The following is a 57,361-nucleotide window of genomic DNA, read 5'->3' as shown; positions in this document are numbered from 1 at the left end:
GCTCGGTAGCTCAGTCGGTAGAGCAGAGGACTGAAAATCCTCGTGTCGGCGGTTCGATTCCGTCCCGAGCCACTTTTAATTGAATATTTTATGTGCCGGTGTAGCTCAACTGGTAGAGCAACTGACTTGTAATCAGTAGGTTGGGGGTTCAAGTCCTCTCGCCGGCACCATTTTTGGAGGATTAGCGAAGTGGCCAAACGCATCAGACTGTAAATCTGCTCCCTTACGGGTTCGGTGGTTCGAATCCATCATCCTCCACCAGTTTTATAGGGGCATAGTTTAAAGGTAGAACAACGGTCTCCAAAACCGTTGGTGTGGGTTCAATTCCTGCTGCCCCTGCCAATTATTCATTACTTGCGGCGGTCGTGGCGAAGTGGTTAACGCACCGGACTGTGACTCCGGCATTCGTGGGTTCAAGCCCCATCGGCCGCCCTTTACTTATTGGGGATTAGCCAAGCGGTAAGGCAACGGACTTTGACTCCGTCATGCATAGGTTCAAATCCTATATCCCCAGCCATCTTTATGCGGACGTGGCTCAGCGGTAGAGCATCGCCTTGCCAAGGCGAGGGTCGCGGGTTCGATTCCCGTCGTCCGCTTTGTTACACTCTGGCGCCATAGCCAAGTGGTAAGGCAAAGCTCTGCAAAAGCTTTATTCCCCAGTTCAAATCTGGGTGGCGCCTCCATAATTGAATACGCCGGCGTGGCGGAATGGCAGACGCGCTCGACTCAAAATCGAGTGGGAAACCGTGGAGGTTCGAGTCCTCTCGCCGGTATTAACTAAAAGAGTTCATTAGAGACATTCTCTAGTGAGCTTTTTTTATTTGAGCTTTAGTACCCCCTCATTGCTTGAGCTGAAGACACCTTTGAGTTGTATTCCAAATGCGAATAAATATTTGCCGTTGTTGCATAATCGCTGTGGCCTAACCATTCCTGAACTTCTTTCATGCTTACCCCTAATACATTTACATAAATATACATAAATATACTCCAGGTATTCAAGACAATAAGAATTGTCAAAAGATAAGCGATAGGATTCCTGTTATTCCTTCATACGAATCAGAAGCTCATAGAACGTGTCCACCAGTGGCAGATTACCGGATGGAGTAGCCGCTTTTACTCTTACAGCATATCTTCGTTTTCAACCGCGAGTGCTTGTCCTTCCATATGAGAATTCTTCCTGGCTTCCTGAAGCAAGATTTCGGCTCTTTTCTTGGTTCCTTTTATCTTAAGCCCCGTAGGGATCCATTTTGGTTATCGTTTACCATTCTCATCTTTACAGTTAGGCGGATGTCCCGTTGCGCTTTCTCCTCTTCCAACACCTCCAGAGGGTGAACCCGATCCTTTTTCAAATACCGGTTGAGCTTCGGAATGGATTTGCTACAAAAGTGGTAGCTGAATCCGCCGATGGATTGCTTTAGCGCCCAGAAGGTGCATTTGATTTTGAACCGGGCGGTATAATGTCCGATGATCTAGGTCGCCTCCAGTGTTAGATCGGTGCTGGCTAGAATGGAGCATCGCCTGTTCGGATTCACCAGCAATAACCACAGTTTTTGGTTACTCTTTGGCCCCATAACATATCCACCACAGGTAACTGACGGATTATTCATTGCCATACATGCTCACGATAGCGTACTCAAACGCGGCGATACAGCTTTAAAACAGCTCGGCCAAGCACCACCTTCGTCCTCTTTTTACGGTAGCGACCCCAGTCTGTGGCAGGTGTACCATGACGTTCATAGGCAACGGTATTGGACTTGGCTTCGGTTACCAGATCCACCCGGATGCTGCCGAATTGGTTCCATTGTTCAACCCCCGCAAAGCAGGATTGATCAGAGGTATTTAAAACTATTTCCGGGACGTGCCCTAGTAAAAACACAGCATGAGGCCTATGACAATGACAACAAACCCGTGAAATGCGACTTCAAAATTACGTCACATTTAACACAATTGATATTGATTATCAATATCAATTGTGTTAATATAATTTTGTTTACTAGTGAACAAAAAAATCTAATGGAGACACTGAACTTGGTCTCAACTACTACAAGAGAGGGGAGATTGGGAAATTGGAGTTTCAAAATCATTTTAAAGGTCATCTTTACGAGCAATATATTAAAATGCTACATCTGAATGAGCTGTATACTGAACAAGAATTTAACTCGTTTCGGCAACAGGCCAAAAAGTACCAGATTGACATGCTCTCCAACAATATTACTAGTGTGCATGTTATTGATTGCATTGGTGATTATGAACCGATAAATCATACCGGGATTGTGGAGAAGATGGGGTTGTCCAAAGCTAGCATTACTAAAATTAGTGCAAAGCTGCTGGAAATGGGCTTCATTATGAGAAGTCAACTGAACAGCAATCGTAAGGAGATTTACTTTAGTTTAACGGATAAGGGAAGACACGTTTATCATTTGCATAAAGAAATGCACAAAGAAAAAGAAGAAAGGTTTTACCAATTCATTGAATCCTATTCAGAGGTTGAGCTGCAGACTATTGGAAAATTTATGAGTGATTTGGTGGCGCGTGCCGAAGAATACTCCGAAGGGAAGTTTACGATAAATGACGACATTAAAGATTGAGGAATTAAGATCCAAGATTGAAGGGAAAGAAATTTTAAAAGGGCTCACACTGGAGATTCATGGCGGAGAGATTCATGCGATTATGGGGCCTAATGGGACGGGAAAAAGTACATTGGCTTCAGCTTTAATGGGCCATCCCAAATATGAGGTTACTGGCGGTAAGGTGACATTGGACAATGAAGACCTTCTGGAGATGGAGGTGGATGAGCGTGCCCAGGCAGGCTTGTTCCTCGCAATGCAATACCCAAGTGAAATTGCTGGCGTGACCAACTCGGATTTTCTCAGAAGTGCCATCAATGCACGGCGTGAAGAAGGCGATGAGATATCCTTAATCCGTTTTATCCGTGAAATGGAGAGCAAAATGAAGGGGCTGGAGATGAACCCGGAATTTGTGCATCGTTATTTGAATGAGGGATTCTCTGGCGGTGAAAAAAAGCGGAATGAGATTTTGCAAATGATGCTACTTGAACCCAAGTTTGTGATCCTGGATGAAGTGGACTCAGGGCTTGATATTGATGCACTGCGTATTGTGGCCAATGGCGTAAATGAGATGCGCAGCCCGGATAGAGGCTTTTTAATCATCACCCATTATCAACGACTGTTGAATTATATTACCCCGGATTTTGTGCATGTCATGATGCAAGGCCGGATAGTTAAATCTGGCGGTCCGGAGCTTGCCCACCGTTTGGAGGCTGAAGGGTACGATTGGGTGAAGGAGGAACTTGGGATTACGGATGAGACGGTAAGGGATGCTTAAAAGCCGGAGAGGAGGAACAGCACGTGGATATACAAGCTAGAGTTTCAATGAATGTGGACGATTTACGCGCATGGTCAAGCGCTAAGGATGAACCTCGTTGGCTGATTGAACGCCGCGTTCATGCACTCGAACTGGCAGGGACGCTGGAGTTGCCTAAAGTGGAGAAAATCAATCTTGAAAAATGGGATATCTACGAAAGTGGAGATTACAAAGCTGAGAATGCGTGGTCTAGTTTGGAGGAAGCGCCGGAGGTTGTTCGAGGTTTGGTTGCTTCTCCGGTGAAAGGCGGACTAATCGTTCAGTTCAACTCGGATGTAGTGTATACGAAATTGTCCGAGAGCTTAGCCGCCCAGGGAGTCATTTTAACGGATCTGCATACTGCGGCAAAAGAGCATGAGGAGCTGGTTCAACGTTATCTCTTTCAGGCAGTAAAGCCAGAAGAACATCGTTTATCTGCTGCACACAGTGCCTTATGGAGTGGTGGCGTTTTTCTATATGTCCCAGACGGTGTAGAGGTTGAAGCACCTATTCAAGCGATCTTTCTTAACGATACAAGCGGTGTGTGTTTTGCTCCTCACGTCTTAATTGTGGCAGGGAGCAACAGCAAGATCACTTATGTGGATAATTGTGTATCGAGTGGTGATGATGTCAAGGTATTGCATAACGGTGTGACGGAGGTCTTCGCGGGGGCGGGCTCAAAGGTGCAAGTAGCTTCGGTTCATCAGCTTGCTGTAACTACAACAGATTTCACCCAGCGACGGGCGGTCGTTCTTGCTGATGGGGGTGTGGAATGGATTATCGGTGAGATGAACAATGGTTATACCGTGAGCGATACCAAGACTTTGCTACAAGGCAACGGGGCGGTCTCCGACAATAAGGTGATTGCTATTGGCACGGGCAATCAAAAATCGAGCTATACAGCTCAAGCTCAGCATTTTGGCAGAAGCTCGGTAAGCCAGATGATTACGCGTGCAGTCATGCTTGAAGAAGCTACGGCCATTATCAACGGCATTACAAAGATTGAAAAAGGTGCAACCCATTGTGATGGTCAGCAAACAGAACGCGTGCTTATGTTAAGTCCTAAAGCTCGCGGCGATGCCAATCCGATCCTGCTGATAGATGAGGATGATGTAACTGCGGGTCATGCTGCATCCGTGGGGCAAGTAAATGCAGAGCAAATCTATTATCTGATGTCGCGCGGGATATCACGGAGTGAAGCCGAACATCTTGTTATTTTCGGATTTCTCGCTCCTGTCATTTCGGAGATCCCGCTGGAAGGTGTTCGCAGTCGCCTAAAAGATTTAGTGGAAAGCAAGCTCGGCAGATCATAGCAAATCAAAATGAATCTTGAAAGGTTAAAAAGGAGTGATACCAATGGCTAAAAAAGCACCAGATATGGGCGAATATAAATATGGGTTTCGCGACAAGCACCAGTCTATTTTTCAATCTGGAAAAGGTCTGACGGAAGAGATTGTCCGGGAAATTTCCCGAATCAAGGAAGAGCCGGAGTGGATGCTCAATTTTCGGTTGAAAGCTTTGAATCAATTCTACAAAATGGCGATGCCTGAATGGGGAGCGGATTTGACCGAGCTAAATCTTGATGACATCCAGTATTACGTTCGCCCTTCTGAAAAACAGGGAAAGACCTGGGAGGAGGTTCCTTCCGAGATCAAAGCAACCTTTGACAAGCTGGGAATCCCTGAAGCGGAGCAAAAGTTCCTGGCGGGCGTATCCGCTCAATATGAGTCGGAAGTAGTTTATCACAGCATGCGGAAAGAGCTGGAGGATCAGGGCGTTATTTTCCTTGATACGGATAGTGCATTAAAGCAATACCCCGAAGTGTTTAAGCAACATTTTGGGACGATCATCCCTCCCGCCGACAATAAATTTGCGGCGCTTAATAGTGCGGTTTGGTCAGGCGGTAGCTTTGTATACATTCCGAAGGGTGTTCAGTGCGAGGTACCTATACAAGGTTATTTCCGTATTAATTCTGAAAATATGGGTCAATTCGAGCGGACATTAATTATTGCCGAAGAGGGCAGCTTTGTCCATTATGTTGAAGGATGTACAGCACCTATTTATAGTACCAGTTCTCTGCATAGTGGAGTTATTGAAATTATTTGCCGGAAAGATTCCCGTGTCCGTTACACGACCATTCAGAATTGGGCTCCTAATATCTACAACTTGGTAACCCAAAGGGCTGTGGCAGAAGAAAATGCCACAATGGAATGGGTGGACGGCAACATCGGCTCCAAGGTAACAATGAAGTATCCGGCAGTATTATTGAAAGGACGGGGAGCCAAGGGGTCCATCCTGTCTATTGCCGTAGCCGGTAAAGATCAGCATCAAGATGCTGGCGCGAAGGTAATTCACCTTGCTCCCGAGACAACATCTACGATTATATCCAAATCCATCAGCAAGCAGGGCGGAAAAGTAAACTACCGAGGGTTGTCCAGCTTCAGCCGCGATTCCGCAGGGTCCAAGTCCAATATTAAGTGCGATACGTTGATATTGGACCACATGTCAACATCAGATACGATTCCGTACAATGAAATTAAAAACGACCAGATTACTTTGGAGCACGAGGCAACAGTATCCAAAGTGTCCGAGGAACAATTGTTTTACTTAATGAGCCGCGGGCTTACAGAACAAGATGCTACACAAATGATTGTAATGGGCTTTATTGAACCGTTTACCAAAGAATTGCCAATGGAATATGCCGTTGAAATGAATCGGTTGATTCAATTTGAGATGGAAGGAAGCATCGGTTGATTCATTAATTTAATAGATCAAACCTTTATCATTCTTTAAAGAGGTGCTAGTAATGAAGAAAAATAATTCGGACGATTCAGAACTAGCTCAAATTACCCGAGAGATACGAAAACTTCAGTTCTGCTTCAATATGCTGTCAGGATTGAGCGCAAGTTGTGGTGTGATGATACCTTTAGACTCTATTCTTACGCTTATAAGGGAACTTTCGGATCAAGAGGTCACTCTTAGGCAAAAAGCAAAGGATCACTCAGACGATCTAGGGTGAAAAAAGGTATGAATGACGGTTGGTAAAGAAAATGGGAGGAATTGACATAATGGATGAAAATGGAGTTTTATTCGATGAAGTATCGGAAGTTCTTCTCAAACTACGTCCTTTCTTACTGCGTGACGGTGGAGATGCTGAACTGGTCGAAGTTGAGAACGGTATAGCAAAATTAAGATTTTTGGGAGCTTGCAATGGTTGCCCAAGTGCTACGATTACGTTAAAGGTTGCTATTGAGCGCGCAATTCTTGAGGAAATTGATGATATTAAAGAAGTTGTACAAGTGTTCTAAATTCCTTGATACTGAGCAACTGAGTTAGTCCTGTCGCAGACCATAGCTACGGAAGTTGATCCCGCTGCTCAATACCAAAGTACATTGACAGATTACCTTGCGGGTCGAAATCGACGAGCAGCGCTTATCTCCCTTCATTAAACAAGGTATTATCAATATTATATTCGGTATCGAGTGGGAAACCGTGGAGGTTCTAGTCCTCTCGCTCATACACAAAAGGGTGATAAAATGCTTAAAGGCATTTTATCATCCTTTTTATTATATATTCATGATTTTGGCAACAAGGTTAACATGGATTTGACCAGCGCTTTGATCTTATCGTAAGATGATGGTACTGAAAAAACTTTTCTAGTTTACCGAGCGCGAAAGAAATGAGGAAGAATATGCAGGAAAGAATTTTGGAGGCTTTTGTAGATGAAGTTCATGAAAATGGATTGAAATTTACGATGGATGATCTTGCGAAAAGACTCGCTATTAGCAAGCGTACGTTGTATGAAAACTTTTCGTCTAAGACGCTTATTTTAGAAACACTTATTGAGCGTACAAATGATGATATGATTCGAAAAACTGAGCAGATTATCCAAAATAATGAGTTATCTTTGTTAGACAAGATTAAGCAGTCGATTAGGGTCATGCCTCTGTATTATAAGTTTTACGATTTAAGGATATTGGACCAGATGAAAAAGTATTATCCTGAACAATGGAAAAGGGTACATGCCGATTTAAATGATTGGTCTCCGATTAGAACATTAATTCAGGAAGGCATCCGAGAAGGAATTATTGTGAACAAAAATGAGGCTCTGATCATGAAGCTTATTATTGAATCTGTAAATTTAACACTTGATCAGCGTTTCTTTCTGGATAACAGTGTGACGGTAGAGGAAGCTACTTATTCTATTGTAGATATTTTGTTGTTCGGTTTGGTCGAGAATTAAAAAATAGCCTCAACAATATGCTGCATATTTGAAGAGGCCACTTTTTTATATGAAAACTAAGAAAACATTTTTAGTTTCAATTGTTTTTTGAAAAGGGATAATGAAGTTTACCTGATATCGAATAAAGAGATACGGAAAAGGAAGGGTGGAAATATGTCTATACTCACAAGAAATCGAGGAGCAATGCTGTTATTGATGCTTAACATTTTTTTGGCGTTCATGGGGATTGGCTTAGTTGTCCCTGTATTACCTAAATTTATAAGTGAGCTAGGGATGAATGGTTCTTCGATGGGACTGATGGTTGCAGCTTTTGCGTTGACTCAGCTTTTATTATCACCATTGTCAGGAAAGTTGTCTGATCGTTATGGACGTAAAAAATTGATTGTTTCTGGGATGTTCATCTTCATGTTATCAGAGCTTGTTTTTGGACTGGCTCATTCCATTCCTACCCTGTTCATAGCACGAATCATGGGTGGAGCAGGGGCAGCGTTGCTGACTCCTTCTATAATGGCCTATGTCGCTGACGTGACCTCGTTCGAAGAAAGAGGCAAGGGAATGGGCATGATCAATGCGGCGATCAACACAGGCTTCATAATCGGGCCAGGGATTGGCGGATTGCTTGCCACATATGGAATACGCATTCCCTTCTTTGCGGCAGCTGGAGCTGCGGGAATAGCAGCTATCTTGTCTCTGTTAGTGCTGCCTGAGTCTTTAAGCAAGGAAAAGCAACAATATAATAGAGAGCTTCCACGTCAAAAAGAAAATCTTTTGCAGCAATTTGCCAAGTCATATCAATCTCCATATTTCATGGGTTTACTCATTGTATTTGTCGTTGCTTTTGGGTTAGCGAACTTCGAAACCGTATTTGGACTGTTTGTTGACCATAAATATGGTTTCACACCGATGGATATTGCCATCATCATAACGACAGGCTCCATTTTGGGAGCAGTTGTCCAAGCGACTATATTTGGATGGATCATTAATCGTTTTGGAGAGAAAAAAGTAATTCACCTCTGTTTGGCCATTGGGGGCCTGTTCATTTTTCTAACCTTATTTGCTGAACAGTACGTGATGATTATGCTGACGACCTTCATCATTTTTCTGGCTATGGATATCCTTCGCCCGGCAGTAAGTACTTCTCTATCGCGGCAGGCCGGAGATGAGCAAGGCTTTGTGGCAGGCATGAACTCATCCTATACCAGCTTGGGTAATGTGATTGGACCATTAATTGCAGGACTGTTGTTCGATGTTCATATTAATCTGCCTTATATGGTTGCAGCTATAGCGTTACTGGCTTGTCTCGTCCTTTCACTACGTTCCAAGCAAGCGGGTGAGCAACATTCGATAGCCCGTGCAGCAGAACAGCATAGAGGAGGATAGCCGCAGGTCTATACTCATCCCCGACTTAGGTCTAGGTTCAAAAACCGTCTGGGGTCCGTTTTGTCAAACGCTTGTTCAGCGTACAATAAGGACATAAGCAAGACACAGTGAAAGGCGGTGAGAGATGATGAGAGTTAACAAAGGGAATGGGTTAGCCATTGTACTGATCGTGTTGGGTTCGATTATGCTGCTCGGTAAGTTTACTCCGTTTTTCGGTCACTTTTTAGGACATCTGATTGGTTACTTAATTCCGATAGCTATGGTTATGCTAGGCTACTACGGTGTGAAAAAAGGAAATGCGCTCTTCGGCTGGATCGTACTTGTACTTGGGGTACTGATTTTGCTCGGCAAACTGTCCTGGCTTCTGGGACCACTACTGGCAATCGGGTTGATTATATTTGGTGTTTCCCTGCTGAGTGACCGCAGAAGACGTTACTGATTTTAGCAGTTTAGCGAATGAAGAAATATTGCAGTAACGAAGTTTTAATTATGGGGATACGAATTGTGAAAGGAGCAGATGCAAATGAGTGTTTTTCGAAGAATGCGCGATATTACGGTAGCGACCTTCAATGAGCATTTGGAACAAAGCCAAGACCCAGTGCAACTGATTGACCAGTTCTTGTATAATACCCGCCAGGAAATTGCCGAAGCGGAAAAACTCCATCAACAGTATGCGATGCATACAAGACAGATGAAGCAGCAGTTGGATCATGCATTGTCCATGCAGACCAAACGGGAGGAACAGGCGCTACTGGCTTTGAAAGCTGATGAAGAACATATTGCGAAGCTGGCCCTACAGGAGAAAATGCTATATGCAGAAAAAGAAGAGCAGTATAGAGAATTGTGGGAGCAGAGCCGTGAATCACTACGTGAGCTAGAACAACAGCTAGATACGTTAAAGACAGAATATCAAACGGTACACAGCAAGCGTCAGTATTATGCGGCACGTGTACAGACGTTGAGACTCCAGCAGCAAATGAACGAACGGGCTGGTACATACGGTGGACGAAATGTTCCCCGAATGTTCAACCGCTTGGAAGACCGGGTAGCCGATATGGAAGCAGAAACGATGAGTCTGCGTGATTTACGTCGGGGTGAGGGCGACCATGCACAGGATGCCCAAGGCGGTGGATCGCTGCTCGAACAAGAGTGGGCGAGACTGAAAAGCAAGCTGAACAACAGCGGGAAGGAGTAATTTGATAATGACCCGAATTTACAGATCAAGCCGGGATAGAGTAATAACAGGTGTATGTGGCGGTCTTTCTGACGCAACAGGAATGGACTCAACATGGATTCGTATTCTGGTTGTGATCAGTTTCTTTATTACAGCAGGAACCACATTTATGATTTATGTGATTGCGGCACTGGTTATCTCCAAGGAGCCGAGATCTCCTTTCGATGGAGGATTTGGCCCTGACAGCGGGCCCTACCATCAACAGGATCCACGCTATTATGGCAGTCACAATACAAGATCGCAGTATGGGCAGGGAACTGGTTACAACCAGGGCGGTGCATATGGCAATTCGAACCCGTTTTTTGGTCAAGATGCCCGCAACTCATCCAAATTTAACACAGGTCAGAACAATGACTTGGATTCCATGATGGAAGATATTGAGAAAAAGGCAATGAAAAAAGAATTGGCAGAGTTACGCAAAAAAGTAGAGCAATTTGAGAAGGGAGATCGTAAATAATGGGGATCTTTAAAAGAATGAAGGATATGACAAGAGCATCGGTGAATGAAGTGTTGGATAAAGTGGAAGATCCGATTATTATGTTGAATCAATATCTGCGCGATATGGAGGCGGAAATTCACGAGGCTGAGGTAACGGTTGCCAAGCAAATGGCGAATGAACGACGTATGAAACAGCGTTTAGAGGAAGCGGTACGTGTATCCAATGAGCGTGAGAAGCAAGCCGAATCCGCATTGCGAAATGGTCAGGAAGAAGTAGCGCGCAAGCTGTTGGGAGAGAAGATTTATTTTGTGCAAAAGCAGGACGAATACCGCGACTTGCATACACAAGCTGAGCTTCAAGCAAAAGAATTAGTACAACAGCTTCACGACATGAAAGATGAGTTCTATAAAATGCGCAACAAGCGCAATGAGTTAGTATCCCGTGCTCAAATGGCGAAAGCCAAAAAGCAAATGTCTCAAATCAATAGTTTGCATACGATTGAAAGTGGGTCTGCTTCATTGGGCTTCCACCGTATGGAAGAAAAAATTATGCAAATGGAAGCTGAAGCTGACGTACTGCGTGCTCCTTACCGTCAAGCTCCAGGAGAAGCATATGTTAATCCGGCTGAGGCTGAAAAACAGTTTAAAGTGGATGAGCAGCTTCAACAGCTTAAGTCCAAAATTCAGACAGGTGTTAAACCAGTCGATATGAAGAAGGACTGACTACTCGGAAACAAGACATTATGATATGCTGTATGGAATGGACATTGGTCGATGATCGTGCCTAATCTGTATGGTTCAGGAAAGCCATATGGCGGAATGTTGCGCCACTATGGCTTTTCCGTCCTGTATAAACAAAAAGGGGGTGCAGCATGGAGAGAAGAAAATCAGCCTTGGCACTGGCAGGGATTGGCATCGGGATTATCATTTTATTCGGTCAGTGGATTGGGTTCCTCTCCGTGGTTGCACTGATTCTAATGTTGGCCGGAATATATAAGATCCGCAATTCCAAAATCAAAAAGGGTTACACGATGCTCGCGATTGGTGCTGGATTGCTAGTGCTGGATCATTTGTTCCTGTTTGTGGTAGTTACACTAGCATCATTAGCTATATTCTATTCACGTTCAAGGAAGCTGCATAAAGGTCAAAGCTCCATATTCAAGCACAATTTTATATCGAATCATAAATGGGATGAAGTGCCGTGGAGCCTGCGTAGCACAAGCATATGGCATGTGGTTGGCGATGTGGATGCCGATCTGACGTTGGCTCTACCAGAGGAACGTGAGTCCGTCATATTTTTACAAGGGATCTTCGGTGACATTGATATCACGCTACCGGATAATTACGGTGTAGAGGTGGAGATGTTCGTCCTGTTCGGACAGATTCAGTTTGACCGGGATCATGAGGCGGGGATGCTCAATCGACTGGTTTGGAAGTCTCCCCATTTTGAGCAGAGTGAATATAAAGTGAAGTTTGTCGTTTCGTACTTGGCGGGCGATGTCCGCGTCCGATTTTATTGAATCAGGAGGAGCCGGGATGAATCATAAAAAAACGTCCAACATGGTAACCCGCAGTATGGGTCAAGGTATCCTCCTGTGTGTTGTTGTAGGCGTAGTTGTCTTTTATATGCTGTATACATATGGATATGTGAAGTCGTTTCCAACCTGGGGAATGATATTGAAAGTTGCAGGAGCCGTTATACTGGTGTTGATTGGTACAGGGGCAATGTACGGATTTTATGAGAGCTACCGCTTTAAAAGCAGACTGGAAATGTTGAGAGAGACGTTGCTGATGTGGGAAAAGGGAACCCCTGCACGTGAGTTGCCGCCCCTAGGGCATGATGAACTTGGTAGACTGGGAGAGCAGCTGGAACGGATTGGACGTAAATGGCAGGAACAAGTTACGTCTTTACAACGCTTATCCACGGATAATGCTCAGTTGGCGGAACAGGCACGGATGACTGCGATTGTGGAGGAGCGGCAGCGGCTGGCCAGAGAGTTGCATGATGCCGTATCACAGCAATTATTTGCTATTTCAATGACCGCGACGGCTGTGGGGAGGACGCTGGATAAGGATTTTGATAAAGCACAGCGTCAAGTTGCGCTAATTGAAGAAATGTCTTCTGTGGCACAATCTGAAATGCGGGCGTTACTACTTCATCTACGGCCTGTCTATCTGGAAGGGAAAAGGCTTGAGCAGGGGTTGCGTGATTTGGTACAAGAGTTGCAGGCAAAGGTACCGATGGAGATTGATTTTGAGATTGAAAGCGGAGTACAGTTGGTTAAAGGCATTGAGAACCACTTGTTTCGTATTGTGCAGGAAGCGATGTCTAATACGTTGCGCCATGCCAAAGCAACCCGCATGGAAATTCGTATCGTGCAACGCCCAGATTCCATCAGGCTGACGATTCGGGATAACGGTATTGGTTTTGAGCTGGATGAGAAAAAGCAGACTTCATATGGATTATCCACGATGCAGGAGCGGGTCAGTGAAATTGGGGGAGCGATTCAGTATATAACGGCTCCAGGAAAAGGGACACGGATTGAGGTGTCCGTGCCAGTTATTAATGATGAAAGCGGAAGGAACGATGATCATGGAAACGGAATTACCGATTAGCGTACTGCTGGTAGACGACCATGAAATGGTACGAATTGGTCTTGCGGCGGTGCTGGGGACGGAAGAAGGTATTGAAGTGGTCGGCGAGGCCGGAAGCGGAGAAGAAGGCATACGGTTGGCTTCCGAATACAAGCCAAATGTGATTTTGATGGATCTGGTCATGGATGGCATGGATGGCATCGAAACGACACGCCAAGTAACTCGTCTGCTTCCAGAGACAAAGGTGATTGTGCTGACGAGTTATTTAGACGATGAGAAAATGTATCCGGTCATTGAGGCAGGGGCATTCAGCTATTTGCTTAAAACGTCTCGCGCTTCCGAAATAGCGGATGCGATCCGTGCAGCTGCACGTGGACAGTCCGTACTAGAGTCACAGGTGGCCTCCAAGATGATGAATCGATTCCGCCAGCCACAGGCTGAAGCGCCCGCCCATACGGAGCTGACTGATCGTGAGATGGAGGTACTTCGCCTGTTGGCACAAGGGAAGTCTAATCAGGATATCGCAGACGAGCTGATTATCGGGATTAAGACGGTAAAATTCCATGTCACGAACCTTCTCGCTAAATTAGGAGTGGAAGACCGTACACAGGCGGCGATCTATGCCTATAAGAACGGATTAGCAGAGTAGAATGTAGAATAAACGAATACAAAGAACCGGAGACGATAATAGTTCTCCGGTTTTTTGTGTTCTATAACAAGGTGTTTAGATCAGGAGGAATAAAAAGGCGATTAAAGCCAGATCTAGTGCAAGCCCTGCACCGTATCCATATCCGCCGTACCCACCGCGATAGCCTGCTTTGCCATTTCCATAACTACTATAGCCATTTCCAGCAAATCCGCCTGCGTCATAAGGAAAGGATGGACTCAGAGGTGCATTGGGCGGCTTAATTAAGGCATTTAGTTTGGCAGAGGTGCGAACTTTGTTTTTAGGATTCCTTTTTTTCTTTTTAGAGGAAATCTTTTTTGGGGATTGTTTTCCTTTGTTACTGTAGCTCCCGGCATAGAGACTGCCAGGAAAGGAGGGTGGATATCCGTTCAACATCAGCTTGCCTTTGCTACACCCACTTAAGATGCCGATGTGTCGTGTACCATCACGCATAACGGCACAGACCAGACGTCCACCATGAGGTGCCACATTAGCTTCATTTACAGGATAAATGGGAAACATGATTTCACCTCTTTTGGTGTAAGATGCATTGTGATCATAGTCTATTCTGACGGTGCCTACGATGTATGGTCGAACACCCAGTAGGCAGATGAATATTTTAGAAGGGCTTTGCCGTAGTGCTGTGTGTATAAAACCTCTGACAATGGGAATGCTATTGATAGATTCATAGATTTCAATCCAGCCGAAAAAGAAAGTATCCAGAGCGTAGGTTTGGGAATCGGATGGTTGTGGAGCGGGGGGAACGATAATGTTAAAAGCAAAGCTGATTAAAAAGGGGATTATTGCAATTTTGGTATTAGGAACGGTGCTGGTACTAGCTGGCTGGCGTTACGGAACCCTTCAGACAAACCGAAATGACTCCCGCGAGGCAGAAACGGCTTTACGCTCATTGTTAATCATCTCGGCTCAGACCCCGGGTACGTTGGATAAGCTGGTTGTGAAGTGGCAAGGCGATTGGATTTCTAATCATGAAGAGCCAGCAGATGTGGCGGCACAGATAGCTGATCAGCTGAATATACCCACAGTAAACAAACTCGTGGAAAATGGACACACGGTTTATCGTTCTGTTCGTAATAGTGAGGATCTAAAAATCCGCTTAAATGTAATGGAACGTCAAACTGGGCAATGGTATGTAGTCGTTCAACTGGAGAGCAACGATGCAGGACGTGAGCAGTTGATTCAGCTTCATAAACTCTGTGCTGAGCAATTAAAGTCTATGGGGATTCAAGCGCAGTGGAACACGGCCCTTCAGCGTTCGCTGCATACAAAGGAATCCAAAGATCAACTGTTGAAACTGACAGAAGCGAGCTTAACAGGGAACATCTCCATGCAGGCCAAAGAAAGATATACGGATGCGACTACTGTGGCTATATCCTATGAAGCTCCAGAGCTGCCGTTAATGATTCAAAGCGGTGAGCATCAGGTCCAGATGCAGATGGCTGTACATGAAGATAAGGAGCAACAGGATACACGTATAACGCTCGGTTTTCCGCTCATCACGATTGAATACTGACTTATAAGGTAAATTGATGATTCATCGGATAGCTTATCCATGGAGGATATGCTAAAATATCATCAAATCTTTAGTTCCATGTTTTTCGAAAATCAAGTATGATCTTGTATAAATATACACAATACTACATGCGGATTTCGGGGATTGTGGATTGCGGAATCTTGACATGGGAAGAATGAGGTACTACATGGCTGACATACCTGCTAAAGAATCTGTTGTGACGCAAGGCGCAGTTCTGTTTATTTTTGGCGCTACGGGCGATTTGGCTCGTCGCAAGCTTTTTCCTGCTATTTACAGCTTGTACCGCGAAGGCAAGCTTGCTGAGGATTTTGCCGTTATTGGCGTAGCAAGGCGTCCTCGCACAGAGGAAGAATTCCGTAATGACCTGTACGCTTCCATACAGGAGTTTAGTCGCTACAAAGCAGAAAATGATCAAGATTGGCAGGCATTTGCCGAGCATTTTGAATATAAATCGCTTGATATCAACAATGTCGAAGGGTTCCATGAGTTGAGACAGCAGACGGAGTCTATAGAAAGCAAGTTTAACATACCGGGAAATCGGTTGTTTTATTTGGCCTTGGCTCCTGAATTATTCGGAAGCGTGTCTAAGAGTTTGAAAGATGGCGGCATGATGGATGGAAAAGGGTGGAATCGTCTTGTCATTGAGAAGCCATTCGGTTATAACCTCGAATCTGCACAAGAATTGAACGTTGAAATACGAGAAGTATTTGCCGAAGAAGAAATTTATCGGATTGATCACTATCTTGGCAAGGAAATGGTACAAAATATTGAGGTGATCCGCTTCGCGAACGCCTTCTTTGAACCACTGTGGAATAATAAGCATATTGCCAATGTGCAAATTACGCTTAGTGAAACGGTAGGGGTGGAGGAACGCGGAGGTTACTACGATCATTCCGGCGCCTTGCGGGATATGGGACAGAACCATATGCTGCAAATGCTAACGATGATTGCGATGGAGCCACCTAGTCGTTTGTTGCCTGAGGATATCCGTGATGAAAAGGTGAAAGTGCTGCGTTCGCTGCGCCCTTTTGAAACGTCTGACGATGTGAAAACCAATGTGGTGCGTGGTCAATACATCGAAGGCAGTTATCGCGGTCAGCAGTTGCCGGGATATCGCCAAGAAGACAAGGTTGATCCACAGTCAAACACAGAGACTTATTTTGCTTCACGCGTGTTTGTTGATAATTTCCGTTGGGCTGGCGTACCATTCTATATTCGTACGGGCAAACGTCTCCCTGTAAAAACAACGGAGATTGTTGTGGAATTTAAGAGCATGCCAACGAACGTGTACCTCGGTCAAAAGCATAAGCTGGAACCGAACTTGCTCGTCATTCGGGTCAATCCAATGGAGGGCATTTACATTAAAATTAATGCCAAGAAACCTGGCTCGGAATCAGATATTGAGCCATTGGCTATGGATTTTTGCCAAAGCTGTATGGTGGGTATCAACTCACCGGAGGCTTATGAACGGTTGCTGATGGATGCCATTGAGGGTGATTCGACGTACTTCACGCGTTGGGATGAGGTTGCCACGGCATGGGGATTCGTCGATCGAATCGCCAAAGCATGGCAGCAGACCCCGGATACGCTGGAAACCTATGCTGCAGGCTCATGGGGACCGGAAGGTGCACACAAGCTATTGGAGCAGGATGGCTTCAAGTGGTGGCCGGTTAGCGGTCAGGATGAAGATAATGTCATCTGGCGAGTAGGCGGCGTTCAGTAATCCCGTTTTGTCCTGCATCCCCCTATGTCCTGTTTAGGACGTAAGGGGATGCTTTGCGTTCGGAGTGTGCTATAATAGCTTAGTCTCAGGTTTTCAGTTTGCAACTGATTATAGGTTAAAGGCAGGCTAAAACATGTAAATAGATCGTATTTATAATGAATATGGTAACGGGGTACGCCGAATAATGGGGCTAACGGCAATGAGCCGATGATTTTATGAAAACAGGCGTGCATCATGGCCTTTTTATGAATAGCTTGAGCAGGAATGCAATGGATTTGATCATGAAGGGATATGTGAAATGAGTAAAACAACAGATATACTTCAACAGGAAGTCGACAAACGGCGTACGTTTGCGATTATTTCTCACCCGGATGCGGGTAAAACGACACTGACGGAAAAGCTGCTGCTGTTCGGGGGCGCGATTCGTCTTGCTGGTTCAGTTAAAGCGCGTAAAGCAAGCAAACACGCCACGAGTGACTGGATGGAGATTGAAAAACAGCGGGGGATCTCTGTAACATCCTCAGTGATGCAATTTGATTATAATGGTCACCGCATCAACATTCTGGACACGCCAGGTCACCAGGATTTCAGTGAAGACACGTATCGTACATTAACAGCAGCAGATAGTGCAGTCATGCTGATTGACGTAGCGAAAGGTGTGGAAGCGCAAACGATTAAGCTGTTTCAAGTTTGTGCGAAGCGTGGAATTCCGATTTTCACCTTCATTAACAAACTGGATCGTGAGGGACGCAGTCCTTTTGATTTGATGGAGGAGTTGGAGCAGGTACTTGGCATCCGTTCGGTGCCTATGAATTGGCCGATTGGTACAGGACGCGAGCTGTGCGGTGTCTATGACCGTGTCAAAAATCAGGTCGAGCTGTTTCAGGGAGATGACCATTCCACGATTAAAGTACAAAAAGTGGAAGATTACAATGATCCGATCATTCGTGAGATGGCGGGCGAATATTTGCATGACCAATTATGCCAAGACTTGGAGTTGCTTGATGTCGCGGGTGACCCTTTTGACATGGAGAAAGTACAGCGCGGAGAATTAACACCGGTATTCTTCGGCAGTGCGATTAATAATTTTGGTGTACAAACATTTTTGGAAAACTTCCTTCAGCTTGCTCCTAAACCGGAGCCACGCCGTAGTACAGCTGGGGAAATTGAACCAACAAACGAAAAGTTTACTGGCTATGTATTTAAAATTCAAGCGAACATGAACCCGGCTCACCGTGACCGTATTGCATTTTTGCGTATTGTGTCTGGTAAGTTTCAACGCGGGATGAGTGTTAAGCATGTACGGATGGGCAAGGAGATAAAGCTGTCTCAGCCACAGCAGTTCCTGGCACAGGACCGTGATATTGTTGAGGAGGCTTTTCCTGGCGATATTATTGGATTGTTTGACCCGGGTATTTTCCGTATTGGTGATTCACTCAGCCAAGGTAGCGAGGTTGTGTTTGATGAATTGCCGACCTTCTCGCCTGAGATTTTTGCCAAGGTAACGGTGAAAAATGCCTTGAAGCACAAACAGTATCTGAAGGGTATTGACCAGTTGACCGAGGAAGGTATGATTCAGGTTTTCCGTACGGTAAGCTTTGACGATACGCTATTAGGTGTTGTCGGCCAACTGCAATTTGAAGTATTTGAGTACCGCATGAAGGGTGAGTATGGAGTTGATGTACAGCTTCAGCGTATGCCATTCCAATTTGCACGTTGGATTGTGGATGAGCAGATTGACCCGAGCAAGTTCCGTATTAACTCTACGCTGGTAAAGGATAAGAAGGGCAATTATGTCGCCTTGTTCGAAAACGAGTATGCCATGCGTACGGCTATGGAGAAAAACCCGACAGCTAAGTTTCTAGAAATGGCTCCGTAAGATTGAATAAGCAGAACAGTTTGATCTCAGTCATTTAGTGTATACAACGAATAGTCCACTCGATGTGAATGCGAGTGGACTATTTTCATTTTCGAATACGGGTAAAATAATGAGCACAATTAAATTGGAACAAAAAGTTAAATAGCTAGAGCTAGGTTAAAGGCACGGGTTTGATTTTATCGATTTGTTCATGTGCCAAATGGACGAAATCGTGCTGTTGATTTGGGCTCATATGCTTCCAAGCGATTTCAAGAATGACACCCAATCCAGGCAGAGCGGCTTCAGGTCCGTCCACTGACCCAATAATCATATCCGTAAGATCAGCTTCTGATTTGCCGTGTACTTTGTGAACAATTGCTTGTCGTAAATCCATTGTAATGGGCATGTGTACCTCCCGTATGTTGTAGTAGTGATCGAATGTATTATGGCTTGGGCTGTTGTCCAGTATACATGGAGAAGCATTTGGCATAAGTATGTCAAAATTTATGTTTGTAGCATGATATGCTATACTATGACGGACAGTATGGTGATCGGGAGGTAAAGAAGGAATGGCAAAAAAACAGTATGCGGTTATTGGCATGGGACGTTTTGGTTCCAGTGTTGCCAGTGCGCTGAGTGAGATGGGTTTTGATGTGCTGGCTATTGACTCGGACGAGCAGCGTACACAGGAAATGTCGAATATTGTGACGCATGCGGTGTCTGCCGACTCGACGGATGAGGAAGCGCTGCGAGCGCTGGGTATCCGTAATTTTGACGTAATCGTAGTTGCGATTGGCGAAGATATACAGGCCAGTATTCTGACGACATTGATTCTCAAGGACATGGGCGTACCAGCTCTTGTGGTCAAGGCACAAAATGAGCTGCATGGAAAAGTGTTGCAAAAGATAGGTGCAGATAAAGTCGTTTATCCTGAACGGGATATGGGGTTACGGGTAGCCCATCATTTGACATCCCCCAACATTTTGGATTATATCGAGCTGTCCAAGGACTACAGTATTTTGGAGATGAGAGCCGCCGATTCCATGATTGGAAAAAACCTGAAAGAGTTAGACATACGTGCACGCTTCGGCTGCAATGTGATGGCGATTCGCAGAAATCAGGAAATGAACATTTCACCTTATGCCGAGGATCGTCTGGAGCCGGGTGATGTACTGGTCATTGTGGGCCACAAGGATGACCTGACCAAGCTGGAGCTGGCATTTGCAGCCTAATGAGGGCTTGTGTTCAAGTGCAAGTGATACATCATTTATTTTTATTGAAACGGACAAAGAAACGGAAGGTTAAACGAATGGAAATCATTTCACCGAATAATGCGCGTGTAAAAGAGTGGGCGCAACTGCTGGAGAAAAAGCATCGCACACGGCAGCATAAATATATTGTCGAGGGTATTCATCTGGTGCAGGAAGCGCTGCGTTCGGACGCGGCTGTCGAAACCGTCGCCTATGATTTGGACAAGGGCATTCCCGCCGAGCTGAATGGCCTGGATCCAGCCGACCAGCCGGTGGAATGGGTTCCCGTGTCAGCGGCGGTCATTGCAAAATGCACCGATACGAAGACGCCGCAGTCGGTTTTTGCCATCGTGCGTAAGGAGGAGCGCAGCGCATTCCCGGCATTGCTGGAGCAGCCGGATGCACTGGTAATGGTGCTGGACGGGGTGCAGGACCCCGGCAATGTAGGCACCATCATCCGCAGCGCGGACGCTGCTGGAGCCGCAGGCGTAATATTGGGTCATGGCTGCGCCGACCTGTACAATCCCAAAACGATTCGCTCCACGATGGGATCGTTGTTTCACCTGCCGGTGATTGAAGGCAGTCTGGAGGAGCTTTTGCCGCAGGCCAAAAGTAAAGGTGCCCGCTTGCTCAGCACCTCGTTGGATGCGAGCTTGTCATGCTATACCATAGATTTGCGTGTTTCCACTTGGCTTGTGATCGGAAACGAAGGCCAAGGTATTTCTGATGCTACCGCGCGCATGGTGGATGAGTCGATATTCATTCCGATGCAGGGGCAAGCGGAATCACTGAACGCGGCGATGGCTTCTACGGTGCTGTTATTTGAGGCCATGAGACAACGAAACTAAGAGAGTGAACACGGGGCTGTGGTTTATAACATCAATTGAGACTAATTATATTATTAAATGAGACTGTTTATACCATCTAAATGAGACAGTCAATGTCCCCGAAAACCCAAGTAGAAGTGGCTTGGTGTTCTTTTTTTGTAAGAACGACTGAAGGTAATTCAAAGTAGGCTGTTACATCTAACATAATATTCATGCTGCGGACTTTCGTCCTGGGTCCGGCATTCGCTGAGTCGTGAATATAGGAACGTTATCCGAAAGAACCCTAAATCGATTAAGAGATGAGGAGCATTTGATGACCTATAAATCAATTTTAATAGATCAATTAACTGCATGTTATAACGAAAAGAGTTGGTTCATTCCTCTTGCGGATATACTGGATGATCTAACAGCAACGGAAGCAGTTACTGAGAATGACAATAAACAAACCATATGGTCTATAGTGAATCATCTTATTTATTGGAATGAAACATGGCTTGAGCGTTTTAAGGCAGGAGAATTTATATTAAATAATGCTATTAACAATGATGAGACATTTTCTTTGACTCAAGATCAATTGAATGATTTAGGCTGGAAGGAAACATTAAATAGACTTGAGAATGTATTTAGCAATTGGAGAGTTATTTTAGAAGAAACAGATGAATCAAAGCTCACAAAACAACTTTCAGAATATTTTAATGCTCCTTGGTGGGGAGTTGTTTCTAATTTGAGTATTCATAATGCATATCATATCGGACAAATCATGTTGTTAAAGAAACAAATTCGAGTTAAATAATGTTTTTAGGCTGTTCGCAGATGAGGGGGCAGCATATGCAGAGCTGGTCGTCCGGCCAGGAAGTGATTTGGCTTGGTAAATCAAGCTCAAAAAAAAGGCACGTTTTCAGTTTTGAAAATGTGCCTTTTTTGCCATTAATTTAAAGTCGAAATGGCAAGCGTAACAATGAGTGTCATCTGCTTAATTTGCGCCCTTCTTTGTCAAGAAACAACAGTTCGTAGTATTTTTTGGGTCGCCCTTTACTGTTGTCTCGTTTTTCAAATACCGTTTGTACGTATTTACTTTCTTCAATTTTGTTAAGGATACGGTTTGCACCTCTGACGGTCATGGACAGGCAGCCAGCAACATCCTCAGAGGATAATTTATTTGTTCTCATGATTTCTGCATAGGACATGATTTTTTGCAAGTTGATGTTGTTTATTCCGATAGTTTTGGCTAACGCGATGATTTCCGGGTCCCCCTGTTCAGAGAACTGTATGACATTCATGCTCCGCATTGGGCCGATAACCTTCTGATCCTCGTTTATAAAAAAGCTGCAGCTGCCCGTAAAGGCTTCCGCCTGTCTGTGAGCTTTGGTGGCGTTAATGTTAGCTTGAAAATATTCATGTCCCGAGCCCCACCCGATCTTCACCTTGTCGCTTATGCGCTCTTCCAGATACTCCAGTAGGGTGCAGTTATGCGCGTTAGTGGTGATTTTCATGAAATTTCCGTAGGTGGTGTATAGTCTGACAAAGCCTTCCGAAATTTGGGCCGTGTCTGCCAGATTCACGCTGCGCAGAAACCTGCCGACAAGGACCTTTAGCTCATGAAGCTGCTCTTCAGATAGCGGATCCGCCGTTCTGGTCGATAAGCATGCGACAACTGCCCTCTGACTCTTAAGCTTGAGGATAGTAATCTCGTTGATGATCTCTCTTATGGTCTCTTTAACGTTTTCCAAAGTGGGCCGGATTAAGATATATCTGACTCCGTGCTTTTTGAGTTCTGGAACAAAGTGGCCGAACGCGGTGATGGACAAGTCTATTTTCTTGTCTTCCCATAGAGTGATATGGTTCTCCAGCATTGTCTCCACCCGTTCGAGCAGATCACCGCTGTCAATGGGCTTTCCCTCATGAGTCAGGTATTGCTGGAATTCGCTGAAAGACTTGATTATATACGCATAATCCACATAGATCCGGGATATATCAAGCCCAGGTTCTGTAACCAGTAGCCGGAAAAGTTCCCTGTAAAGCAGGTTTTCATCATCCTGCAAAATGTGAACAGGTACTTTTTCATCCAGGCATTCCTTATCGATTGACTCGTAAAGCATCCTGCCACTGATCACAAATCCATCCACCGAATCTAAGTTTTTGAGATAGATGTCTGTTGTTTCCCGGAAGTTACTGATTGTAAGAAACCTGAACTGACATAAGGGCCGCATTTCTTCTTCAATGGCGCGGAAATAGTCCATATGGGTCTCAGGCGTGATAATACCCAGCTTGATTTTCATGATAGATTCCTTTCATAAACAGTTCAATCAAAAGAGTTATATCACAATAAATGTGATATTTCAATGTTCCGGCAGCCTCTAAAATAATGTTCTTAAAATGTCTTATTTTCTCTTGACAGCTAATGGATTTAAAAGTACGATAAAAGTGTTCTTAAAAAGTCTTAAAATATGAAGGGGGGAATGTTTACCCTGTTCTTACGTTCATTCAATTTGTGCTTTGGGAGATGTTTATTGTGATTGAAGAAGCTGGAGATTTTTTGAGTATGGCCCATCAGCTGCAGGACAAATTGGTCAAGCACAGGCATCATCTTCATGCGGTTCCGGAACTTGATTTAAGTTTGCCGAGGACAACTGCCTACGTAAAAGAGGTGTTGGAGTCGATGGGGCTTGAGCCTACTCCCGTAGGAGAGTCAGGTCTAATGGTTACGATCGGCGGACAACATGCCGGGAAGGTGATTCTTATCCGTGCGGATATGGATGGGCTGCCCATTCAAGAAGAAACGGAGCTTTCTTTTGCGTCGTTGAACGGAAACATGCATGCATGCGGTCATGACTTGCATACTTCCATGCTGCTCGGAGCTGCGGAGATCCTGAAGGCCAACGAAGAGCAGCTTCGCGGGACGGTTAAGCTTATGTTTCAGCCGGGTGAAGAGACTCTGCACGGGGCAAAGATGATGCTTGAGAATGGGATTCTTGATAATCCTAAGGTGGATGCAGCCATGATGCTTCATGTGTTGACCGGAATGCCAATTCCTATCGGGCAATTTGTAGTGCCTGAGGCCGGTGGAGCTATCTCAGCTTCCTCTGATTGGTTCGAAATCATCATCCGCGGAAGGGGTGCACATGGAGCAATGCCGAGTGCCGCGGTCGATCCGTTAAATGTGGCTGCTCATCTTCATCTGGCGCTGCAGGGTATTCTCAGCCGTGAAATTCCGCCAGTTGAGAGTGCCGTCCTTACCATTGGCGTGATGGAAGGCGGAAGTACAAACAACGTGATTCCCGATACGGCCAGAATGAAAGGAAGCGTACGCACATTTAACGCCGCATTGCGGGACAAAATGGAAACCCGTATCCACGACATTTCTGCAGGTATCGGAGAAACTTTTCAGGCAAAGGTGGATGTGATCTATACCAGGGGATGTCCTGAGGTGAAAACGGACAGCGGGCTTAACCGTCAAATGAGAACTACGATTGCAAACACTTTTGGCGCCAGTTCCTTAATCGGTATAACCCAATTGATACCCGGCGGGAAATTAATGGGATCGGAAGACTTCGCATTTGTCTCACAAGCGGTGCCAAGTACCTCAGTATTTCTTAACGCAGGCAATACCGAGGAAGGCTATGGTTACCCTGTGCACCATCCAAAGACGATGTTCTCGGATGAGGTGCTGTACAAAGGGGCTGCGGCTTACGCTGCTTTCGCCAGAGATTGGCTTGAAAGTAATAGATAATATCTCAACAAAACCAGGAGGAATTGAAATGACAGAGAGACGTATGATTGGACCAACCAAATTTGAAGAGTACTCGGAGAAATACAAGGAATTTCTATTAATGACCCGCCGTGACGGAATCATCGAAGTACGGTTGCATACCGACGGAGGGCCGTACAAGCATTCTTGGGAAGCCCATACGGCATGGTCCCATGCATGGTCAGATATTGGCCGCGACCCTGAGAACGAGGTAATGATTATTTCAGGAACAGGGGATAAATGGGTAATAGGGGACCCTGAGGTCTGGAATACAAAATTTATGGACTGGCCGAAGCAAAAGAAGCTCGAACAGTATCATGAATCGCTGAGACTGCTTGAAAATTTGATATTCTGCATTGACATCCCCACCATCGGGGCGATCAACGGGCCGGGAACGCACTGTGAACTCGCAACTCTCTGCGATATTACCATTTGTACTGAAGACGCGGACTTTTTTGATCCTCATTATCTGGGAGGCACACCTCCCGGAGATGGAATGCTGCTCACACTGCAGAACATGATCGGTTTCAAGAAAGCAGCATATTACGCATACACCGGCAAGAATATCAATGGTCAAACCGCCTTGGACCTGGGCATCGTTAGTGAAGTCCTGCCCCGGGAAAAGCTTCTTCCTCGCGCATGGGAGCTTGCGGAGATGATCATGCAGGCACCGCGTTCAACGAGACATCTGTCCCACTCCATTATATCCCGTCCATGGAAACAAGCCCTGGTCAGTGATCAAGGGTTCCAGCTTGCCCACCAAATGTACGACATGGCCATTGATGAAGAAGGAGCTCTGGAGCGGCTGAAAAAAATGCAAGGACGTCTAATGGGCAAAGAAGTTCATTAGAGCTATGGCGGGACCTACACGATTCGTAGAATACTCGGAGAAGTACAAGGACTTGTTCTTCATGACAGAAATTGATCAATACCGCGAAGCTAAAAATATATCTACCGGATACATTTACACTGTGCTCTATAAGAAAATAAAAGGCATGAATTATTAAAAGATAAGAAAGATTATTGTCTGAATTGAATCCGTATCGTTAAATTACTTTAGATATTCTGAGGACGTTTTTAATTCAAGCTATATGTGGTTAATAACTGCCATAAGACACTTTGAAACAACAATTAAAAATAACACTAACGAGACGACGCTGCAGAAAATATGTAGTGTCGCTTTTTTAGAGGTTACATGTGAAAATCTCTATTCTTAATTTTATTTATGAAAAGATAAAAACTAGATCAGCTAATTAATTTGTTACCCGAAAGGAGAAGGGGATATATTCCTACAGAGGAAAACCGCATTTTCAGCACGGTGTTTCTTGTCGAGCAACCGTATCTGATAACGGACTGTGGGCCAGAAGTCAAACTTAGCATTGCATTATAGCCGAGTGATTTACGCTTTGGAGGTTGGTAATATTGATTACCAGGAAGGGAGGTTTTCTACATGGAATCTTTAATGTGGAATAATAAAAACTGGCTACAAGAAGACCAAGAATTCTCACCAAAACGGAGAGTAGATAATAAAATCAGCTGGCAAAGGCCTCACATCATCGGAAGTTTTCACAGTAGAAAGATGAAGCGTACTGTCGAGTACCACTCATTGAATGAGTGTTTATTTTATTATTTTCTAGAGGTGGATGTTTCAACATTATATTACTATGTTCAACCCGTTGAAGTCCCCATCCCATATAAAACAAAAAAATTAGAGAAAAAAATTTTGGTTACATGTGCCTGATGTTCTGGTATTTCGAAATGGTTATCCTCCTTTGTTATATCAGATAAAAGAGGCACCAGATGTGGTTCATAACATTAAATGAGACTAATTATATTGTCAAATGAGATAGGAACATCTACGCCTGCACCTGGTTTTTCTTCCGCCCTATAGTCCCAACCTAAATCCAGTAGAGGGGCTATGGCTGTGGCTTAAATCCAATGTGGCGAATAACGTGTTTTTTTAGAGGTTTTATAAGATTAAGCTTCATGTCGGCCAGTTTATGAAACGGATTAACAACTGGAAACAATTCGAGTTTTGAATATTTTGGAATATACTCTTTAAAATGTCATTTCATTTGAACATCCAAATAGAAAGGTATTTGATTATGATATTCATTAACAAACTCCTCAAAGCCTTTCGGCTTGGACAAGTCGAGCTATATTACTCCTAAATAATGATAAAATTATTATCCTTTTCCTCAATCTATTTTCCACTAAAGTAGTACAGAAAGTTGAATTTGAAGTAGCTGATTTACAAGAACAAAAATATCATTCCATATATCTGTCTTCTGCAATATGGTCATTTAACATTAAAGGACAGCATTGGAGGTTCAAGATAATCAAAAAAATTCTTCCTCTTGGCTCTATGCAAAGGGATTTTCTAAATTTCTTGCAACAAAATATCTTAAAATAGCGACTGAGTAGATCAGCGATCTTCGAAAACACGTGCCCTTCCAGACAAAGACGAACAGCCAGGTATCTTTCGTAAAGTCGTTTATCTGGGGTTTCCTTCATGGTTCAATTCACTACCCAATAGGCATTTGAAATCATGCTGTTGTATGATATAACCCACAGGGGCTGCGTGTTATTATATCAAATGAATTTGACAGGTTCCCAAATCTTTGTTAGAGTTTCAAACAAATACGTATAACCTTTTCATGGGATGTTACCGATAGGGCATAACCTGAATTGGCTTGTTTACACGGTAAGTGTACACAGGCTGGTTTGGGTTTTTTTATTGTCTGTCACCCTTCGCTACCCCTTTTATTACACATTTGGAAGGAGAATGTTTATGTCCAGTTATATTTTTCCTAAAGACTTTTTATGGGGCGGTGCTCTTGCTGCCAATCAGGCTGAGGGCGCTTATTTGGAAGATGGTAAAGGATTGAGTCTGGTGGATCTGCTGCCTACCGGAGAGAAGAGAAGAAGCATAATGAAAGGGAATGTTCCTTCACTGACTCCACTTGAAAGCGAATTCTATCCTTCCCACCAAGCCATTGATTTCTATCATCACTATCGTGAGGATATCGCGCTATTTGCAGAAATGGGATTTAAGGCGCTGCGTGTTTCCATTGCCTGGGCTCGTATTTTTCCAACAGGAGAAGACGCTACTCCCAATGAAGCAGGTTTGCAATTCTACGATGATTTGTTCGACGAGTTGCATAAACATGGCATTCAGCCAGTCGTTACTCTCGCTCATTTTGACGTGCCAGTGGATCTGGTCGAGAAGTATGGAAGCTGGCGGAGCCGGAAGCTGGTAGGTCTGTTTGAAACCTATGCCAAAACAGTATTCACCCGCTATAAGGATAAAGTGAAGTACTGGATGACATTTAACGAGATTAACATGCTTCTCCATTTGCCGTTTCTCGGCGCCGGTCTTGTTTTTCAAGAAGGTGAAAACGTTAAACAAATTCAGTACCAGGCTGCACATCATCAGCTTGTTGCAAGTGCGCTGGCTGTAAAAGCGTGTCACGAGATTATCCCAGATGCGAAGATTGGCTGTATGCTTGCTGCCGGCAGCTTCTATCCGTATACATGTAATCCCGAAGATGTATATCAGGGCATGGAAAAAGACCGCGAGTCCTACTTCTTCATTGATGTTCAGTCACGCGGCGAATATCCTGGTTATGCGAAGCGCTTCTTTAAGGATCATGGATTAAACATTGAGATGGAATCAGGCGACGCAGCCATTCTGAAAGATCACACCGTTGACTATATCGGATTCAGCTATTATTCAAGCCGGACGACCAGCACAGACCCGGAAATCGTCAAGAATATGACCAGTGGTAATGTATTCGGCTCCGTAGCCAATCCATATTTGGATAAGTCCGAATGGGGCTGGACGATCGATCCCAAAGGATTCCGCATCACAGCCAACCAATTGCATGATCGTTACCAAAAGCCTCTGTTCGTAGTGGAAAACGGTTTTGGTGCCAATGATGTGGTTTCGCCTGAAGGAGAAGTTAACGACGATTACCGGATCGACTATCTCAAGCGGCATATTGCCGAAATGGGTGAGGCTCTTCAAGACGGAGTCGAAATTATCGGTTACACAAGTTGGGGACCTATTGACATTGTCAGCGCTTCCTCTGGAGAGATGAAAAAACGTTACGGTTATATTTATGTGGACCGCGACAACGAAGGCGAAGGTTCGTTGAAACGGATTAAAAAGAAAAGCTTCCACTGGTACAAAAACGTAATTCATTCCGACGGAGAAAATCTGGGCGAATAATCGTACCACAAGTAATAGGATCGGACATCCCGGGCCCACGGGGATTTCCGATCTTCGTTTCTTCATTGAAAGCGTTGACAATCGTTCCTCTTCGGGCTATACTTGACGCAATTCCATCATTTTTAGGATTGTTACTGCGTAGCAGGCAAAACCTAAGCCACAAATAAGAAGATGTTACAGTCTTGTTTATTTGGCGTGCTTCGGTTTTTTTCTGTTTACAATAAATAGGATGGAGCAAGTGTGGCTCTTGCTGGCATATGGAACGGGGGATCAAGATGAACATAGCAAAGGTCATCAACAACAATGTAATCAGCGTCTACCAGACGGACGGTACCGAACTCGTGGTGATGGGGCGGGGGATTGCTTTTAAGAAAAAGCCTGGAGACAAAGTAGACGAAACCAGAATTCAGAAGGTATTTGCTCTGAAAAACAAACAGACGTCCGATAACTTTAAAATGCTGTTACGTGAGGTACCGCTTGATTTGATCATGATTGTAGAGGAAGTCATAAATGACGCCAAGCATAATCTGAATAGAAAGCTGAACGAAAATATTTATGTTTCGCTGACCGATCATATCAATTTCGCTGTTGAAAGATACCGGGAAGGATTGGAAATTAAAAACGCGTTGTTGTGGGAAATCAAACAGCTATACAAAGAAGAATTTGCGATAGGTCTGAAAACGCTGGAACAAATCAAACAAAAGCTCGATATTGAACTGCCTGTAGATGAAGCAGCTTATATTGCCCTTCACATCGTAAATGCTGAAATGAACGAGGAAGTCATTACAACCATGAGTATCACGAAGTTTATCCAGCAAATTATCAATATCGCAAAGTACCATTTTAAGGTTGATTTTGACGAGGATTCTTTGAGTTATTTCCGCTTTATTACGCATCTGAAATTTTTTGCCCAGCGCGTATTTAAGGGAAATCACTATGAAAATAACTATGACCATTTGTATGACATGATTAAGGAAAAGCACAAGGAAGCAGCTGCTTGTACTGAGAAAATCGGAACCTTTGTAAAAAAAGAATACAATCACGAATTGACGAACGAAGAAAAGCTGTATTTGACTGTGCATATTGAACGAGTGGTGAACAGATAAGTTGAACTTTTTTAGTAAAAAAGAATCAAAAATATATTTAAAATGTTTTTGTTGACAAATATGGTAGATTAAATGTATTATGTGAGTAACAGGAATTTAATAATTTTTAACTGGGATTGTTACTGGTTATGCAGGCAAAACCTAAGTCATGAAAAATTGCGGGACTCAAGTGCCCACCATTTTTCAAGGCTTAGGTTTTTTGTGTGCCTAAATATGGTAAAAAGCCCCTTAGAACATGGAGGTGTCCATCATGAGTTATGAACAACTGGCTAAAGAAATTGTGCACCTGGTAGGCGGCGAAAAAAATGTAGTATCGCTCGTACACTGCGCCACGCGCCTGCGTTTTGTACTAAAAGATGAGGCGAAAGCAGACAAGGCAAAGCTGGAGAAAACTGATGGAATTATTACGGTCAAGCAGAGCGGTGGCCAGTTCCAGGTTGTGGTCGGCAACAAAGTACCAGAAGTGTATAATGCCATCGGCCAAGTATCCAACATTTTAAATGAAACTGGAAAAGAAGATCATTCAGCTAAAGGCAAGAAAGGGTTTGGCGCTGTAATCGACGTAATTTCCAGTATTTTTGCACCGTTGCTCGGAGTTATGGCGGGGTCCGGTATTTTGAAAGGTCTACTGCTGATTGCGAGTAACCTCGGCTGGTTGGTTCCGAAAGACACTACTTATATGATTTTGTATGCTGCGGCTGACAGCTTGTTTTATTTCCTGCCGCTCTTGTTAGCGGTTACAACGGCACGGAAATTTGGAGGTAATATCTTCGTTGCTCTGACCATCGCCGGAGGGCTGCTTTACCCGACCATTGTCACGTTGAAAACAGAAGGTACACCTACAGACTTTTTCGGTATTCCTATTGTGATGATGAGTTATTCATCTACCGTTATTCCGATAATTTTAGCCGTTATCGTCATGAGTAAGCTGGAAAAATGGTGCAATCGCGTGATCCATGAGAGTGTCAAAAACTTTATTACACCTTTGATTCTACTTGTAATTATGCTTCCTCTGACCCTGATGGTTTTTGGTCCAGTCGGGGTGTATGTGGGCAACGCAATCGCTACCGCGCTCGTTGCTGCGTTCAGCTTTAGTCCGCTGCTGGCTGGAGCAATTCTTGGTGCTTGCTGGCAGTTGCTCGTTATTTTCGGTGTTCACTGGGGTCTTGTACCTGTATTCATTAATAATATTGCTGTTAATGGCAGAGACGGGATCAAACCTTCCGCTGCGGCATCCATCTTTGCTCAAACCGGCGCTTCGTTCGGTGTTATGCTGAAAACGAAAAATAAAAAGCTGAAAACACTAGCGGGTTCCGCTACACTTACCGCTTTGTTCGGCATCACGGAGCCAGCAGTTTATGGGGTTACGCTGCCGTTGAAACGTCCGTTTATTGCAGGTATTATCGGTGGTGCTGTCGGTGGTGCCATTATCGGTCAAGCGGGAACGCAAGCATTTGCCTCCGGCGCACCTGGATTGCTGACCTTGCCGATCTTTTACGGTCCTGGCGGACAAGGCTTCCCAGGATTGATTTTAGGGATTACCGTTTCATTCCTGGTGTCGGCCATTTTGACTTATATTTTAGGTTTTGAAGATCCAGTTGAAGAAGAGGAAACTACTAACAATTCGGCTAAAGAATCGACATCTACAGTTGCAGTTTCTAATGAAGAGGTACTCAGCCCGATTGAAGGAACGGTGGTCGCTCTGTCGGAGGTTCCCGATCCAGCATTTGCTTCGGAAGCTATGGGTAAAGGTATCGCCATCCAACCGACAACGGGCAGAGTCGTAGCCCCGTTCGATGGAACCATCACCGTGGCGTTCAAGAAAAAACATGCGCTTGCAGTTGTTTCGCATCATGGCGCAGAAGTTCTGATTCACGTCGGAGTAGATACGGTCAAGCTGGACGGTAAACATTTTACGTCCCATATCAAAGAAGGCGATCAGGTGAAAGCTGGGGACCTACTGCTTGAGTTTGATGTTGAGCAAATCAGGGCAGAGGGTTATCCTACGATTACGCCAGTTATCATTACGAATTCTTCCGAATATACTGAAGTCCTTCCAATCGCTCAAGGAGAGGTAACGGAGCAGGCCCCGCTGTTGAAACTGTCTAGCGCTCTGAATGAGAAAGAAAGCATTGCCTAAATGTCTTAAGGACAAGGCTCTGATGATCCATATTCCCGGATCATCAGAGCTTTTTTGTCGTCCTTTCAGGTAGCAGATAAGTCGATTTGTAATTGACAATATGTCAATTAAATTAGCTTGTACGGTTGTAAAAACTATTCTATAATTTCTTGTAAATATGAAAAATTTTCTGAAAACATTAACTGAATATGAATTGATGGATCAGGGGGAAATGCAAGGAATGTTAGAGAAGTGGGCAGAGGCAGTAAATGGCGTCATTTGGAGCAATCCTGTGGTATATGTCTGTTTGAGCGTGGGGCTATTATTTTCAATTATGACTCGATTTCTGCAAATCAGACATTTCAAAGAGATGATTCGCCTTGTCTTTAAAGGGAAAAGTTCTGAGGCAGGTGTATCCTCATTTCAGGCCTTTACGATGGCGTTATCAGGACGTGTAGGAACGGGGAATATTGCGGGGATTGCACTGGCAGTCGGTATGGGAGGACCCGGGGCAATATTTTGGATGTGGGTCATGGCTTTTATCGGATCGGCCACTGCGTTTGTTGAATCTACACTGGCTCAGATCTATAAGGTAAAGCGTGATGGTCAGTATCGAGGCGGCCCGGCCTTTTATATTGAAAAAGGGACAGGCTTAAAATGGTTTGCGGTTATTTTCGCAGTTGTAGCGTTGGTCGCTATGTGTTTACTGTTGCCGGGAACTCAATCGAATTCGATTGCGGTAGCTTTTCATAGTTCGTTTGGTATGGATATGAAGGTTTCCGGGATAGTAGTTGTGGTGTTGCTGGCGCTTATCATATTTGGTGGTGTAAAAAGAATTGCCAATGTGGCACAGGTAGTCATACCCTTTATGGCACTTGGCTACATCCTTGTCTCTTTCTATATTATGATGACGAACATTACTGCGCTTCCCGATGTATTTGCCCTTATTTTTCGCAGTGCCTTCGGTATCGATTCAGTGTTCGGTGGTATAGCAGGGACAGCCATTGCCTGGGGGGTAAAACGAGGCATTTATTCGAATGAAGCAGGACAAGGCTCTGGTGCCCATCCAGCCGCCGCCGCAGAAGTGTCTCATCCGGCAAAGCAAGGACTGGTTCAAGCATTTTCTGTATATGTAGATACCTTTTTAGTCTGTACGTCTACGGCTTTCATGGTCTTGTTTACAGGGATGTACAATGTGAAGGGACCAGGTGGGGGCTATATTGTGCAGCATCTTCCGGGTGTTGAAGAAGGAACTCAATATACACAATCTGCCATCGAATCGGTATTTCCGGGTTTTGGGTCGAGTCTTTTGTCCATTACATTGTTCTTTTTCGCCTTTACCACCATTATCGCCTATTATTATATCGCTGAAACGAATATGGCCTACCTGATTGCCGATCGTAAAGCCAAATGGCCTATGTTCCTGTTAAAGCTGGTTATTCTGGGTTCGACATTCTATGGAACGGTTGTCAAGGAATCTGCGTTGGCGTGGACACTGGGGGATGTGGGGGTCGGTATTATGATGTGGGTGAATCTGATTGCTATGATCCTCCTGGCCAAGCCTGCGCTTCTGGTGCTTAAGGATTACGAACGGCAACGGAGGCAAGGGATAGACCCGGTATTTGATCCGAAGAAGGCAGGGATTTCAAATGCCGATTACTGGTCAAAGGAATATCAGCCTCCTTCAGATGAGTTGACGATCACCGCTAAACCAAGCAAGCTTCAAGCCTAATAAGATAGAGAAGTAAGATCAAAGGTGGCTCCGCGGGGAGTCATCTTTTTTTCGTTATCTTGCCTTTACATTCCAAGAAGGGTACATATGTTCACTATTTAGTTTATAATTTAGACAGAGGGATTTTGAATAATCCTGCCATAGATATGTGGGAGGTCACATTTGCATCAGAGAGGTGATTTGAATGAGTACATCCGATTTATCCATAACTGACGACAAGTGGAGAGCTATCGTAGAAAACGACAAGTCTTATGACGGGATATTTTTGTACGCCGTGAAGACAACGGGAATATTTTGTCGCCCCTCCTGCAAATCCCGACCTCCCAAAAGAGAGAACATCCGTATATTTAAAACAGCGGAACAGGCATTGGCTGAGCATTTCCGTCCATGCAAAAGGTGTAAACCGACAGGACAACGATTGCCTGATCATGAATGGATCGCACGGGTTACAGAATACGTGAATTCTAACTATATGAAGGACTTAACATTGCACATCCTAGCTGAGATAAGTCATGGAAGTCCGTATCATTTACATCGTACCTTCAAGCGGGTCATGCATCTAACCCCGATGGAATATATACAGCAGACCAGGTTGGAACAAGCGAAGGAGCTGCTCATCTGCTCAGATATATCTGTTGCGGAAGTGGGGGAGAACGTAGGTCTGTCCAATGCACCTTACTTTATTACGTTATTTAAAAAGAATACAGGCTACACCCCATTGCAATATCGCCAACTCAAATCGAAAGCAACATAAAATGGAGGTACACAGCATGGCACATCAAATAAATAAAACGATCTATTGGTCATTGTTGACACATGAGGATTGGAATTTATATATTGCAGCTACATCGGAAGGATTATGTTATGTGGGCTCGCCCAATCATCCTGTAGAGGAATTGTTTTCATGGGCAGGAAGTCGATTTCCCGGTAGCCCTTTAGTTGAAGAGGATGCCGCTTTACAGCCCTATGCCAAGGAGCTGATTGAATATTTCCAAGGGGAGCGCACCCAATTTACATTGCCCTTTGACTTTCAGGGGACTGCATTCCAGCTGGCGGTTTGGAATGCGTTGTGTGATATTCCGTATGGGGAAACACTATCCTATTCAGATATTGCCAACGCTATTCAAAAACCAGCCTCTGTTCGTGCGGTGGGGGCCGCCATCGGTGCTAATCCGATTTTGGTTACGGTCCCTTGTCATCGGGTCATTGGTAAAAATGGAGCTATGACCGGATATCGTGGTGGTTTGGACATGAAGGTTAAGCTTTTGCAGCTCGAAAAGGAAAGAGTGGCGTTGGTTCAGTATGAAAAATGAGTATTACAAATCCCCAAAGACACTTCTGAATAAAGGGACCGGCTTCTTGTCAGGGTATACACACTCGTTGAACCCGTATACAGGTTGTACCTTTGGTTGCTCGTATTGCTATGTACGCCAATTGCCAGTCTCCACATTTCGGAAGGAAGCGTGGGGGACATGGGTTGATATTAAAAATCAGGCGGCAGATATTCTTCGCAAGGAACTTCGTAGAGCCAAATCCAAAGGTAAAGTCACGATTTTCATGTCGTCAAGCACAGATCCTTATCAGCCTGCTGAGTACAAGGAAGAGGTGACCCGGTCTCTGCTGGAGGTGATGGTGGATGAGCCACCAGATTTTCTCTTTTTACAGACGCGCAGTCCACTGGTACGGCGGGATACCGATTTACTGCTCCGATTGGGGGATCGTGTTCGTGTAAGTATGACTGTAGAAACAGATCGAGAAGATATACGCAAACATTTTACCCCCGAAGCTCCTCCCATCCAGGCTCGTCTCCAAACGCTGCATCTCTTAAAGGAGGCAGGTGTACCGACGCAAGCTACGATTGCTCCGATGCTTCCAAGCAGTGAACATTTTGCAGACAAGCTCGTGCCTCTGGTCAACCGTGTCTGTATTGATGATTATTTTATGGGAGATGGCAGTGGGGGGAGACGAACGCGTAGCTTAAAAATAGGTGCGCTGTACGAGTCATTGGGGCTGGAAGAATGGTATCATCCTGCTGCCTATAAGACGGTTTATGAACGTTTTCTCCATGTTTTCCCGAAAGAACAGCTCTACGTGAGCAAAGAAGGATTCGAACCTTGATGCAACAGCAGTCTATGCCATTGAATCAAGAGTAGACCATATAAGGGGGCAGCGGGAGAACGAATGCAAACTGTAATGACCAAAAACTTTGACTATGGGGAAAAGGAAATCAATTATCTAAAAAACGTAGATACCGTACTTGGTGCAGCGATGACGCAATTGGGCAAGGTAGAACGGGTGATCATTCCCGACCTGTTTGCGGCGCTCGTTCATGCGATTGTGGGACAGCTTATATCGGCCAAGGCGGTTCAAACCATATGGGCAAGGATGCAGGAGAAGTTAGGCGTGATCACTCCACAAAATATAGCTGTTCAGACGGCTTTAGATATTCAAAGCTGTGGCATCACCATGAAAAAGGCCACATGTATCCTTAATATAGCCCAGTCGATCGAGCAGGGCCTGTTGGATTTACAGAAATTATATGAGCTTTCCGATGCACAGGTGATCGAGAAATTGTCCTCGCTGCAAGGGATAGGACCTTGGACGGCTGAAATGATGCTGATGAATTGCATGGAGCGTCCAGATGTCGTCAGTTGGGGTGATATGGCTATTCGACGGGGAATGATGAAGTTGTACCATCTGGATACATTGACCAAGCAGCAATTCGAGGAGTACCGCCGAGTCTATTCGCCTTATGGTTCGGTGGCCTCCATTTATTTGTGGAGTATCTCATTTCGTTAAAAATCAGGGAGTGGAAACGATGGAGAAAACAATCAGAGAACAAATACTGTCATATGTGGATGCGGATTTTCAGAAATTCACGGCTGCATTGCTTCCGACGATTAATAATGTGCTGGGTGTACGTCTGCCAATGCTGCGTAAGCTAGCTCAAAATATCGCCAAAGGGGATTGGCGTCTCTATCTGGAGACTGCTGAAAGTGATCACTTCGAAGAAGTCATGCTGCAAGGCATGGTGATTGGTTCTGTAAAAACGGGTATAGAGGAAGTTTTGAGTTATACCGCCAAGTTTGTTCCTAAAATTGATAATTGGTCCGTATGTGATAGTTTCTGTGCCGGATTGAAAATCACCAAACATCATAAAGAACGGGTGTGGGAGTTTATTCAACCCTACTTGCTCTCCAAGAAAGAATATGAAATTCGGTTTGGTGTAGTTATGCTTCTGAATTTTTATATTGAGGAACAGTATATGAACCGGGTGTTTGCTCTGCTAGATCAGACCCATCGTGAGGATTATTATGTACAAATGGCGGTAGCATGGGCGATATCGATCTGTTATATCAAACTGCCTGAGGCAACGATGGCGTATTTAAATCATAATACATTGGATGATTTTACTTTCAATAAAGCTCTGCAAAAAATCACGGAATCATATCGGGTGGATCAGGCCACAAAAACGACCATTCGTAGTATGAAGCGAAAAAGAAAATAGGATGGGGCTCAGCAGCCAGGTACGCACTTTGCCTTTTTTGGAATTTAATAATAAAATGGAAGTAACTTTCGAAAAGGAGATGACGTGAATTGGCAGAGCAAGTGCGTCTTGGTAAAACAGATTTATATGTAAAACCAATCGGTTTGGGTGCAAATAAGGTGGGAGGACATAATCTCTTTTCCGATTTGAACAATGAAACGGGCAAAGAAGTCGTTCGCACAGCTTTGGACAATGGCATCAACTTTCTGGATACGGCTTTTATTTATGGACCTGAGCACTCGGAACGATTAATTGGTGAGGTATTGAAAGAGCGTGGTCAGCGTGATAAAGCTGTTATTGCCACAAAGGGTGCACACAAATTTGTGAACGGAGAGATTGTTTTTGACAACTCGCCTGCTTTTTTACGAGAATCCGTCGAATCTAGTCTGAAAAGATTGCAGACCGATTATATCGATCTGTTCTATATCCATTTCCCCGATGAAGCTACGCCGAAGGCAGAAGCAGTCGGAGAACTGAAGAAGCTTAAGGACGAAGGCAAAATCAAGGCTATTGGCGTATCTAACTTTTCCATTGAACAACTTAAGGATGCGAATAGCGACGGTTATGTAGATGTGCTCCAATCCCAATATAATTTGTTTCAACGGGAAGCTGAGAAGGATCTGCTGCCTTATACCAAGGAAAATGGCATTTCGTTTGTGCCTTATTTCCCGCTAGCTTCAGGATTGCTGGGTGGTAAGTATACGAAAGACATGACCTTCACGGACATTAGAGCGAATAATCCACTGTTTCAGGGAGATACATTTGCTCTTAATTTGGACAAAGTGGAGCAGGTACGGGAGATTGCCAATGCGTTGAATGCAGAGGTTGCTCACGTAGTGCTCGCATGGTATTTGACCCGCGATTCGATTGATGCCCTCATTCCAGGGGCGAAGGGGCCGGAGCAGGTGCTGGCGAATCTGAAGACGCTAAATGTCCAATTGAGTCAGGCTGATATCGAAAAGATTGACCATATTTTCAAATAATGAGTGCACCTTATATTTGCAATTATATATTTGTTCCATCTAGAGGAGCTGCCGGACGGGCGGCTTCTTTTTCGTCCCTTCCTTGCATATCCTTGTAGGGTAAGTTCAACGCTGCGGGGGGATCGGATGATGAGAAGACCGCAATGGCACAGCGCGCCCAACAGAAGGCGACGCGGCAGACGTAGAGTATTTTTGATTGTGGTACTGGCGCTGCTGGTAGGAATCATACAGGTGGCTGCTTATGTGGAGCAGCATTTGAAGCCGCCTATGATGCATCTGGCAAAAGTGCGGGTCAAACAAATGGCGACGGAGGCTATTAATTCAGCAATTACAGCACAGGTAGAGCAGGGGAAGACAGCTGATAATTTGATCGAATGGAGAACGGATGCACAAGGAAGAACCTCCGGCTTTGTTCTGAATTATGCAGAGCATATGAAAATTACGTCAGACACGCTCAAAGCAGTTAAGGCAACGATGGACAGCATGAGCCATTTTGATGAGAGCGTTCCGATTGGTCAGGCATTGGGCAGTCCATTGTTGGCAGCTTATGGCCCCAAGATTCCTCTAAAGGTGGAGCCGCATGGAGCGATCAAGGTGGATTTAAATACGCGGCAACAGGATGCGGGCATAAACATGATCTTGGTTGAAGTGTATATTCGGATTACGACGGAAGTGTCTGTGGTTATACCGTTTGAGATGCAACCTCAGATTGTGGAGACGGAAATCCCCGTTTCTTATTTGCTGGTGGTGGGCAACGTTCCGATGTACTACTATGACAATCAGGGAAAACCAGTAGGTAAAAATGGTGCAGCCGCTCCGCAGTTGGCGTTGCCTCCCCATTCCATAGAGAGTAGCGGCGCTATAGATTCCAGCATAGTAAGTGTTCCAGAGGTACAGGAAGACCCAAACTCCTCTAGTCAGCCCCCAACGCCATAGAGCAGAGTGGAGTGGCGTGAGTTGCTCTGGAAAAATAAAAGGGACCCTATGAGGAGGTCCCTTTTGTCTTTCCTGTTTTGAGCGCTTTGCGTTCGGACTGCTCCCACTGTCTTAATAATGGATACGGGTCAAAGGACCAATCTGCCCAGCCATTGTCCCGATATATACCATAGTGCAGATGCGGTGGAAACTTGCCTTGGGTACCAGGTTTTCCATAGCCCGAGCTTCCGACCCAGCCAACCGTCTGGCCAGGTGTAACGACGTCTCCGTTGTGAACGGTTTTGTCAAAGCCGGAAAGGTGCGCATAGTAGTGATAGCGGTTGTTGAGATCTCGGATTCCGATGCGCCATCCTCCAAAGGGATTCCAGCCCTTCATTTCAACTACACCGTAGCAGGTACTGCGAACTGGAACTCCGTAGCCAGCAAACAGGTCAGTTCCTTCATGTATACGGTAGCCCCCCCAGCTGCGACGGCTTCCCCATGTGCTGCGGTAGCTATAAATGCTGCCTAAAGGAAGGGGGAAAGCTTGACTGACCAGATCCAGCTTGCCATACGTCCGATACAGCTTGGCAAACTGCTGAACTCTTTGAACTGCGCGGCTGTTATGGTAATATTCCCAAACAGCAATACCAAATTCATCCTCGTTGTTTCCATACTTTCCGAGATAAGATGCGATGCTGAACAGCAGATCCTTGTCATTATTACGGTCAGCAATTCCATCACCCGAACCGTCTTGTCCCAGCCCGGAAAATAGTTCTATGGAACGTGGATTTTGATCCTCCGAATCAGGGTTCATCAAGCCGGACCAGATCGGTCCCGTAACGAAAATACCTATGGTCCGTTCTGCATGCTTGCGATCTTTGGGATGAGCCACCGTAAGTGTACGTTCATACTGGTCGATGGCGGCCAGCCTGTACCAAGGGACTCCTGTCAGGGCTTCGATGGAACGATATAAAGCAAGCCTGGAAATATACATTGAAGACTGTGCATGTTCAGCATCTACATTAACTGTCAGGCTGCTTCCGGCGGACGAGGATTGTAAGTGATTGGCAAAGGCATGGGCAGGAAGCGGACAGGCCGTTGTCAGTGTAGCAGCGCATATCAGCAGCGATAACAGACGAACAGCGCGGGCTGTCCGCGTAGGGTAAGGCACGTGAACCGACCTCCTATAGAAGGGCTTAACCGCCCAGTAAATTCTAGACCCTATTCAATAGCGTGAATAGGGCGCTTTTGTTTAGATTGAGCCATATCCGCCGCTTTTATCCATATAAAAAGTTTACTTTTTTCGGCATCAATGTCATATCAAAAAGGGAACAATGAATGGAGGTTTTTCCATGGCTTTCATGTTATAATGTATGACAATGACAGCTTAAGCTTATCAGAAAGAAGGTCTATGCCATTGTCTAGAAAAGAGAAGGAAGCTAAGCCCGACTGGATTCGTATTAAACTTACGACAGGCGATAACTATCAAGAAATCAAGAGCATGATGCGTTCCAAGACATTACATACCGTATGTGAGGAGGCACGATGCCCTAATATATATGAATGCTGGGCCAATAGGACAGCTACATTTATGATTTTGGGTGATATTTGTACGCGTGCGTGTCGTTTTTGCGCAGTAAATACGGGATTGCCTACGGAACTTGACTTGCAGGAGCCTGATCGCGTCGCGGAAGCGGCTGGGAACATGAATTTGAAGCACTGTGTCGTAACCAGTGTGGCTCGCGACGATTTAAAAGATGGGGGCGCTACTATATTTGCAGAAACGGTTCGTGCGATTCGCGGCCGGTTACCTTTGTGCAGTGTAGAAGTATTGATTCCCGATTTTATGGGCGATATTGAATCGCTGCGAATCGTCATGGATGCCAAACCAGATATTCTGAATCATAATATTGAAACGGTGGAGCGCATGTCCGACAAGGTTCGGGCTAAAGCGAAATACCGTCGCTCTCTGGAGCTGCTTCAACGTGCGAAGCAATTAAATCCGGCTATTCCAACGAAATCAAGCATCATGCTAGGTGTCGGAGAAGAGTGGGACGAGATCTTACAAGCCATGGATGATCTGCGTAAAGTCGATTGTGACATTCTGACAATTGGTCAGTATTTGCAGCCGTCCGAGAAACATTTATATGTGCAAAAATATTATCCACCGGAAGATTTTGCGAAGTTAAAGGAAGAGGGATTACAGCGGGGATTCAGCCACGTCGAATCTGGACCGTTGGTCCGCAGCTCCTACCAAGCGCATGAGCAGGTGAAGTCAGCCGCTCAGCATAAGGAAGAAAGCGCCCTTTCGCAGGCTTGATCCGGGAAAGGCGGTCAGAATAGCTTGTTTCAAATCGGTGGTAAAAACTATGAATTGTTGCAGGATCACAAGAACGGATGGAATCCCGAAGCGTTTCGTGATCGGTATAGTGAAGTGCTGGATCGCTATGATTACATTATTGGTGATTGGGGTTACAATCAGCTGCGTCTGAAGGGCTTTTATCGAGACGGCCATCCCAAAGCAAATAAGGATACATCTATAGGGGTACTGGACGATTACATTAATGAATACTGCAATTTTGGCTGTGCCTATTTTGTGCTGCAAAAAAGCCGTGAAGTGGTTAATAAAAACGGCGTCAATGATGAAATCGTTGCTCCAGATATTCAGCAGTTGGTAGATGCTCAAAGGGAACAAGCGGGAACGTTAGAAACCGAAGAGCAGCAAGAAGTATTGCAACATATAGCTGGAGAACAGGAGTGGCCGCAACCACAACAGGATTCCACAGCTACGGAGGAATCGCTAGTGGAGCAGCCTCGAGAATTCCGAGAACCACGCGAGTTGCAACGTCGGGAACCGAAGGATGCCCAGGAAGTACGTGAGCGACAGCCGCGTGAAGCTCGCGAAAGTCGTTCATCCAGAGAAGGACGTGAAGGAAATCGGCAACGTGAGCCACGTGAAGCACGTGATTCGCGCCAGCCAAGAGAACCACGTGAAGCAAAGGATGGACGCAATCCGGGTGAAGGGCAGCAAACTCGAGAACCGCGTAGACAGCGCAATCAGCAAGGGAATTTCGATAAAAAGGAATCGCGTGGACCACGCTATGAGCGTCAACCAAAGGAAAATCGGGAGGGACGGCAAGTTCGTGTCTCACGTGAACCTGAGGGCCAGCGTCAGACCCATCCAGCTGCTAAAGCCGAAAAAACTGAGGGTAGTAAAAAGAATAAAACATTTACTGCTCCACAACAAAACGGTTCCTGAATTTTCAGGAACCGTTTTGTTTGTAAAAAAAGAGCCAGAGTCGGCTCTTTTACAGGTTCTAATTAAGAAAGGCGTTGCGTACTCGATCCCAAAATGGGAAAGGACGGTAACGAGCGAAGCTGATCTTCTGACTTGCGACCTGACATCGAACAGAGATTAAGTCATCCACAGGAAAGTTCAGGTGATCTACTGTCAATAAAAGACGCTGATCTTTCCGTGAAAAAATATCACAATGATGATGTTTGGGCAGTAGCAATGGCGATCCTAGTGTCCGATACACGCGGTTATTAATGGAAGCGATCTCAGTCAATTGCAATGCTTCAATGGTGGGATGAACCATAGCTCCGCCAAGTGCTTTATTATAGGCGGTCGTCCCTGAGGGGGTAGAAACACATATACCGTCACCGCGAAACATTTCAAAGGTGATATCGTTAATATCTACTTGGGCAACGACAGTGCCATCCACCCCTTTTAACGTAAACTCATTCAAGGCAATAAAAGAAGCATTGCCTGATTTCTTGTGAATTTCCAACTCAATCAGTGGATACTTAACGATTCTCGGGTTAAGCGGTCCCTCAGATCCGCTTTGGCTCATCAGGTGGATTAGCTCCTCCAGCTCGTCCGCACGCCAATCGGCGTAAAAGCCTAGATGACCGGTATGTACACCAACAAAGGCAATATCCGGAATGCGGTCGATGAAGGTATGAAACGCATGAAGCATTGTACCATCGCCTCCAATAGACACGACGATTTCCGGCGATTCGGCATCCAGCTTGAAATTCTTTTCTTGGGCAAGACGGTGAAATTGCTGACTCAAGTCCATGGAGTGCTGATCCCCGCGATCCAGAACATAATATCTCAAGATGAAAAGCTCCTTTGTCATGGGTATATATCGATCATAATCAATTATGAGCAAGAACACAATCGTTCATTGCCTGTGTGTTCTTCTCAAACGTACGTATAAGCGACGGGTACCCACACTCAACCATGAGAGACTAAGCATTCCAGCCAGTATAAAGCCAAGAAACAGCAGACTTTGCAACAGCATGGCGGACGAGAAGCCAGGGGACCATACGATGTCGTATATTGGAAAAAAGACTGGAGAGCTTCCCTGTCCCATCAGAGGCTGCCATAACACGAGAGCGAGCAGTGCCGAGATGAAGCCGTGCGCAGCCCGGGCCAACAAAAATGGCATATAACGAAGATCCGTCATATTTAAAATACTTGCAACCTGCGCATGAACCGATAGCCCGCCCCAGGAGAGCACAAAAGCGGCTGCGGCTACCTTGAATGGTATCGCTGCCGTGGCTTTACCTGCGGCCTGCGCTCCTAAAGTGACTTCGAAAATACCACCCACGATGGACTCCGTTAACGTAGGAGGAAGACCACATGCAGTCAAGAGGTTTGCCGTAAGCAGATGAAGCCCGCTCATTAAACCGGAGTTCGTCAAAGCTTCTAAAATGACGCAGAAGAATACAACTAGCCCTCCTACGACAATAATAAGGCGTAGGGAGGAAGTAATCGCCTCACGGAGTAACTCACCCAATGGACGACCATCTTCCAAACGAGCTGTATGCATGGCATATAATGCTTGGCGTAGGGGTCCAGGCTGTCTATTGCGACCAGCAGCTTTTGTATTTGTGGACTTCGACCAGGCTTTTGGAGTAGGTTGAGGGCGGTCGCTGCGAGTATCTGTTTCCCCTGAACGGGAACCGTGGAAGCGCATAAGTAGCCCGATGATGAGCACACCACCATAATGAGCCGCGCCCAGTACGAGTGCAATTTCTGGTTGATGGAAGAAGCCAACGGAAACCGCACCGATCAAGAATATCGGATCAGAGGAAGTCGTAAATGCGACCAAACGCTCTCCTTCAATGCGTGTGATCCATTTTTGCTCCCACAGCTTGGCTGTTAGTTTAGCTCCAATCGGGTAACCGGATGCACAGCTGACCGCAGCGACAAAACCTCCACAGCCAGGTACACGGAATAGAGGCTGCATCAGCGGATCCAACAGCGCACCTATGAAATGAACAATTCCGAAACCGAGGAGAAGCTCGGAAATAACGAAAAACGGGAATAAAGACGGAAACAGCACGTCCCACCAGATGGCAAGCCCCCGAAGCCCGGCATTCAGAGAAGATTGCGGGTATACAGCCATAAGTATAAATAGGAATAGCAGTGAAAGGATGAGCAGAGGAAGCGAGTAACGACGGTATAGCGACATAGAGGCCCCTCCTTTGGAGTTGTACTATTATACCTATGTCGGGGATGGACAAAGAGTACAAAAAAATAAAGAAAACGGTTACATTTGTTGCTGTATTTTTGTAAAGAGTATGTTAAAATAGGAAAACAACGATCCATAACCTTAAGGATGGAGTGATCAGGATGAGTATCGTTGCCGGTCTGTTCGTATGTGCTTTTGTGTATGTTATTCGTGCCTCTCTCGTCCATTCCGGTGAAGAGGATTGGCGGAGTTATTAATTGTATTTATAGAATGACGAAGCTATGTGCAACGAAGCACATCCTCTTCATATGTTAAATTGATAAAATGGCGCTTATTTTTAGCGTCATTTTTTGTTTTTTGTTATAATACGGGTGTATATTTATTACCATAGCACAGAAAGTTGGAGGAAAAGTGAACCCTAGCCTGAGCATTTATGACAACCTTGGGGGCGCGGAAGGTATTCGTGCTATTATTGAGGCCTTCTACCCGAGAGTTTATAAAGATCCGTTGTTAAGTCCCCTGTTTCCTAAAGACATGGAACCGGTTAAGGAAAAGCAGTTTATGTTCCTGAGCCAGTTTTTTGGAGGACCGTCCCTTTTTTCTGATGCATATGGTCATCCAATGTTACGTGCGAGACATATGAAGTTTCCCGTAACGGAGGAGCGAGCAGAGGCATGGTTGTCTTGTATGGCAGGTGCGTTAACGGATACGGGCATTGAGGAGCCGCTTCGTTCCATCATACTTAACCGTTTGTCTGGTCCTGCGCATCATTTTGTAAATACCCCGTAAGCTTGCGGGGATTGCCGAATTTTGGAGAGGGTTGTAAAAACATTGGAACTTGAACCGTTATATCAGATTAAAATCACCTGCACACATTGTGAAGAAGAATTTCAGACATCTCGTGTCAGACCAAGCCTAAAGAAGGCCATTCGTACAGATTCAGATTTTTGCGCTTATTATAAGAATGAAAATCCGGATTTTTATGTCGTAAGGGTCTGTCCTCATTGTGGGTTTACCTCGACAGAGCACTCTACCGTTCAGTTAAGCGATCAGCAAACCAAGATTTTTAGAGATAAAATCGGTAATCGCTGGCAGTCTCGCGAATATGGCGGGCATCGTAGCTGGGAAGAGGCATTAGAAACGTATAAACTGGGTTTACTCTGTGCCCAGGTCATCGGAGAAAAGGAACGCGTAGTAGCCAGTCTATTACAGCATATCGCATGGATGTACAGATACCAGGGAAATGAGGAGCAGGAGCTTCGCTTTCTCAAATTTAGTCTGGATTCTTACGTTCGGGTTTATGAGCTGGAGGGTGTCGGGGCGAATAATGCCAAACTGCTGTATCTGATTGGTGAATTGCATCGACGTACAGGGAACTTTAACGAAGCGGTACGCTGGTTTTCGCGTGTCATTAATGACAAAAAGATTATGGATGCAGCCATGATCCGGGCTTCCCGCGAACAGTGGTCTGTACTGCGAGAACAAATGATGGCTAAAAATTTCCAACTGCCGGAGGAAATGCAAGACGCAAGCTCCTCCTGAAGAAATAAAGGTGTGCACTATGGCCGATTTAGGCTCATGGTTCACACCTTGTTTGTAAAACGGGTTATATTCTCTTACAACTCATGAATTAATGATGACGCAATGTGGTATCTGACAGCAAATAATCGTCATCACAATCCACTAAAGTAACCTTGTTATGGCAACATGGAAACACAAGCAGCTTTTTCATACCTTCGTGTATGAGCTTAAGTTCTTTAGGCTTCAGGGGCAGCAATACATTATCCTGGTCGCAAAACGGACAAGACTGTACATAAACGTCTCCCATGACGATGTCATAAGGCCAGGTTTTATGAAAAGGGATCATGATTTGTCCGATTCTCCGCCGTTCGGGTCAGCGGTTTCTTCTTTAGCCAGTTCGGCCAGCTTTTGCATCAAAATGTGCTGGGGTGTATGCATAAGGTGTTCCAGCGGAATACCGAGCTTTTCGGATAATTTCACAGCCGTTTCCGGCGAAATTTGTAAGGGTCTCATTCTGTTTTCCTCCCAATTGTAGTGATTTACTATCACGATGTAGCTTTATTGTATATGAAACCACATGAATTCGCCAAAAAAGAAAGGTGGAACTATTATGAAAACACCGTTAAAGCAAACATGGGATCTGGAATCTATTTTTAGCGGAGGGTCTTCCTCTGCCTCATTCCATGCATTTTTGGAAGAATTGGAAAGCAAGGTCCAACAGCTGCAGTCCCAGCTTAAAGCAGCTAAAGTACCACAAACGGTATTGGATACCGAGCGTCTGGATAGTGTATTGAGTAGCATCCAGGAGCTGTTTAATGGCGCGTCGCAGGCGGGTTCCTTTGTCTCTTGTCTAACTGCTCAAAACCAGCACGACAAGCTGGCTGTTCAACTGGGGGCGCGTGTCAACACGCTGTATGCCCAAGGGAAAAGTGCTTTAGTATCTTTCCAGAACTTGCTGGCACAAACCAGTGAAGACATTTGGCAGAAATGGATGGAGCGCGAAGCTATCCAGCCGATTTCTTTTGTCCTGAACGAATATCGGAACGAAGCACGTGAAAAAATGGCTCCTGAGCTGGAAAGCCTTGCATTGGATCTGGCAGTGGATGGCTACCATGGATGGGGCGACTTCTATGATACCATTGTCAAAAATATGACGATCCCTGTACCAGAAAATGGCGAGATCGTAAACCTGTCTGTAGGTCAAGCAGCTAATAAGCTGGATGAAGCAGATCGCAGCGTACGTAAAGATGTGTTTGCACGTTGGGAAGAGGCATGGGCTCAGGTAGAGGACTATTGCGCGGATACATTGAATCATTTGGCAGGCTTCCGTCTGAAGCTATATGAAAAACGAGGCTGGACAGATGTGCTTAAAGAACCGCTGGAAATCAGCCGTATGTCCGCACAAACGCTGGATACGATGTGGCAGGTTATTAATGAAACAAAGCCTATTGTAGTTAAATACTTGGAGCGGAAAGCAAAGCTGCTGGGCTTAGAGAAGCTGTCCTGGCATGACGTTGAAGCTCCGCTGGGAACATCAACCACTAAAATCCCATACGACGATGCTGCTGTAACGATTGTTGAGCAATTTGGTAAATTTAGCTCGAGAATGGCTGACTTTGCCCAAATGGCTTTTGAGAAAAGTTGGATTGAAGCAGAGGATCGTCCTGGCAAACGTCCGGGTGGTTTCTGTACATCTCTGCGTCTAAGCAAAGAGACCCGTATTTTTATGACCTATGCCGGATCACCATCCAACGTTTCGACACTGGCCCATGAGCTCGGACACGGTTATCACCAGCATGTGATGAATGAATTGCACCCATTGAATCAGAATTATGCCATGAACGTAGCTGAGACGGCGTCGACGCTGGCAGAACTTATTGTATCAGATGCTTTGCTGGAAGCTGCCGAGGGTCAGGAGAAGGTAGCTTTGCTGGAGGATAAAATTCAGCGTGGTGTAGCCTTCTTTATGAACATTCATGCCCGTTTCCTATTTGAAACCCGTTTTTACGAGTTGCGGAAAAAAGGAGTCGTAGGAGCACAACAATTAAGCGAGTTGATGGAACAAGCGCAGCGTGAAGCGTTTAGTGGTATCCTGGATGAGGCTCATCCTCATTTTTGGGCATCCAAGCTGCATTTCTATATTACGGACACTCCTTTCTACAACTTCCCGTACACATTCGGGTATATGTTCAGTGCAGGAATTTACGCTTTTGCGAAGGAAAACCCTGACGGCTTCGCCGACCAATATGATGCCTTGCTGCGTGATACAGGTCGCATGACAGTCGAAGAATTGGCTTCCAAGCACTTAGGTACCGATTTAACACAGGCTGACTTCTGGCGTAATGCTGCGCAAGTTACTGTTCAGGATATTGAGCAATTTTTACAAATGACAAAATAACGGATTTACACTTTTGAAAGGTCTCCTATAAGGGAGGCCTTTTTTGTAATTTTTACAGAAGATGATGAACAAAGTCGCAAAATGTCGAAGTGTAATTAACATTACCTGTTGGCGAAATTTAAAATGATGGATATACTTAGAAAATAGTTATAAATACCCAATTATGTTGGTTTTGATTGTAAGGTTAAAAATCTTCGCATATAATTGAGCCGTAAGACCTATTAATTATTTTCGGACAAGGTATATAGGAGGGTTTTTGTAATGGATGAAGTAGGTCAATTGTCGTTGGCAAGGCAGATGGATATCGTTTTAAAAGAACTGGATAATGAACTGGCGGGTTTGTCGTCAGGCATCGTATTTGTACAAATACGTAACAATGTAGTTGGGAAGTTTGGGATTCGCCATAATCCGCTTGCAGGTAAGGGTGGCACGTTAGCAGCAGTAGAACCGGGGTTATCAGCAAAGCATCGGGAGGATTTTCGGCGTATGGCCCTAGAAACGCTAAATCATAAGCGTAGCTGGACTCATGGTGAGATTGCTTTCGATTTTGCTATCAGACAAGGAACGATTTTGGTAGATGCAACACTGGAGTCCAACTACAACATGGCGAATCTCATGATCCGCTACAACAAGCCTACATACCGAGCGGCTAATTCGGAATAATCATCAATATGAGGATTTTGCAAAATCCTAATTTAAAAAAGAGAAAAGGCGGCCTTCCTAGGGAAGACCGCCTATGTTATATGCCCGTTATAACGCATTTTGGTAAATTACGATGAACGGAATGCTCATGTGGAATAATGACGCTTATTGACCTGAACGTCCTGATAATTGCTGTTCGGCCAGCTGTACCAAGCGTTTAGTGATATAGCCTCCCAGAGAACCAGCTTCACGGGATGGCATGTCACCGTAGTAACCGTCTGCCGGAATGGTGATGCCCAGCTCTTGTGCAGCTTCATATTTCAATTGTTGCAGTGCGTTGTTGGCTTGAGGAACAACAAGGTTGTTACTGCGACGACTTCTGCCTTGATTAGCTTCATTCATGTGTAGTCACCTCCTTCGGCTGTGATGAGGTTAGTATGCGACAGAGTTATGAAAATATGCGCCGAAGGAAGGAAAGTGACTAGAGGGAAATTACGGATATATGATATGAATCTGAGTTTTGAGATCGATGGATTGCTTAGGCTCCAGACGGATCAGCCCGCCTCCTTCAACAGGATCAGGTAAATTAGGAGCATCTGACAGCCAGGTATAAGGCTCAATGCAAAGATACTGATCGCATTCACCTTTGGTGTATAACACCCAATACTTAAAGTATTGCTCATCTGCTGTGTAGCGGATTTGATAACCATCATCACGAGTCAAAAGAGCTACAGCAGGGCCTTCCGTTGCCCGCAGCAACGTATCTAGATTCGTTCCTTTCAGAGAAAGACCCGAAGAGAGCTGTTCCAAGTCATTCAACGAAGTAATGATACCTGTAGGTAGCTGTTCAGCATCCTGTTCATATACGCCGTTTACAGGTAGCTTTAGGCGCCAGCGCTCAGGTTCTCCGTCCACCATAAACCAAGTGTGATATCCCAAGCCAAATGGGGCTGCTTTTTCACCCAAATTGGTTACGCGCAGTGTTTGACTTAATATAGCACCCTGCAAGCGATACGTCATCTCCAGACGCAAAGGAATGGGGAATTGTTCCATCCAGTGCGGATCACTTTCTGTCAAAAGCTCGGTAGTGACACTGCAACCTTCTTCATCCTCTTCAATATCACTGCAGCGCCAGGATTGATTACGATGCAGACCGTGTATATGGTTGTCATTGGCTGTATTTCGGTCGAACTGGTAAGGAACACCGTCAAACTCAAATTGTCCTTTGCGAATTCGGCCAGGAGGAATCAAAATGGGCAAGCCAAAATGATAAGGCTTTTGTAAATAAAAAGCCAATTCTTCCTCACCGGGCCGACGTACGATATCCCTGTCGAGCTTCAGATCACGCACTGAGATAATATTATTCCCGAGGCGAGGGATCATCGTAACTTCCAGTTCACCACTATGTAAAACATACGTGTCGTAACCGTTCCAGTGTTCTTTGGTCACTTGTTTCATATCCATGCTCCTTTGTCCACTATAATCGGTTGAAGCTTCGTGTCATTATGATAACAGATTTTTGATCGTAGGGCACAATCGTCATTTGACAATAACATTATGCGGAATTATCATTAATGTAGTTTAGAAAGTAATGACATGGATAACGCGATGATGAGGACAAGTAAGCTTTCGCATAAGCTCTTCAGAAAGCCGGTGGTGGATGGGAACCGGTGAGCCTGCATTGCTGAATGGACCTTGGAGTGCCGCACAGAACAGGATTTTACAGTCCTCAGTATGACGGCCGATTGCTCCCCGTTAACGGAGCTTTAAGATTGCAATCAGTCATGGGGCATAGCTCCGACAAGCAAAGGCTGACGGCAATGAATAAGGGTGGTACCACGGTCTCGCGTCCCTTGAGGATGCGGGGCCTTTTTGCGTTCTAAAATATTGAAATAATCGGAGGAGGAAGAATATGAAAACTGTACTTTCAGGTATTCAGCCTAGCGGACAACTTACTTTGGGCAACTACATTGGTGCAATGAAAAACTTTGTCAAATTGCAAGAGGATCACCAATGTTACTTTATGGTTCCAGATCTTCATGCGATTACCGTACCGCAGGAACCAGCTCAATTACGCGAGCAGTCGGAGGCGGTAGCGGCATTATTTATTGCAGCGGGTATTAACCCAGAGAAATCCAACGTCTTTTTACAATCCCATGTTCCTCAGCACGCTGAGCTGGGATGGTTGATGACAACACTGACGAATATGGGCGAGCTGGAACGTATGACTCAGTTTAAGGACAAGGCTGCTGGCAAGGATTCCGTAGGAGCAGGGTTGTTCGTATATCCGTCGTTGATGGCAGCTGACATTTTGCTCTACAACGCGGATCTCGTCCCGGTGGGCGAAGATCAGAAACAGCATCTGGAACTGACACGGGATTTGGCTGGCCGCTTTAATCATCGTTATGGAGATTATTTTACAATTCCCGAGCCGTATATCCCTGAAGTAGGGGCAAGAATTATGTCCCTGGATGATGCATCCAAAAAAATGAGCAAGAGTAATCCGAATGCAGGCAGTTTTATTGCGCTACTGGACGAACCGAAAGTCATACGCAAGAAAATCAGCCGCGCTACGACCGATTCTGGCAGTGAGGTTAGATATGATCTGGTCAATAAACCTGAAATTAGTAATCTAATGAGCATTTACAGCCAGTGTTCCGGTTTGTCGCTCCAAGAAGTGCAGGATCGTTATGAAGGCCAAATGTACGGGACATTTAAAAAAGAACTGGCAGAGACGGTTGTGGCTATGCTTGAACCGATTCAGCAGCGCTATCGCGATATCCGGGAATCCGGTGAAATTGGACATATTTTGGCCCAATCCGCAGAGCGTGCACAAGAAGCTGCTGAAGTCACGCTGTCTGCGGTCAAAGAGCGCATGGGCTTTCTGCCACGTCTACGCTAAAGCATATTGAGGCGAAACGAATTAGGCCTTTTATAGGATTGGATTAGGAGCGGCGTTGTCGGGCTTTGACCACGAAACCCCAGCCAATATTGCCGACAGATAATAGCCCCAGTAGAATGGCAAGCCATGCGGAATAACTGATGGATATAGCGGCTGCGGTCAGCAGGACAATGGATGAAACGGCGAACCATAGGGATAAACCTTTGCTCATTGGTAAAAACCTCCAGTGTTCGAATGTTGAATTTCAGGAATAAGTAGTTGTAAGCGAGCCATAATAATCTTGCAAGCTTGCAATGAACCTCACTCACAAAGAACTGAAAGGAGATTCAAATATGAGCAGACGTCGTTCAAACAACCTGCAAGTACCGCAGGCCAACGCCGCTTTACAACAATTAAAATATGAGGCAGCTCAAGAACTTGGCATCACCATCCCTCAGGACGGTTACTTCGGTAATGTTGTTTCCCGCGAAACAGGTTCTCTTGGGGGATATATTACGAAAAAGCTAGTCCAACAAGCAGAACAATCCTTGTCGGGCAGCAGCCGTTTGCAGTAATACACATAAACACTCCATCTTGGAAGCTGTATTATGAGCAACTGTCATGAAGAAAATCCGGAGCGATCATGCTCCGGATTTTTTTTACGCATGGCTTATGACCATTGTGAATCACGCAAGTCCGCTTCGTCAAGAGGGCGCTTTCATGAGATGTGATTTTTGGCGCGAATGGCCAAAAAAACAGCAAGCTCCCAGATTAAAGGGGAACTTGCTGTCTCTTGTTCATACGGCTGGTTGTTAGCTTGTAAGCAGATTTTAATTCGTATGCAGGGAAAGGCGTTTTTGCATCTTTTCGTCACTGAGCCATCCGATATAACTGTTGATCAGCCCGAACTGCTTATCCATCGCGACCACAGCCACGAATGGATATTGCCTCCGGTGTCGATACCTCACGTCTCCCCATCGCACAATGTAGCCCCATTCCAGTTCTTCCACCTCGGCAACAGCAAAGGAGGAGAAATAGCGAAATGCCTGCACATCGCGATAGGATTTGGATGCTTCTACGGCAGGATGTGTGGATGGAATTGCGTGTTTCGTCCAAAATAAGTGCGAGCCATTTAATCCGCCAATGTCATAACTTCCATTCTGATGAGCTTTTACCACATGCCACCGGTTCCATGATACGGTGGGAATGATATAATAATTGTCGCCCTCCTGACGCTCGTTGTCCATATTACGTACCGCTTTTCTGGTTATAAAATGACTCCAGGTTCGCCAAATGTAATACAGGCCAATAATGACGTACAGCGTAATAAATAAGGGAGCGGGTGGAATCAATCCGGTGATCCACAGCATAATCGCAGCAACATGGGTGCCAAAAATAAAGGGATCGAAAATATGGATGATATTCCAAGATATCCACTTGTTTGTAAACGGCCGGAATGCCTGTGTTCCGTACGTATTAAATAAATCTGTGAATACATGCAGGCAGACGGCAATCGTTACCCATAATGCTACATGACCTGGGGGCACATCTCTGAAGATCAGGCAAATTAGCCCTGTTATGGACAAGATCCATATCAACCAGAAGGGAATTGAATGCGACAGTCCACGGTGATTGCGAATGTAGGCTGCATTATTTTTCAACCGAAGCAAAGTGTCAAAATCCGGAGCTTGTGACCCTACAACTGTAGCGAGCAGCACCACTGCGGCCAACTTTGGATCTCCGGCGACGACAGGGTCAGTGTAGGCCAGACCGGCCAATCCGATTCCCATGACAAAGTGTGTGGCTGTATCCATATCTGTCGCTCCTTTTGTATTGTTTCCTGTACTTATTACTACCCAAATTTACTGTAAACGATCAGCAGGGGCGATTTGCCATCGGAATTGTGAACGTTTTGTGCGTTTTCTGTCAAACTTTTTAGGGTAGGTATATGATAAAATTTATATCGGAGTTCAACTTACTCCCGAATTCATACATCTCTAAGGGGGAGTTACTCACAATGGATAATATAAGTTATAAGACTTCTTCGGATGCGGCTACCTATTCTGTAAAATCTAAACCACCCGGCAAAGCGGGCACTTGGAAAGATTTTATTACAGTTACCAAGCCAGGCATCCTTCGTACCAATCTGGTTGCAGCCTTTGGTGGTTTTTGGTTAGCATCGCAATGGGACGTTGACTATATAAAGCTAATTCTTACACTTTTAGGTACAATGCTGGTTATGGCATCTTCATGTGTTTTTAACAACTATTTTGACCGTGAGCTGGATTTGAAAATGGAACGTACACGTAATCGCTCACTGCCAACAGGGCGTCTGACCCCTACAACGGTGTTGTCATACGCTATTATTTTGGGTGTTGTCGGGTTAGCTGTTCTATTCTTCTTCTCTGGTGTAAAGGCAGGATTACTGGGATTACTTGGTATGTTCGTCTACGTCGGTATTTATACACTTTGGTTAAAACGTTCATCTACATGGAGTACATCCATCGGCGGTATTTCTGGTGCAATGCCTCCTGTAATTGGTTATGTGGCCGCTTCGGGTCGTATTGATATGGGCGCTTGGCTTTTATTCGCTCTCCTGTTCTTATGGCAGCCGCCTCACTTCTGGGCACTTGCTATTCGCAGAGTTGAGGAATATCGCGCAGCAGGATTTCCGTTGTTGCCAGTCGTAAAAGGTATCCATCGGACAAAGATTCAGATGATTCCTTATATTGTATTGCTGATTCCGGTACCCATCCTTATGTATGCTTATGGATATGCCGGTATGATTTTTATGATCGTGTCCGTGTTACTGTCCGTGCTGTGGGCATTCTATGCCTTTAAAGGTTTTACGATTAAGGAAGAAGAAACGGATTCCTGGGCCAAAAAAGTATTTTTCTTTTCCATTAACCATCTGACACTCAGCTTCTTGCTGATGATCGTCGATACGGTTCATAAATTCTAATGTCATTTTAGAGGCATTTTATAGTACACCATATAGCTGTCCAACAGGCATGAAAGCGGCCTGAGGACAGCCTTTTTTGTTATTCAAGACTAAAGAACAGGTGGCGGGTATATAATGTATTCTTCCAATCCTGCTTTTTCCAATTGAGCGATCACATATTCGTCTGGAGTCCCTTCTACGCCAGCGTATCCTTTGCGGGTATACATATGGTAGGCATCTGGAAAAGAGTCTGCAAGCACACCCCTTATTTTTTTCCCTGAGCTGTCATTGTCCATAAATAAATATATTTCGTCGTGCTTGGCTCGCTTGTGGAGGGATTCCAGTTTTATAGAGTTTAGTGTGCCGAAGGTGCATAAAATGTGAACCTCCGGGTCAAGTAATCGGCGAAGTTTGCTGCGGTCATTTTTCCCTTCGACGATCACGGTTATCGCCATTTAAGCTCACCCCTTGTCTGATACATATGCTCGAAATTCCCCGGGAAATGAAGAATATGAGTATAGTGTAGCTCCAAATAGGGTTCTCATGCAAAAAATAACAAAATAGCCTGCCAGAAGTGGCAGGCATGGGTACAAGGGACAACATGTTAGGGCAATTTAGACATTAAAACCAGCAAGTACGGAGAATGATGACGAGCAGAATATAAAGAACAAGAATGGTGCCAGTTGAAGTTCCAAAAACAGGGCAAGGGCTTACAGGATGACAGTGGCTCACAGGCTGCACCTCCCTTTATTAGTGAATGTTCAGTCAAAATAGTCTATGTGGATAGGGGTATAGTGTACTGTGCATCTGCCCTCTGGAACGGCATTTTGGGCTTTAAAGATAGCATTTTAGCATACCCACTGCCTCAGACTAGCTAGGAATGATAAGGTCCTGTGGCAGACAGTGGCGGTGTCGGAGATATGCGCTTAACGGGAACGAATAGCAGGCCAGCCATCAGAATCAGAAATGCGATAAAAAAAGGGGATATGTGATCCGGAAGCTGACCCGCCAGTACAGGCCCGGCAAAGGAGCCGATTGACGTTGCAATGGATTGCAGGGCAAAGGTTTTGCCCAATCGAGCACCTCCAATTCGTATGAAGAGAGAGGCCAGCGCTGGAAAAATGATGCCTTTGGCTGTTCCCAAAATAAACAGGATGATGCCTATTGTCGCTTCGGGCGTGGTGGCGAGTGCATAGAAGCTTAAAGACATCAGAATAATGCCACAAAGTAGCCTGACCATCGGTGAATATTTGTTCAGAAAAAGCAAACTAAGCGTACAGAGTGCTCCCAAACTGATGATGGAAAAAAGCAATCCGGTGGACATCATGGACGCAGAACCGTTATTTCGTAATGGGATCTCATAAAATAAAATGCCTTGTGCGCACGCCAAAACAAAAGGTAAAAGCAGGTAACGCCAATTGAATGGTAACCGCGTCTGTGCTGCCGAGAGTGGAGCAGGTGTCGTATGACCATCAGATAATTGGGCCTGCGGAGCGGGTGCTTTTTTGGGTAAGGTGAAATAAGCCATAAGCCCCGTGATTACGAGAATGATGCCAAGGGAACTAAATGTCTCGCTAAAGCCAAAACTGGCTACGATAAATGCGCCTGCGGCTGGAGACAGAACAGAGGCCAACGTATGGACGACACCATGCCCCGACATATATTTACCCTGCGTAACCGGATGATCAGACAGTTGCGCCAGCATGGCCAGACAGGCTGGAGATAAAAAAGCCAACACATAGCCACTAATCGCACGCAGAAAAAGTAATTCCCACGGTGTATGGATGTACGATTGAATGATCAGGATCAGGCCTGCAGCTGTCAGGCTGAACATAATATATCGGCGACTGCCGTGTTTGTCGACTTTGGGACCTGCCATCAAATTGCCAGGCAGGTGAGTCAGAGAGTAAATCCCCATCATCCAACCGATAAAGGTAGGAGCTGCCCCCAGAGAGATGGCGAATGGCGTCAAAATAGG

Annotated in this window: 57 protein-coding genes, 9 tRNA genes and 2 pseudogenes (2 of these 68 running past the window's edge); 53 read left to right on the top strand and 15 right to left on the bottom strand. The window is 45.2% G+C overall.

The window, feature by feature from the left end:
- From MKY75_RS20495 to MKY75_RS20385, 23 genes are all read left to right on the top strand, one after another.
- Positions 1–72 (top strand) — tRNA-Phe (locus MKY75_RS20495) (it extends 1 nt beyond the left edge of the window).
- A gap of 22 nt (positions 73–94) precedes the next feature.
- Positions 95–170: transfer RNA gene (locus MKY75_RS20490), tRNA-Thr, on the top strand.
- Between the two features lie 5 nt (positions 171–175).
- Positions 176–261 (top strand) — tRNA-Tyr (locus tag MKY75_RS20485).
- A gap of 7 nt (positions 262–268) precedes the next feature.
- Positions 269–342: transfer RNA gene (locus MKY75_RS20480), tRNA-Trp, on the top strand.
- A gap of 17 nt (positions 343–359) precedes the next feature.
- Positions 360–432: transfer RNA gene (locus tag MKY75_RS20475), tRNA-His, on the top strand.
- A 10-nt stretch (positions 433–442) separates the two neighbouring features.
- Positions 443–517, top strand: a tRNA-Gln gene (locus tag MKY75_RS20470).
- Between the two features lie 7 nt (positions 518–524).
- Positions 525–596: transfer RNA gene (locus MKY75_RS20465), tRNA-Gly, on the top strand.
- A 12-nt stretch (positions 597–608) separates the two neighbouring features.
- Positions 609–683 (top strand) — tRNA-Cys (locus MKY75_RS20460).
- A gap of 11 nt (positions 684–694) precedes the next feature.
- Positions 695–773 (top strand) — tRNA-Leu (locus tag MKY75_RS20455).
- Between the two features lie 1,293 nt (positions 774–2,066).
- Positions 2,067–2,588, top strand: coding sequence for a MarR family transcriptional regulator (locus tag MKY75_RS20450; protein ID WP_069012661.1), 522 nt, complete (start codon positions 2,067–2,069; stop codon positions 2,586–2,588).
- Positions 2,569–3,345 (top strand): Fe-S cluster assembly ATPase SufC, encoded by a 777-nt coding sequence (gene sufC / locus MKY75_RS20445; RefSeq protein ID WP_029518161.1) that lies wholly within the window; start codon positions 2,569–2,571, stop codon positions 3,343–3,345. The genes MKY75_RS20450 and sufC overlap by 20 nt, the downstream gene beginning before the upstream one ends.
- 23 nt (positions 3,346–3,368) lie before the next feature.
- Positions 3,369–4,676 carry a Fe-S cluster assembly protein SufD gene (gene sufD / locus MKY75_RS20440; protein ID WP_425312624.1) on the top strand — a complete coding sequence of 436 codons (1,308 nt, stop codon included), beginning with the start codon at positions 3,369–3,371 and terminating at the stop codon, positions 4,674–4,676.
- Between the two features lie 43 nt (positions 4,677–4,719).
- Positions 4,720–6,117, top strand: coding sequence for a Fe-S cluster assembly protein SufB (gene sufB / locus MKY75_RS20435; protein WP_165148429.1), 1,398 nt, complete (start codon positions 4,720–4,722; stop codon positions 6,115–6,117).
- Between the two features lie 314 nt (positions 6,118–6,431).
- A complete protein-coding gene (locus MKY75_RS20430; protein WP_013373004.1) occupies positions 6,432–6,671 on the top strand; it encodes a NifU family protein in 240 nt (79 codons plus the stop codon).
- 383 nt (positions 6,672–7,054) lie between these two features.
- Positions 7,055–7,606: a TetR/AcrR family transcriptional regulator gene (locus MKY75_RS20425; RefSeq protein WP_029518165.1), complete on the top strand. Its 552-nt coding sequence runs from the start codon at positions 7,055–7,057 to the stop codon at positions 7,604–7,606.
- Between the two features lie 129 nt (positions 7,607–7,735).
- A complete protein-coding gene (locus MKY75_RS20420) occupies positions 7,736–8,986 on the top strand; it encodes an MFS transporter (protein WP_274597671.1) in 1,251 nt (416 codons plus the stop codon).
- Positions 8,987–9,113: 127 nt separating this feature from the next.
- Positions 9,114–9,425: a LiaF transmembrane domain-containing protein gene (locus MKY75_RS20415; protein WP_013311898.1), complete on the top strand. Its 312-nt coding sequence runs from the start codon at positions 9,114–9,116 to the stop codon at positions 9,423–9,425.
- 84 nt (positions 9,426–9,509) lie between these two features.
- The gene (locus MKY75_RS20410; protein WP_013311897.1) at positions 9,510–10,181 is read left to right on the top strand and encodes a PspA/IM30 family protein; all 672 of its coding nucleotides are present in this window, start codon (positions 9,510–9,512) and stop codon (positions 10,179–10,181) included.
- A gap of 7 nt (positions 10,182–10,188) precedes the next feature.
- Positions 10,189–10,677 (top strand): PspC domain-containing protein, encoded by a 489-nt coding sequence (locus tag MKY75_RS20405; RefSeq protein WP_165148435.1) that lies wholly within the window; start codon positions 10,189–10,191, stop codon positions 10,675–10,677.
- Positions 10,677–11,381, top strand: coding sequence for a PspA/IM30 family protein (locus tag MKY75_RS20400; protein ID WP_013311895.1), 705 nt, complete (start codon positions 10,677–10,679; stop codon positions 11,379–11,381). The genes MKY75_RS20405 and MKY75_RS20400 overlap by 1 nt, the downstream gene beginning before the upstream one ends.
- 149 nt (positions 11,382–11,530) lie before the next feature.
- Positions 11,531–12,178 (top strand): cell wall-active antibiotics response protein LiaF, encoded by a 648-nt coding sequence (liaF, locus tag MKY75_RS20395; protein ID WP_165148438.1) that lies wholly within the window; start codon positions 11,531–11,533, stop codon positions 12,176–12,178.
- Between the two features lie 16 nt (positions 12,179–12,194).
- Entirely contained in the window at positions 12,195–13,274 is a 1,080-nt protein-coding gene (locus tag MKY75_RS20390; protein WP_165148441.1) for a sensor histidine kinase, read from the top strand.
- Complete coding sequence (locus MKY75_RS20385) at positions 13,252–13,902, top strand: response regulator (RefSeq protein ID WP_013372995.1); 651 nt, start codon at positions 13,252–13,254, stop codon at positions 13,900–13,902. The genes MKY75_RS20390 and MKY75_RS20385 overlap by 23 nt, the downstream gene beginning before the upstream one ends.
- Positions 13,903–13,977: 75 nt before the next feature.
- On the opposite strand, the gene MKY75_RS20380 is transcribed toward MKY75_RS20385, so the two are convergent.
- On the bottom strand, positions 13,978–14,442 hold the full coding sequence (locus MKY75_RS20380; protein WP_165148444.1) for a hypothetical protein: 465 nt from the start codon (positions 14,440–14,442) through the stop codon (positions 13,978–13,980).
- Positions 14,443–14,689: 247 nt separating this feature from the next.
- Between MKY75_RS20380 and MKY75_RS20375 the strand changes: the two genes are divergently transcribed.
- The 3 genes from MKY75_RS20375 to MKY75_RS20365 all read left to right on the top strand — a co-directional run bounded on the left by MKY75_RS20375 (position 14,690) and on the right by MKY75_RS20365 (position 19,077).
- Entirely contained in the window at positions 14,690–15,454 is a 765-nt protein-coding gene (locus tag MKY75_RS20375) for a YwmB family TATA-box binding protein (RefSeq protein WP_165148447.1), read from the top strand.
- Positions 15,455–15,641: 187 nt separating this feature from the next.
- On the top strand, positions 15,642–17,198 hold the full coding sequence (gene zwf / locus MKY75_RS20370; RefSeq protein ID WP_029518173.1) for a glucose-6-phosphate dehydrogenase: 1,557 nt from the start codon (positions 15,642–15,644) through the stop codon (positions 17,196–17,198).
- A gap of 298 nt (positions 17,199–17,496) precedes the next feature.
- A complete protein-coding gene (locus tag MKY75_RS20365) occupies positions 17,497–19,077 on the top strand; it encodes a peptide chain release factor 3 (RefSeq protein ID WP_029518174.1) in 1,581 nt (526 codons plus the stop codon).
- Between the two features lie 151 nt (positions 19,078–19,228).
- Here MKY75_RS20365 and MKY75_RS20360 read toward each other — a convergent pair whose 3' ends face one another.
- The gene (locus MKY75_RS20360) at positions 19,229–19,462 is read right to left on the bottom strand and encodes a small acid-soluble spore protein SspI (protein ID WP_016819939.1); all 234 of its coding nucleotides are present in this window, start codon (positions 19,460–19,462) and stop codon (positions 19,229–19,231) included.
- A gap of 160 nt (positions 19,463–19,622) precedes the next feature.
- On the opposite strand from MKY75_RS20360, the pseudogene MKY75_RS20355 reads away from it, so the two are divergent.
- The 3 genes and pseudogenes from MKY75_RS20355 to MKY75_RS20345 all read left to right on the top strand — a co-directional run.
- Positions 19,623–20,288: pseudogene (locus tag MKY75_RS20355) on the top strand (potassium channel family protein); the annotation flags it as partial.
- Positions 20,289–20,365: 77 nt separating this feature from the next.
- Complete coding sequence (locus tag MKY75_RS20350) at positions 20,366–21,154, top strand: TrmH family RNA methyltransferase (RefSeq protein WP_165148842.1); 789 nt, start codon at positions 20,366–20,368, stop codon at positions 21,152–21,154.
- 292 nt (positions 21,155–21,446) lie between these two features.
- The gene (locus MKY75_RS20345) at positions 21,447–21,926 is read left to right on the top strand and encodes a DinB family protein (protein ID WP_340886364.1); all 480 of its coding nucleotides are present in this window, start codon (positions 21,447–21,449) and stop codon (positions 21,924–21,926) included.
- Positions 21,927–22,098: 172 nt separating this feature from the next.
- Here the strand turns inward: MKY75_RS20345 and MKY75_RS20340 are convergent, their stop codons facing one another.
- Positions 22,099–23,412 carry a hypothetical protein gene (locus MKY75_RS20340; RefSeq protein ID WP_029518181.1) on the bottom strand — a complete coding sequence of 438 codons (1,314 nt, stop codon included), beginning with the start codon at positions 23,410–23,412 and terminating at the stop codon, positions 22,099–22,101.
- A 224-nt stretch (positions 23,413–23,636) separates the two neighbouring features.
- Here MKY75_RS20340 and MKY75_RS20335 point away from each other — a divergent pair, with 224 nt between their 5' ends.
- The 15 genes from MKY75_RS20335 (at position 23,637) to yunB (ending at position 39,535) form a co-directional block, all read left to right on the top strand.
- Entirely contained in the window at positions 23,637–24,863 is a 1,227-nt protein-coding gene (locus tag MKY75_RS20335) for a M20 metallopeptidase family protein (RefSeq protein WP_340887109.1), read from the top strand.
- A 28-nt stretch (positions 24,864–24,891) separates the two neighbouring features.
- Positions 24,892–25,731: an enoyl-CoA hydratase/isomerase family protein gene (locus MKY75_RS20330; RefSeq protein ID WP_029518183.1), complete on the top strand. Its 840-nt coding sequence runs from the start codon at positions 24,892–24,894 to the stop codon at positions 25,729–25,731.
- 600 nt (positions 25,732–26,331) lie between these two features.
- Positions 26,332–26,622, top strand: a complete 291-nt coding sequence (locus MKY75_RS20325; RefSeq protein ID WP_318628421.1) for a hypothetical protein — start codon at positions 26,332–26,334, stop codon at positions 26,620–26,622.
- Between the two features lie 121 nt (positions 26,623–26,743).
- Positions 26,744–26,845 carry a transposase gene (locus MKY75_RS20320; RefSeq protein ID WP_081317620.1) on the top strand — a complete coding sequence of 34 codons (102 nt, stop codon included), beginning with the start codon at positions 26,744–26,746 and terminating at the stop codon, positions 26,843–26,845.
- Between the two features lie 827 nt (positions 26,846–27,672).
- The gene (locus tag MKY75_RS20315) at positions 27,673–29,112 is read left to right on the top strand and encodes a 6-phospho-beta-glucosidase (protein WP_029518184.1); all 1,440 of its coding nucleotides are present in this window, start codon (positions 27,673–27,675) and stop codon (positions 29,110–29,112) included.
- Between the two features lie 275 nt (positions 29,113–29,387).
- Positions 29,388–30,218, top strand: coding sequence for a BglG family transcription antiterminator LicT (gene licT / locus MKY75_RS20310; RefSeq protein WP_029518185.1), 831 nt, complete (start codon positions 29,388–29,390; stop codon positions 30,216–30,218).
- A 250-nt stretch (positions 30,219–30,468) separates the two neighbouring features.
- Positions 30,469–32,358, top strand: a complete 1,890-nt coding sequence (locus MKY75_RS20305; RefSeq protein ID WP_029518186.1) for a beta-glucoside-specific PTS transporter subunit IIABC — start codon at positions 30,469–30,471, stop codon at positions 32,356–32,358.
- Positions 32,359–32,578: 220 nt separating this feature from the next.
- Positions 32,579–34,069, top strand: coding sequence for an alanine/glycine:cation symporter family protein (locus MKY75_RS20300; RefSeq protein ID WP_029518187.1), 1,491 nt, complete (start codon positions 32,579–32,581; stop codon positions 34,067–34,069).
- Between the two features lie 184 nt (positions 34,070–34,253).
- Positions 34,254–34,823 (top strand): bifunctional transcriptional activator/DNA repair enzyme AdaA, encoded by a 570-nt coding sequence (locus MKY75_RS20295; RefSeq protein WP_039272725.1) that lies wholly within the window; start codon positions 34,254–34,256, stop codon positions 34,821–34,823.
- A gap of 16 nt (positions 34,824–34,839) precedes the next feature.
- Positions 34,840–35,382 (top strand): methylated-DNA--[protein]-cysteine S-methyltransferase, encoded by a 543-nt coding sequence (locus MKY75_RS20290; protein WP_029518188.1) that lies wholly within the window; start codon positions 34,840–34,842, stop codon positions 35,380–35,382.
- Positions 35,372–36,187 (top strand): SPL family radical SAM protein, encoded by an 816-nt coding sequence (locus tag MKY75_RS20285; RefSeq protein ID WP_165148462.1) that lies wholly within the window; start codon positions 35,372–35,374, stop codon positions 36,185–36,187. The genes MKY75_RS20290 and MKY75_RS20285 overlap by 11 nt, the downstream gene beginning before the upstream one ends.
- 63 nt (positions 36,188–36,250) lie before the next feature.
- Positions 36,251–36,868 carry a DNA-3-methyladenine glycosylase family protein gene (locus MKY75_RS20280; RefSeq protein WP_340886362.1) on the top strand — a complete coding sequence of 206 codons (618 nt, stop codon included), beginning with the start codon at positions 36,251–36,253 and terminating at the stop codon, positions 36,866–36,868.
- Positions 36,869–36,887: 19 nt separating this feature from the next.
- Complete coding sequence (locus MKY75_RS20275; RefSeq protein WP_340886360.1) at positions 36,888–37,577, top strand: DNA alkylation repair protein; 690 nt, start codon at positions 36,888–36,890, stop codon at positions 37,575–37,577.
- An 89-nt stretch (positions 37,578–37,666) separates the two neighbouring features.
- Positions 37,667–38,599 (top strand): aldo/keto reductase, encoded by a 933-nt coding sequence (locus MKY75_RS20270; protein ID WP_165148471.1) that lies wholly within the window; start codon positions 37,667–37,669, stop codon positions 38,597–38,599.
- Between the two features lie 126 nt (positions 38,600–38,725).
- Positions 38,726–39,535 carry a sporulation protein YunB gene (gene yunB / locus MKY75_RS20265; protein WP_165148474.1) on the top strand — a complete coding sequence of 270 codons (810 nt, stop codon included), beginning with the start codon at positions 38,726–38,728 and terminating at the stop codon, positions 39,533–39,535.
- A 46-nt stretch (positions 39,536–39,581) separates the two neighbouring features.
- Here yunB and MKY75_RS20260 read toward each other — a convergent pair whose 3' ends face one another.
- Positions 39,582–40,688 (bottom strand): M23 family metallopeptidase, encoded by a 1,107-nt coding sequence (locus tag MKY75_RS20260; protein ID WP_039272724.1) that lies wholly within the window; start codon positions 40,686–40,688, stop codon positions 39,582–39,584.
- A 246-nt stretch (positions 40,689–40,934) separates the two neighbouring features.
- Here MKY75_RS20260 and lipA point away from each other — a divergent pair, with 246 nt between their 5' ends.
- Both lipA and MKY75_RS20250 read left to right on the top strand, forming a co-directional pair.
- The gene (gene lipA, locus MKY75_RS20255; RefSeq protein ID WP_029518195.1) at positions 40,935–41,837 is read left to right on the top strand and encodes a lipoyl synthase; all 903 of its coding nucleotides are present in this window, start codon (positions 40,935–40,937) and stop codon (positions 41,835–41,837) included.
- Between the two features lie 24 nt (positions 41,838–41,861).
- Positions 41,862–42,776 carry a YutD family protein gene (locus tag MKY75_RS20250; RefSeq protein WP_165148477.1) on the top strand — a complete coding sequence of 305 codons (915 nt, stop codon included), beginning with the start codon at positions 41,862–41,864 and terminating at the stop codon, positions 42,774–42,776.
- Between the two features lie 58 nt (positions 42,777–42,834).
- Here the strand turns inward: MKY75_RS20250 and MKY75_RS20245 are convergent, their stop codons facing one another.
- Together MKY75_RS20245 and ylbJ are read right to left on the bottom strand one after the other, a co-directional pair.
- Positions 42,835–43,638, bottom strand: coding sequence for an NAD kinase (locus MKY75_RS20245; protein ID WP_013372943.1), 804 nt, complete (start codon positions 43,636–43,638; stop codon positions 42,835–42,837).
- A 66-nt stretch (positions 43,639–43,704) separates the two neighbouring features.
- Entirely contained in the window at positions 43,705–45,000 is a 1,296-nt protein-coding gene (ylbJ, locus tag MKY75_RS20240) for a sporulation integral membrane protein YlbJ (protein ID WP_340886357.1), read from the bottom strand.
- A gap of 411 nt (positions 45,001–45,411) precedes the next feature.
- On the opposite strand from ylbJ, the gene MKY75_RS20235 reads away from it, so the two are divergent.
- Positions 45,412–45,789 carry a globin domain-containing protein gene (locus MKY75_RS20235; RefSeq protein WP_029518198.1) on the top strand — a complete coding sequence of 126 codons (378 nt, stop codon included), beginning with the start codon at positions 45,412–45,414 and terminating at the stop codon, positions 45,787–45,789.
- Positions 45,790–45,810: 21 nt separating this feature from the next.
- Positions 45,811–46,542: a DUF2225 domain-containing protein gene (locus MKY75_RS20230; RefSeq protein WP_049817024.1), complete on the top strand. Its 732-nt coding sequence runs from the start codon at positions 45,811–45,813 to the stop codon at positions 46,540–46,542.
- Positions 46,543–46,630: 88 nt separating this feature from the next.
- On the opposite strand, the gene MKY75_RS20225 is transcribed toward MKY75_RS20230, so the two are convergent.
- Together MKY75_RS20225 and MKY75_RS20220 are read right to left on the bottom strand one after the other, a co-directional pair.
- Complete coding sequence (locus tag MKY75_RS20225) at positions 46,631–46,867, bottom strand: hypothetical protein (RefSeq protein ID WP_029518200.1); 237 nt, start codon at positions 46,865–46,867, stop codon at positions 46,631–46,633.
- Positions 46,864–47,034, bottom strand: a complete 171-nt coding sequence (locus tag MKY75_RS20220) for a YycC family protein (RefSeq protein ID WP_014277894.1) — start codon at positions 47,032–47,034, stop codon at positions 46,864–46,866. Before MKY75_RS20220 ends, MKY75_RS20225 begins: the two co-directional genes overlap by 4 nt.
- Before the next feature lie 97 nt (positions 47,035–47,131).
- On the opposite strand from MKY75_RS20220, the gene MKY75_RS20215 reads away from it, so the two are divergent.
- Both MKY75_RS20215 and MKY75_RS20210 read left to right on the top strand, forming a co-directional pair.
- Positions 47,132–48,919, top strand: a complete 1,788-nt coding sequence (locus tag MKY75_RS20215; protein ID WP_029518201.1) for a M3 family oligoendopeptidase — start codon at positions 47,132–47,134, stop codon at positions 48,917–48,919.
- A 261-nt stretch (positions 48,920–49,180) separates the two neighbouring features.
- Positions 49,181–49,582 (top strand): hypothetical protein, encoded by a 402-nt coding sequence (locus MKY75_RS20210; RefSeq protein ID WP_029518202.1) that lies wholly within the window; start codon positions 49,181–49,183, stop codon positions 49,580–49,582.
- 144 nt (positions 49,583–49,726) lie between these two features.
- Here MKY75_RS20210 and MKY75_RS20205 read toward each other — a convergent pair whose 3' ends face one another.
- Together MKY75_RS20205 and MKY75_RS20200 are read right to left on the bottom strand one after the other, a co-directional pair.
- Positions 49,727–49,963 carry an alpha/beta-type small acid-soluble spore protein gene (locus tag MKY75_RS20205; RefSeq protein ID WP_013311861.1) on the bottom strand — a complete coding sequence of 79 codons (237 nt, stop codon included), beginning with the start codon at positions 49,961–49,963 and terminating at the stop codon, positions 49,727–49,729.
- 90 nt (positions 49,964–50,053) lie between these two features.
- Positions 50,054–51,019, bottom strand: coding sequence for an aldose 1-epimerase (locus tag MKY75_RS20200; RefSeq protein WP_029518203.1), 966 nt, complete (start codon positions 51,017–51,019; stop codon positions 50,054–50,056).
- Between the two features lie 454 nt (positions 51,020–51,473).
- Between MKY75_RS20200 and trpS the strand changes: the two genes are divergently transcribed.
- Entirely contained in the window at positions 51,474–52,463 is a 990-nt protein-coding gene (gene trpS, locus MKY75_RS20195; protein ID WP_340886354.1) for a tryptophan--tRNA ligase, read from the top strand.
- A 43-nt stretch (positions 52,464–52,506) separates the two neighbouring features.
- Here the strand turns inward: trpS and MKY75_RS20190 are convergent, their stop codons facing one another.
- On the bottom strand, positions 52,507–52,674 hold the full coding sequence (locus tag MKY75_RS20190) for a hypothetical protein (RefSeq protein WP_007431986.1): 168 nt from the start codon (positions 52,672–52,674) through the stop codon (positions 52,507–52,509).
- Between the two features lie 121 nt (positions 52,675–52,795).
- Between MKY75_RS20190 and MKY75_RS20185 the strand changes: the two genes are divergently transcribed.
- Positions 52,796–53,017 carry an alpha/beta-type small acid-soluble spore protein gene (locus tag MKY75_RS20185; protein WP_013311857.1) on the top strand — a complete coding sequence of 74 codons (222 nt, stop codon included), beginning with the start codon at positions 52,796–52,798 and terminating at the stop codon, positions 53,015–53,017.
- A 255-nt stretch (positions 53,018–53,272) separates the two neighbouring features.
- On the opposite strand, the gene MKY75_RS20180 is transcribed toward MKY75_RS20185, so the two are convergent.
- Entirely contained in the window at positions 53,273–54,256 is a 984-nt protein-coding gene (locus MKY75_RS20180) for a metal-dependent hydrolase (protein WP_039272715.1), read from the bottom strand.
- A 203-nt stretch (positions 54,257–54,459) separates the two neighbouring features.
- On the opposite strand from MKY75_RS20180, the gene cyoE reads away from it, so the two are divergent.
- Positions 54,460–55,404: a heme o synthase gene (gene cyoE, locus MKY75_RS20175; protein WP_013311855.1), complete on the top strand. Its 945-nt coding sequence runs from the start codon at positions 54,460–54,462 to the stop codon at positions 55,402–55,404.
- An 89-nt stretch (positions 55,405–55,493) separates the two neighbouring features.
- Here cyoE and MKY75_RS20170 read toward each other — a convergent pair whose 3' ends face one another.
- The 3 genes and pseudogenes from MKY75_RS20170 to MKY75_RS20160 all read right to left on the bottom strand — a co-directional run.
- Complete coding sequence (locus tag MKY75_RS20170) at positions 55,494–55,838, bottom strand: toprim domain-containing protein (RefSeq protein ID WP_029518206.1); 345 nt, start codon at positions 55,836–55,838, stop codon at positions 55,494–55,496.
- Positions 55,839–56,004: 166 nt separating this feature from the next.
- Positions 56,005–56,073: pseudogene (locus MKY75_RS20165) on the bottom strand (YjcZ family sporulation protein); the annotation flags it as partial.
- Between the two features lie 184 nt (positions 56,074–56,257).
- Positions 56,258–57,361, bottom strand: the 3' portion of a protein-coding gene (locus MKY75_RS20160) for an MFS transporter (RefSeq protein WP_029518208.1). 66 nt of this gene lie beyond the right edge of the window; only the last 1,104 of its 1,170 coding nucleotides appear in the window; its start codon lies off the right edge, out of view; the stop codon is at positions 56,258–56,260.

This window comes from Paenibacillus sp. FSL L8-0663 (genome assembly GCF_038008125.1).
GTDB lineage: Bacteria > Bacillota > Bacilli > Paenibacillales > Paenibacillaceae > Paenibacillus > Paenibacillus polymyxa_D.
The sequence above is the reverse complement of the archived record's forward strand: the minus strand, read 5'-3'. Positions and strand labels throughout refer to the sequence as shown.

Excerpts from the sequence above, each read along its gene's own strand:
- sufC (WP_029518161.1), top strand. The coding sequence starts at position 2,569 with ATGACGACATTAAAGATTGAGGAATTAAGATCCAAGATTGAAGGGAAA.
- sufB (WP_165148429.1), top strand. The coding sequence starts at position 4,720 with ATGGCTAAAAAAGCACCAGATATGGGCGAATATAAATATGGGTTTCGC.
- MKY75_RS20430 (WP_013373004.1), top strand. The coding sequence starts at position 6,432 with ATGGATGAAAATGGAGTTTTATTCGATGAAGTATCGGAAGTTCTTCTC.
- MKY75_RS20425 (WP_029518165.1), top strand. The coding sequence starts at position 7,055 with ATGCAGGAAAGAATTTTGGAGGCTTTTGTAGATGAAGTTCATGAAAAT.
- MKY75_RS20415 (WP_013311898.1), top strand. The coding sequence starts at position 9,114 with ATGAGAGTTAACAAAGGGAATGGGTTAGCCATTGTACTGATCGTGTTG.
- MKY75_RS20410 (WP_013311897.1), top strand. The coding sequence starts at position 9,510 with ATGAGTGTTTTTCGAAGAATGCGCGATATTACGGTAGCGACCTTCAAT.
- MKY75_RS20405 (WP_165148435.1), top strand. The coding sequence starts at position 10,189 with ATGACCCGAATTTACAGATCAAGCCGGGATAGAGTAATAACAGGTGTA.
- MKY75_RS20400 (WP_013311895.1), top strand. The coding sequence starts at position 10,677 with ATGGGGATCTTTAAAAGAATGAAGGATATGACAAGAGCATCGGTGAAT.
- liaF (WP_165148438.1), top strand. The coding sequence starts at position 11,531 with ATGGAGAGAAGAAAATCAGCCTTGGCACTGGCAGGGATTGGCATCGGG.
- MKY75_RS20390 (WP_165148441.1), top strand. The coding sequence starts at position 12,195 with ATGAATCATAAAAAAACGTCCAACATGGTAACCCGCAGTATGGGTCAA.
- MKY75_RS20385 (WP_013372995.1), top strand. The coding sequence starts at position 13,252 with ATGGAAACGGAATTACCGATTAGCGTACTGCTGGTAGACGACCATGAA.
- MKY75_RS20380 (WP_165148444.1), bottom strand. The coding sequence starts at position 14,442 with ATGTTTCCCATTTATCCTGTAAATGAAGCTAATGTGGCACCTCATGGT.
- MKY75_RS20375 (WP_165148447.1), top strand. The coding sequence starts at position 14,690 with ATGTTAAAAGCAAAGCTGATTAAAAAGGGGATTATTGCAATTTTGGTA.
- zwf (WP_029518173.1), top strand. The coding sequence starts at position 15,642 with ATGGCTGACATACCTGCTAAAGAATCTGTTGTGACGCAAGGCGCAGTT.
- MKY75_RS20365 (WP_029518174.1), top strand. The coding sequence starts at position 17,497 with ATGAGTAAAACAACAGATATACTTCAACAGGAAGTCGACAAACGGCGT.
- MKY75_RS20360 (WP_016819939.1), bottom strand. The coding sequence starts at position 19,462 with ATGCCCATTACAATGGATTTACGACAAGCAATTGTTCACAAAGTACAC.
- MKY75_RS20350 (WP_165148842.1), top strand. The coding sequence starts at position 20,366 with ATGGAAATCATTTCACCGAATAATGCGCGTGTAAAAGAGTGGGCGCAA.
- MKY75_RS20345 (WP_340886364.1), top strand. The coding sequence starts at position 21,447 with ATGACCTATAAATCAATTTTAATAGATCAATTAACTGCATGTTATAAC.
- MKY75_RS20340 (WP_029518181.1), bottom strand. The coding sequence starts at position 23,412 with ATGAAAATCAAGCTGGGTATTATCACGCCTGAGACCCATATGGACTAT.
- MKY75_RS20335 (WP_340887109.1), top strand. The coding sequence starts at position 23,637 with ATGTTTATTGTGATTGAAGAAGCTGGAGATTTTTTGAGTATGGCCCAT.
- MKY75_RS20330 (WP_029518183.1), top strand. The coding sequence starts at position 24,892 with ATGACAGAGAGACGTATGATTGGACCAACCAAATTTGAAGAGTACTCG.
- MKY75_RS20325 (WP_318628421.1), top strand. The coding sequence starts at position 26,332 with ATGGAATCTTTAATGTGGAATAATAAAAACTGGCTACAAGAAGACCAA.
- MKY75_RS20315 (WP_029518184.1), top strand. The coding sequence starts at position 27,673 with ATGTCCAGTTATATTTTTCCTAAAGACTTTTTATGGGGCGGTGCTCTT.
- licT (WP_029518185.1), top strand. The coding sequence starts at position 29,388 with ATGAACATAGCAAAGGTCATCAACAACAATGTAATCAGCGTCTACCAG.
- MKY75_RS20305 (WP_029518186.1), top strand. The coding sequence starts at position 30,469 with ATGAGTTATGAACAACTGGCTAAAGAAATTGTGCACCTGGTAGGCGGC.
- MKY75_RS20300 (WP_029518187.1), top strand. The coding sequence starts at position 32,579 with ATGTTAGAGAAGTGGGCAGAGGCAGTAAATGGCGTCATTTGGAGCAAT.
- MKY75_RS20295 (WP_039272725.1), top strand. The coding sequence starts at position 34,254 with ATGAGTACATCCGATTTATCCATAACTGACGACAAGTGGAGAGCTATC.
- MKY75_RS20290 (WP_029518188.1), top strand. The coding sequence starts at position 34,840 with ATGGCACATCAAATAAATAAAACGATCTATTGGTCATTGTTGACACAT.
- MKY75_RS20285 (WP_165148462.1), top strand. The coding sequence starts at position 35,372 with ATGAAAAATGAGTATTACAAATCCCCAAAGACACTTCTGAATAAAGGG.
- MKY75_RS20280 (WP_340886362.1), top strand. The coding sequence starts at position 36,251 with ATGCAAACTGTAATGACCAAAAACTTTGACTATGGGGAAAAGGAAATC.
- MKY75_RS20275 (WP_340886360.1), top strand. The coding sequence starts at position 36,888 with ATGGAGAAAACAATCAGAGAACAAATACTGTCATATGTGGATGCGGAT.
- yunB (WP_165148474.1), top strand. The coding sequence starts at position 38,726 with ATGATGAGAAGACCGCAATGGCACAGCGCGCCCAACAGAAGGCGACGC.
- ylbJ (WP_340886357.1), bottom strand. The coding sequence starts at position 45,000 with ATGTCGCTATACCGTCGTTACTCGCTTCCTCTGCTCATCCTTTCACTG.
- MKY75_RS20225 (WP_029518200.1), bottom strand. The coding sequence starts at position 46,867 with ATGATCCCTTTTCATAAAACCTGGCCTTATGACATCGTCATGGGAGAC.
- MKY75_RS20220 (WP_014277894.1), bottom strand. The coding sequence starts at position 47,034 with ATGAGACCCTTACAAATTTCGCCGGAAACGGCTGTGAAATTATCCGAA.
- MKY75_RS20215 (WP_029518201.1), top strand. The coding sequence starts at position 47,132 with ATGAAAACACCGTTAAAGCAAACATGGGATCTGGAATCTATTTTTAGC.
- MKY75_RS20210 (WP_029518202.1), top strand. The coding sequence starts at position 49,181 with ATGGATGAAGTAGGTCAATTGTCGTTGGCAAGGCAGATGGATATCGTT.
- MKY75_RS20205 (WP_013311861.1), bottom strand. The coding sequence starts at position 49,963 with ATGAATGAAGCTAATCAAGGCAGAAGTCGTCGCAGTAACAACCTTGTT.
- MKY75_RS20200 (WP_029518203.1), bottom strand. The coding sequence starts at position 51,019 with ATGAAACAAGTGACCAAAGAACACTGGAACGGTTACGACACGTATGTT.
- trpS (WP_340886354.1), top strand. The coding sequence starts at position 51,474 with ATGAAAACTGTACTTTCAGGTATTCAGCCTAGCGGACAACTTACTTTG.
- MKY75_RS20190 (WP_007431986.1), bottom strand. The coding sequence starts at position 52,674 with ATGAGCAAAGGTTTATCCCTATGGTTCGCCGTTTCATCCATTGTCCTG.
- MKY75_RS20185 (WP_013311857.1), top strand. The coding sequence starts at position 52,796 with ATGAGCAGACGTCGTTCAAACAACCTGCAAGTACCGCAGGCCAACGCC.
- MKY75_RS20180 (WP_039272715.1), bottom strand. The coding sequence starts at position 54,256 with ATGGATACAGCCACACACTTTGTCATGGGAATCGGATTGGCCGGTCTG.
- cyoE (WP_013311855.1), top strand. The coding sequence starts at position 54,460 with ATGGATAATATAAGTTATAAGACTTCTTCGGATGCGGCTACCTATTCT.
- MKY75_RS20170 (WP_029518206.1), bottom strand. The coding sequence starts at position 55,838 with ATGGCGATAACCGTGATCGTCGAAGGGAAAAATGACCGCAGCAAACTT.